This window comes from Chryseosolibacter indicum (genome assembly GCF_018598585.1).
Classification (GTDB): domain Bacteria; phylum Bacteroidota; class Bacteroidia; order Cytophagales; family Cyclobacteriaceae; genus Chryseosolibacter; species Chryseosolibacter indicus.
In genome coordinates, this window is sequence record NZ_JAHESD010000011.1 from 57,672 (window position 1) to 111,829 (window position 54,158).

The 54,158-nt window shown below is 38.8% G+C and carries 48 protein-coding genes; 23 read left to right on the forward strand and 25 right to left on the reverse strand.

Translation table 11 applies throughout. The features are described from left to right. Positions 1–289: 289 nt before the first annotated feature. The 3 genes from KK060_RS07280 to KK060_RS07290 all read right to left on the reverse strand — a co-directional run bounded on the left by KK060_RS07280 (position 290) and on the right by KK060_RS07290 (position 4,218). Positions 290–2,098, reverse strand: coding sequence for an outer membrane protein assembly factor BamB family protein (locus tag KK060_RS07280; RefSeq protein ID WP_254153040.1), 1,809 nt, complete (start codon positions 2,096–2,098; stop codon positions 290–292). 234 nt (positions 2,099–2,332) lie between these two features. Beyond that, positions 2,333–2,752: a tetratricopeptide repeat protein gene (locus KK060_RS07285; RefSeq protein ID WP_254153041.1), complete on the reverse strand. Its 420-nt coding sequence runs from the start codon at positions 2,750–2,752 to the stop codon at positions 2,333–2,335. 158 nt (positions 2,753–2,910) lie between these two features. Then, positions 2,911–4,218 (reverse strand): amidohydrolase, encoded by a 1,308-nt coding sequence (locus KK060_RS07290; protein WP_254153042.1) that lies wholly within the window; start codon positions 4,216–4,218, stop codon positions 2,911–2,913. Positions 4,219–4,286: 68 nt separating this feature from the next. Here KK060_RS07290 and KK060_RS07295 point away from each other — a divergent pair, with 68 nt between their 5' ends. From KK060_RS07295 to KK060_RS07320, 6 genes are all read left to right on the forward strand, one after another. Further along, on the forward strand, positions 4,287–4,607 hold the full coding sequence (locus KK060_RS07295; RefSeq protein WP_254153043.1) for a Rieske (2Fe-2S) protein: 321 nt from the start codon (positions 4,287–4,289) through the stop codon (positions 4,605–4,607). 46 nt (positions 4,608–4,653) lie between these two features. Then, positions 4,654–5,637, forward strand: coding sequence for a hypothetical protein (locus KK060_RS07300; RefSeq protein WP_254153044.1), 984 nt, complete (start codon positions 4,654–4,656; stop codon positions 5,635–5,637). A 75-nt stretch (positions 5,638–5,712) separates the two neighbouring features. Next, positions 5,713–6,321, forward strand: a complete 609-nt coding sequence (locus KK060_RS07305; protein ID WP_254153045.1) for a hypothetical protein — start codon at positions 5,713–5,715, stop codon at positions 6,319–6,321. A 71-nt stretch (positions 6,322–6,392) separates the two neighbouring features. Next, complete coding sequence (locus KK060_RS07310; RefSeq protein ID WP_254153046.1) at positions 6,393–6,791, forward strand: DUF1801 domain-containing protein; 399 nt, start codon at positions 6,393–6,395, stop codon at positions 6,789–6,791. 2 nt (positions 6,792–6,793) lie between these two features. Next, positions 6,794–7,897 carry a DNA alkylation repair protein gene (locus tag KK060_RS07315; protein WP_254153047.1) on the forward strand — a complete coding sequence of 368 codons (1,104 nt, stop codon included), beginning with the start codon at positions 6,794–6,796 and terminating at the stop codon, positions 7,895–7,897. A 37-nt stretch (positions 7,898–7,934) separates the two neighbouring features. After that, the gene (locus KK060_RS07320; protein WP_254153048.1) at positions 7,935–9,146 is read left to right on the forward strand and encodes a DUF763 domain-containing protein; all 1,212 of its coding nucleotides are present in this window, start codon (positions 7,935–7,937) and stop codon (positions 9,144–9,146) included. A 9-nt stretch (positions 9,147–9,155) separates the two neighbouring features. On the opposite strand, the gene KK060_RS07325 is transcribed toward KK060_RS07320, so the two are convergent. From KK060_RS07325 to KK060_RS07340, 4 genes are all read right to left on the reverse strand, one after another. After that, positions 9,156–10,193 carry an MBL fold metallo-hydrolase gene (locus KK060_RS07325; RefSeq protein ID WP_254153049.1) on the reverse strand — a complete coding sequence of 346 codons (1,038 nt, stop codon included), beginning with the start codon at positions 10,191–10,193 and terminating at the stop codon, positions 9,156–9,158. Between the two features lie 68 nt (positions 10,194–10,261). Beyond that, on the reverse strand, positions 10,262–10,858 hold the full coding sequence (locus KK060_RS07330; protein ID WP_254153050.1) for a hypothetical protein: 597 nt from the start codon (positions 10,856–10,858) through the stop codon (positions 10,262–10,264). A 23-nt stretch (positions 10,859–10,881) separates the two neighbouring features. Next, positions 10,882–11,676, reverse strand: coding sequence for a hypothetical protein (locus tag KK060_RS07335; RefSeq protein ID WP_254153051.1), 795 nt, complete (start codon positions 11,674–11,676; stop codon positions 10,882–10,884). A gap of 202 nt (positions 11,677–11,878) precedes the next feature. Continuing rightward, positions 11,879–12,619: a hypothetical protein gene (locus KK060_RS07340; protein ID WP_254153052.1), complete on the reverse strand. Its 741-nt coding sequence runs from the start codon at positions 12,617–12,619 to the stop codon at positions 11,879–11,881. A gap of 163 nt (positions 12,620–12,782) precedes the next feature. Between KK060_RS07340 and KK060_RS07345 the strand changes: the two genes are divergently transcribed. Next, the gene (locus KK060_RS07345; protein ID WP_254153053.1) at positions 12,783–15,164 is read left to right on the forward strand and encodes a GAF domain-containing protein; all 2,382 of its coding nucleotides are present in this window, start codon (positions 12,783–12,785) and stop codon (positions 15,162–15,164) included. Positions 15,165–15,202: 38 nt separating this feature from the next. Continuing rightward, positions 15,203–15,727: a hypothetical protein gene (locus KK060_RS07350; protein WP_254153054.1), complete on the forward strand. Its 525-nt coding sequence runs from the start codon at positions 15,203–15,205 to the stop codon at positions 15,725–15,727. 41 nt (positions 15,728–15,768) lie between these two features. Here the strand turns inward: KK060_RS07350 and KK060_RS07355 are convergent, their stop codons facing one another. From KK060_RS07355 to KK060_RS07375, 5 genes are all read right to left on the reverse strand, one after another. Beyond that, the gene (locus tag KK060_RS07355; RefSeq protein WP_254153055.1) at positions 15,769–16,359 is read right to left on the reverse strand and encodes a hypothetical protein; all 591 of its coding nucleotides are present in this window, start codon (positions 16,357–16,359) and stop codon (positions 15,769–15,771) included. Next, the gene (locus tag KK060_RS07360) at positions 16,340–17,053 is read right to left on the reverse strand and encodes a PrsW family glutamic-type intramembrane protease (protein ID WP_254153056.1); all 714 of its coding nucleotides are present in this window, start codon (positions 17,051–17,053) and stop codon (positions 16,340–16,342) included. The genes KK060_RS07355 and KK060_RS07360 overlap by 20 nt, the downstream gene beginning before the upstream one ends. Positions 17,054–17,080: 27 nt before the next feature. After that, positions 17,081–17,620 (reverse strand): TlpA family protein disulfide reductase, encoded by a 540-nt coding sequence (locus KK060_RS07365; protein WP_254153057.1) that lies wholly within the window; start codon positions 17,618–17,620, stop codon positions 17,081–17,083. A gap of 108 nt (positions 17,621–17,728) precedes the next feature. Then, positions 17,729–18,319 (reverse strand): nitroreductase family protein, encoded by a 591-nt coding sequence (locus tag KK060_RS07370; protein WP_254153058.1) that lies wholly within the window; start codon positions 18,317–18,319, stop codon positions 17,729–17,731. A 10-nt stretch (positions 18,320–18,329) separates the two neighbouring features. Beyond that, on the reverse strand, positions 18,330–19,433 hold the full coding sequence (locus KK060_RS07375) for an amidohydrolase family protein (protein WP_254153059.1): 1,104 nt from the start codon (positions 19,431–19,433) through the stop codon (positions 18,330–18,332). A gap of 161 nt (positions 19,434–19,594) precedes the next feature. On the opposite strand from KK060_RS07375, the gene KK060_RS07380 reads away from it, so the two are divergent. After that, on the forward strand, positions 19,595–20,707 hold the full coding sequence (locus KK060_RS07380; RefSeq protein WP_254153060.1) for a tetratricopeptide repeat protein: 1,113 nt from the start codon (positions 19,595–19,597) through the stop codon (positions 20,705–20,707). 77 nt (positions 20,708–20,784) lie between these two features. On the opposite strand, the gene KK060_RS07385 is transcribed toward KK060_RS07380, so the two are convergent. Then, positions 20,785–21,300: an RDD family protein gene (locus tag KK060_RS07385; RefSeq protein ID WP_254153061.1), complete on the reverse strand. Its 516-nt coding sequence runs from the start codon at positions 21,298–21,300 to the stop codon at positions 20,785–20,787. Between the two features lie 257 nt (positions 21,301–21,557). Between KK060_RS07385 and KK060_RS07390 the strand changes: the two genes are divergently transcribed. Next, positions 21,558–24,092, forward strand: a complete 2,535-nt coding sequence (locus KK060_RS07390; protein ID WP_254153062.1) for a M14 family metallopeptidase — start codon at positions 21,558–21,560, stop codon at positions 24,090–24,092. A 328-nt stretch (positions 24,093–24,420) separates the two neighbouring features. Here the strand turns inward: KK060_RS07390 and KK060_RS07395 are convergent, their stop codons facing one another. The 9 genes from KK060_RS07395 to KK060_RS07435 form a co-directional block, all read right to left on the reverse strand. Then, positions 24,421–24,909, reverse strand: coding sequence for a GNAT family N-acetyltransferase (locus tag KK060_RS07395; protein ID WP_254153063.1), 489 nt, complete (start codon positions 24,907–24,909; stop codon positions 24,421–24,423). An 18-nt stretch (positions 24,910–24,927) separates the two neighbouring features. Then, positions 24,928–26,319, reverse strand: a complete 1,392-nt coding sequence (gene hutF, locus KK060_RS07400; protein ID WP_254153064.1) for a formimidoylglutamate deiminase — start codon at positions 26,317–26,319, stop codon at positions 24,928–24,930. A gap of 86 nt (positions 26,320–26,405) precedes the next feature. Then, positions 26,406–27,209, reverse strand: coding sequence for an N-formylglutamate amidohydrolase (locus KK060_RS07405; protein ID WP_254153065.1), 804 nt, complete (start codon positions 27,207–27,209; stop codon positions 26,406–26,408). A 13-nt stretch (positions 27,210–27,222) separates the two neighbouring features. Then, on the reverse strand, positions 27,223–28,455 hold the full coding sequence (locus tag KK060_RS07410; RefSeq protein WP_254153066.1) for a glycoside hydrolase family 3 protein: 1,233 nt from the start codon (positions 28,453–28,455) through the stop codon (positions 27,223–27,225). Between the two features lie 162 nt (positions 28,456–28,617). Next, the gene (locus KK060_RS07415) at positions 28,618–29,907 is read right to left on the reverse strand and encodes a D-alanyl-D-alanine carboxypeptidase (protein ID WP_254153067.1); all 1,290 of its coding nucleotides are present in this window, start codon (positions 29,905–29,907) and stop codon (positions 28,618–28,620) included. A 2-nt stretch (positions 29,908–29,909) separates the two neighbouring features. Beyond that, the gene (locus KK060_RS07420; RefSeq protein WP_254153068.1) at positions 29,910–30,425 is read right to left on the reverse strand and encodes a DinB family protein; all 516 of its coding nucleotides are present in this window, start codon (positions 30,423–30,425) and stop codon (positions 29,910–29,912) included. A gap of 98 nt (positions 30,426–30,523) precedes the next feature. Next, positions 30,524–31,888 carry a pseudouridine synthase gene (locus KK060_RS07425; protein ID WP_254153069.1) on the reverse strand — a complete coding sequence of 455 codons (1,365 nt, stop codon included), beginning with the start codon at positions 31,886–31,888 and terminating at the stop codon, positions 30,524–30,526. Then, a complete protein-coding gene (scpB, locus tag KK060_RS07430) occupies positions 31,875–32,459 on the reverse strand; it encodes an SMC-Scp complex subunit ScpB (protein ID WP_254153070.1) in 585 nt (194 codons plus the stop codon). Before scpB ends, KK060_RS07425 begins: the two co-directional genes overlap by 14 nt. 71 nt (positions 32,460–32,530) lie before the next feature. Then, on the reverse strand, positions 32,531–32,947 hold the full coding sequence (locus KK060_RS07435; RefSeq protein ID WP_254153090.1) for a TraR/DksA family transcriptional regulator: 417 nt from the start codon (positions 32,945–32,947) through the stop codon (positions 32,531–32,533). Positions 32,948–33,550: 603 nt separating this feature from the next. Between KK060_RS07435 and KK060_RS07440 the strand changes: the two genes are divergently transcribed. Beyond that, on the forward strand, positions 33,551–34,558 hold the full coding sequence (locus KK060_RS07440; protein ID WP_254153091.1) for an isoaspartyl peptidase/L-asparaginase family protein: 1,008 nt from the start codon (positions 33,551–33,553) through the stop codon (positions 34,556–34,558). A gap of 55 nt (positions 34,559–34,613) precedes the next feature. Here the strand turns inward: KK060_RS07440 and KK060_RS07445 are convergent, their stop codons facing one another. Beyond that, entirely contained in the window at positions 34,614–37,244 is a 2,631-nt protein-coding gene (locus tag KK060_RS07445) for a lamin tail domain-containing protein (protein WP_254153071.1), read from the reverse strand. Between the two features lie 48 nt (positions 37,245–37,292). Between KK060_RS07445 and KK060_RS07450 the strand changes: the two genes are divergently transcribed. Then, the gene (locus KK060_RS07450; protein WP_254153072.1) at positions 37,293–38,285 is read left to right on the forward strand and encodes an aspartate-semialdehyde dehydrogenase; all 993 of its coding nucleotides are present in this window, start codon (positions 37,293–37,295) and stop codon (positions 38,283–38,285) included. A 235-nt stretch (positions 38,286–38,520) separates the two neighbouring features. Here the strand turns inward: KK060_RS07450 and KK060_RS07455 are convergent, their stop codons facing one another. After that, the gene (locus KK060_RS07455; RefSeq protein WP_254153073.1) at positions 38,521–39,225 is read right to left on the reverse strand and encodes a ComF family protein; all 705 of its coding nucleotides are present in this window, start codon (positions 39,223–39,225) and stop codon (positions 38,521–38,523) included. Positions 39,226–39,285: 60 nt separating this feature from the next. Between KK060_RS07455 and KK060_RS07460 the strand changes: the two genes are divergently transcribed. The 10 genes from KK060_RS07460 (at position 39,286) to KK060_RS07505 (ending at position 53,042) form a co-directional block, all read left to right on the forward strand. Further along, positions 39,286–39,627 carry a carboxymuconolactone decarboxylase family protein gene (locus tag KK060_RS07460; RefSeq protein WP_254153074.1) on the forward strand — a complete coding sequence of 114 codons (342 nt, stop codon included), beginning with the start codon at positions 39,286–39,288 and terminating at the stop codon, positions 39,625–39,627. Further along, positions 39,620–40,000, forward strand: a complete 381-nt coding sequence (locus KK060_RS07465) for a hypothetical protein (RefSeq protein ID WP_254153075.1) — start codon at positions 39,620–39,622, stop codon at positions 39,998–40,000. Before KK060_RS07460 ends, KK060_RS07465 begins: the two co-directional genes overlap by 8 nt. 118 nt (positions 40,001–40,118) lie before the next feature. Then, the gene (locus KK060_RS07470; protein WP_254153076.1) at positions 40,119–43,502 is read left to right on the forward strand and encodes a DUF4175 family protein; all 3,384 of its coding nucleotides are present in this window, start codon (positions 40,119–40,121) and stop codon (positions 43,500–43,502) included. A gap of 13 nt (positions 43,503–43,515) precedes the next feature. Further along, the gene (locus KK060_RS07475; protein WP_254153077.1) at positions 43,516–43,920 is read left to right on the forward strand and encodes an ATP-binding protein; all 405 of its coding nucleotides are present in this window, start codon (positions 43,516–43,518) and stop codon (positions 43,918–43,920) included. Continuing rightward, positions 43,920–44,339 (forward strand): rRNA maturation RNase YbeY, encoded by a 420-nt coding sequence (gene ybeY / locus KK060_RS07480; RefSeq protein WP_254153078.1) that lies wholly within the window; start codon positions 43,920–43,922, stop codon positions 44,337–44,339. Before KK060_RS07475 ends, ybeY begins: the two co-directional genes overlap by 1 nt. Before the next feature lie 141 nt (positions 44,340–44,480). Beyond that, positions 44,481–46,343 carry a tRNA uridine-5-carboxymethylaminomethyl(34) synthesis enzyme MnmG gene (mnmG, locus tag KK060_RS07485; protein ID WP_254153079.1) on the forward strand — a complete coding sequence of 621 codons (1,863 nt, stop codon included), beginning with the start codon at positions 44,481–44,483 and terminating at the stop codon, positions 46,341–46,343. 124 nt (positions 46,344–46,467) lie between these two features. Beyond that, positions 46,468–47,232, forward strand: coding sequence for a class I SAM-dependent methyltransferase (locus KK060_RS07490; RefSeq protein ID WP_254153080.1), 765 nt, complete (start codon positions 46,468–46,470; stop codon positions 47,230–47,232). Next, the gene (locus tag KK060_RS07495) at positions 47,229–48,920 is read left to right on the forward strand and encodes an Ig-like domain-containing domain (protein WP_254153081.1); all 1,692 of its coding nucleotides are present in this window, start codon (positions 47,229–47,231) and stop codon (positions 48,918–48,920) included. The genes KK060_RS07490 and KK060_RS07495 overlap by 4 nt, the downstream gene beginning before the upstream one ends. 257 nt (positions 48,921–49,177) lie before the next feature. Further along, complete coding sequence (locus KK060_RS07500; protein WP_254153082.1) at positions 49,178–51,067, forward strand: tetratricopeptide repeat protein; 1,890 nt, start codon at positions 49,178–49,180, stop codon at positions 51,065–51,067. A 94-nt stretch (positions 51,068–51,161) separates the two neighbouring features. Continuing rightward, positions 51,162–53,042, forward strand: a complete 1,881-nt coding sequence (locus tag KK060_RS07505) for a GAF domain-containing protein (RefSeq protein ID WP_254153083.1) — start codon at positions 51,162–51,164, stop codon at positions 53,040–53,042. 13 nt (positions 53,043–53,055) lie between these two features. On the opposite strand, the gene KK060_RS07510 is transcribed toward KK060_RS07505, so the two are convergent. Next, entirely contained in the window at positions 53,056–53,529 is a 474-nt protein-coding gene (locus KK060_RS07510) for an MOSC domain-containing protein (protein WP_254153084.1), read from the reverse strand. 352 nt (positions 53,530–53,881) lie between these two features. On the opposite strand from KK060_RS07510, the gene KK060_RS07515 reads away from it, so the two are divergent. Beyond that, a partial coding sequence (locus tag KK060_RS07515) for a MarR family winged helix-turn-helix transcriptional regulator (RefSeq protein WP_254153085.1) occupies positions 53,882–54,158 on the forward strand: 277 nt, incomplete at its 3' end.

Consider the following 54,158-nt stretch of genomic DNA (forward strand, 5'->3'; position numbering starts at 1 on the left):
AACGACGTCTCAAACATTCCTGCCCCTACATATGCAGCAGGAGAGCACAATAAAGCTAAGTCCAGACTGTGCGTCTATGCTTTTAATTGGCTAACACACTGATTAAAAGTGGGTAGGTAGTAACAGCCGCGCGAATCAACTTTAATTTTCCCAGTTTCTCAGAAGAAGCGTCATTAATTTCACCTGTAAGGAAGCGTTTGAAGTCTCGGTAATCGAGTCTATATCTATAAAAAAGAAAAAAGTCCTGCCAGGATTAAGCAGGACTTCAATACGGTTAAAATAGTTTGGATTATAGTCCAAAGGATGCTAATTCTGATCCCTTAGCTGTACCGTTTATTACAACGAAAAGCTGACCTGTTACCTGATCTATTTCATAAAGAGGGTCTAAAGATTTTAATACAATTTTACCTTTTTCAGCGCCTGTTGCTTTATCGACTTTAACCATTCCAATACGTTTTGTATTGCCTTCTTCAACTCTTGTCATTATATACGTCGCATCCTGAGTTGCAAAGGTCTTCTTTCTGTTTGCTATTATTTCATTAATTCCGCCTACAATTTCATCGCCTCTTTTTGAGCGCTGTATATTAACTGTGTTTGGTTTGTTAGGATCTTGTGTTGCCTCAAGATTCGATGCTGTAGCATATACTTTTCCTACAGTACCCAATATTTTAGCTCCTGTACCAAGCGATGCAGGCTTGTAATATACTGAATAAGCTACCTTGCCTTCAGGTGTGATTAACCACATGTTCTGCGCTGAGCTCAGGAGATAACCATTGCTTAACAATTCAATATTTTGTACGTCTTCGTCACTACCTTTAAACTTGATGTCTTGTGCAACAAGTTGATAATTTAAAGATGTCATATCTACCCGATAAAGCTTTTCGTCAGAGTAAATAAGTGCGATTTTATCATCAATATAGGTTACAGGAGAAGCCTTAAGTTTAATTCTCTTTTTCCAGATCGTATCATCCCCCGTTTTAAGATCTACCATGTTTGCCTCCTCCGCATTTGCGAACAGTATACCTTTTGGGGTTAATTCAAAACTTACAACAGGCATATCTGTTTTATATGGTCTTTTCCAGAGCTCCGCTCCTGAAAAACTGATATAATCAAATGCAGAAGTCTTCTCATCACTACTGAAAACTAAAATACCGTCAGCAGTAAACTTTAGTGTTTTAAAGGTATTGGCAAATACAACTGGCTTTTTCCAAACCGCCTTACCTGTAGTGTTATCAATTACAGTTATATCAGTTGATGTAACAACGTACATCTGATTGTCTTTGCTAGGGATGAACATTTGAAATTCTCCTGAGATTTTGAAAGGGTCTTTCCATAGTTCCTTTCCATCCGCGAGTGTCAAAGCCTTAATTTTTCTTCCGGACCCTAGATAAACTACGCTACCATCGTCAGAGAAATTGAGGCGACCTATCCCCTTTTCATTTTCATTTTCCCAAAGTAGTTTTCCGGTTTGGCCATCAAGTCTTTTCAAAATTTTATCGTCAGGAAACAATATGTTACCATCCTTATCGCTAACAGGTGAAGCATCCAAAGCTGATTTGACAGTTTGTTTCAAAGCACCCAAGCCGACGCCGGTTTTCCTGTCAGGTAAATCGAAACGCCAACGCTCTTTACCTGATTCAATATCAATTAACGCAAGAAATACTTTCTTATCTTGTTTAAGTTCAAGAAGGAGCGCTCCAAGATCGAGAAGCGGACTCTTTTCTCTTACTGTAACATTGGCTTCAAGCGTATTATAAATGATACGACCTGAGGTGTAATCGATAATGTTTGTTTGCGTCTTTAAGCTTTTAAGTGGGTTACTGCTTTCATAAATAGCGAAGGGTGTTCCTTCAATTTCTATAAAACTTTCCTTGGTTACCTGATTGATTCCCTTCATTTCCCACAACTTCTGCTGCGAAGTGGGATCTATGGAAAGCAGTGCGTTATTTGTTGAGATTAAGAGATTTCCTGTTGGAAGGATTTTCATCCAATCAGTTTTGCTTTCAAGATCGAGTTTCCATTTTGGTTCAACATCTTGTGCTTGCGCTCTGATTAACAGAACAAACAAGAGTGACAATGACAAGAGAGTCCTTTTCATAGTGAGGTTTGTATTTAAATTTATTACTGTAAAGTTAGCGGCTACTGGAGAGAATGGAAACGAATCAGATTTTTGCCAAGTACAATTTTATTGAAAACGCAAACTCAGAAGTTGAGAATATTAAATTATAACAAAATGAACAGCCTGATTACGAATAGATTAAAAGCAGCATTAGTCCTTTTTGACTAGTAAAAAACAGGTGAGATAAGCAACCATATTAAAGTAAATTCTATGCTAACTTTGTTGTTCGCTCATTACTTTTCTATCGAAATAGCGTTTCGCTTTGTTGTTTTTCCCGGCTAATTGATAAGTAAGACCCAGATTAATTTCGATTTCTGTAGGTTCATCCTTGCGATACTTACGATGAGCCTTTATAGCTTTTTTGTGAAACCTGATAGATTCTTTATAATGTTCGTTAAGGGCCAAAGCAAGTGCCATTGCGAAGTATCCCTGAGCAATCTCTTGCTCACGGTGTTCTTTTTGGTATGCAGACAGTACTTCCTTAAATGTGGTCATCGCCTCTTTAGCCTTTCCTTCATTTAATTGGAAATTTATTTTCTCGTAGAGGGCAGTGGTAGGATCAAAACCAAGAAAATTTTCCTGACCAAGAGCAGCAAAGGGAAGCAGTGCGATAACCACCAATAATTTCTTCATACAATCATTATTCAATCCTTAAAGCAAAAGACAAGACTCACGCCTGCTTCAGTACTAGCTCTAACCAGCTGCTTAAAGTTAAGAATGTAGAAATTGTGGTGGTTATAGCGAGAATATACCTCAAATTGAAAGCAACGCTAACTCTACATTCCTTCTTATTATTTCTTCTGTTGTAGATACATATAGTCCAATGTTACATTAAGCATAGTTTTTAATCCTGTTAGCAAGCTTCTTTCATCCATCATAAAATCAGGTGTATGATGGGATGGAGCTGTAGCAAGATCAATTTCAGGAGGGCAAGCGCCTACAAAGAAGAAGAACCCTGGTACTTTTTTCTGATAAAAGGCAAAATCTTCAGCTCCGGTTTGAGCTGCAACTCTTACCGCATTTTGTTCGCCTACGGCACGCTTTATACTCGCTTCAACTTTTTCTGTTACTCCGGCGTCGTTAAATGTAACAGGTGTCTTACGTTCAATAATCACCTCCGCACGTGCACCTGCACTTTCGGCAATTTTTGTTGCCGTTAGTTTAATCTTTTCATGAACCTGCTTCTGCATTTCATCATCTAAAGTTCTAATAGTACCCGCCATTTCCGCATACTCGGGAATTATATTTTCACGAATACCTGCATTGATTCTCCCTACAGTTACTACGGCTGCTTCTTTAGTCAATTCCATCTGTCTGCTTACTATAGTTTGCAACCCGTTGATAATTTGGGCAGAGACAACTATAGGGTCGACGCCCATCCAAGGCGCTGCTCCGTGTGCTTGCTTTCCGTAAACTTTTATTGTAAACCAGTCAGAAGCAGCCATTAGGCCCAACGGTCTATATTCAATTTTTCCCAACGGACTTATTGACCTAACATGTAATCCAAAAATCACGTCAACCTTTGGGTTTTCAAGCACACCCTCTTTTACCATAAGATCTGCTCCGCCTTCTTCACCTGCTGGGGGACCCTCCTCAGCCGGCTGAAAAATGAATTTAACCGTGCCTCGAAGTTCATTTTTATTCTTTGCCAATACCTCTGCAACACCCATTAAAATGGCCACGTGTGCATCATGTCCGCATGCATGCATCACTCCAGTTTCCTGACCGTTAAATATTGTTTTCTCTTTTGATGCAAAAGCAAGACTATTTCTTTCAGTTACAGGCAGCGCATCCATATCAGCACGTAGTGCTATTACAGGACCAGGTTTTGATCCCTTTAAAATGCCTACTACTCCAGTTTTAGCAACACCTGTAGTTACCGCAATGCCCAGAGATTTTAAATGCTCAGCTACTTTAGCAGATGTTTTTACTTCACGATTTGATAGCTCAGGATATTGATGAAAGTGCCTTCTCCATTCGATGACTTTTGGCTCAAGTTCTTTTGCCATCTGCTCGGCTTTATTGATAAGTTTGGATGGCGCCTGAGCATAGGCAACAAGGCTAAAAAGACTTAAAAGGATACAAAAAACTTTCTTCATAGTTAAGCTTTAATGAAATTTGACGGCAAACAATATAGGTATTATCACTAATTGCAGCAATCCGATCTATGGAATGGATTAAAATATTTGGTAACAAAAGCGAGGCAGATCATCGAATAATGAATGATAAACCACAACTGATCATTATAGATGGCAAAAGGATTTGTCTTGTTCGTCATAAAGATGAGTATGCTGCAGTTCAGGATGACTGCTCGCACAACGGCGAGTCGCTAAGTAAGGGTATCGTGAATTACCTTGGCGAGATAATTTGTCCGTGGCATAATTACTGTTTTGAACTAAAAGGAGGAAAAGAGATTAAGGGAAGATCGCCCGACCTTAAAACTTTTCCTGTCAAAGCAGATGACACCGGCTTTTTTATTGGAATATAAAATACATTGTTACATCTTTCGTTTGTTTCAAAGAACACATACATCTGTGAAGTTATTTTCAATTGTTCTCATATTTGCTTCCCTTAATGCTTTTGCACAGTTACCTACCACTGAACAGCAATTTCTTTCACGACTAAAACCAGGTGGCCCTCTACCAGAAAAACTACTCATGACAAAGAGTGTCGTTTTTTATCCGTATGAGATGACCACCAAAGAGCTTGAGAGTATTCAAAGATCGTTTCAAAGAACCGGAATTGATGCCGTAGTGTATTATGAAAACGACTTGGTATCAGCAGGACGTGATGTTTCTGTTAACCTGGCCGAGTACCTTAACAGCAGAGAAATTGCTAATTTAATTTATCTTCAAAAGGAAGGGGAATACATAATCTACATTACTGAATACAACAAAAAGGCTAATCTGGTTGAGCAGGATCAGGCTACTTTCATCGCAAAAAATACTGCACTAGATGCACTATTGCAATCCATATACATAGCGGCTGTTAACGGATTAAAGTCAGAAAATTTCCTTATCAACGATTATCCTGAACTTGGCAACACTGTTAAAGCAATTGATGGAAGAAGAAATGAATTCTTTGCTATTGATCTAAAAGTTGACCCACTTGCTGTTCCAAAGTTCGGAGATGAAGCAATGGACAAAGAGCTCGAAGAAATAATGAAGCAATATCCTTTTAAATACCAGCTTACTGAGGCAAATCTTTCCGAAGTTGAATTAAGAAAAAAAGGGTTTCTTTATGTACTTAGGTTTGTTTGCTCAAGAAATAAAGTAGCGAGCAATGTGCTTGAGTATCCAATGAGCAAATCGCAAAACGCAATTGTTTCAATGACCTACAACGGGGGCGCGCCAGAGATTAAAAACATAAGCGCCGATGCAGCTGTTTACAAATTCTACTTCAAGCACCTGGAGTCAAGAAACGTTTTTTTAGGAACAAAATGGGATGCAGACACCAGCTGGCAGCAGGCATTGATTAATCAGATAAGAGGTTTTAGAATGGAATTTAAGATTCAATGATCAGTGTAAGAAGTTAGCTTATAATGCTCTTTAAGCATTAATGGATAGTGGTACATTCGTTACCAAATCTTTACCATGAAGCAGCTTTTACTCTCCCTTACATTGTTCTCTCTTTTATTAACTATTAGCATACAGTCAAATGCCAAAGCCAAGCAATGGCACGAGGGTACAGTGGTATTTCACTCCGGAGACACAATCAATTGTAAACTACGTTTTACCCGAATAGCCTCCGAAGGTTTAATTCAGGTTCTGCAAAACCACCAAATAAGGATTTTTACTGTAAAAGATGTCAGCAGCTTTTCTTATTTCGACAAGAAACAAAACAGAACAAGGACATTCTTCTCATTACCCATACAGCCGGATCTGGTGAGCAGAAAACATGAAGTTTTCCTTGAGCACATTTATAGCAGCGACAAATTCTGCATTCTGAATTATAAGACACTGGGTTATAAAGAAACATCACTCTTCAATCCTTTTCAAAAGAAAAGGGTTGTCAATAAGCCTTATGTGTTTAGTAACGCGACAGGTGATATTCTCCCTATGTCTCGCGAAAATGTCTTATTGCTTATGCAGGAGAAAAAAAAGAACATCATTAGTTACTTAAATACCAACAACATTAAGCTCAAGTCACTCCCCGATTTCATTGACCTTCTCGAATACCATCAGTCTATTACTCAGATGTAAGTACACATTGCTTTTCCTACTGACATAGGGTTGTCAACAGATTGCACTTTCTTTGCTGTGCTTTTACAGTGATGAAAGACGTTGAAGACTTTATTGCAGAATTACCGATTGATGAAAAGTTGATCTTGCAGCAATTAAGATCAATTCTTTTCCAAATTGAACCGCGTTTCCAAGAGAGGCTTTCGTATGGTGTTCCGTATTATTACAGGAAAAGAAGAGTTTGCTTCTTGTGGCCTGTATCTGCACCTCTGGCTCCTAAAGTAGCAGGAGATGTTAAAGTTTTGCTGGGTTTCTGTTATGGCAGCAAGCTTTCTAATGCTCACGGCCTGCTTCAAAAACAAAATCGAAAGCACGTTTACATAATACCATTTTCTCGTTTGTCTTCAATTAATCAACAGATTGTGCAAGAACACATCATTGAGGCTATTCTTATTGATAACGAACTTCATAAATCTAACACCTTAAAATAACCATGGCCGAACCTTTGAAATACATGTACAATCCCCATTTCTTCGAAACGCTTTGCCCTGTTATCAAGAAGGTTATTCCTGATTTTAACTGCAACGAATTTATATTTGGAATTTTTAACACTACCTGGCCTGACCTGGAATTAAAACAGCGTGTAAGACATATCGCTGTAACGCTTCATCACTTCCTTCCTGAAGACTTCAAGAAAGCGGCAAAGATTCTTGTTAACCTTTCTAAGGCATTGCGTGAAGGAGCTTTCAGAGAACAAAGCTTTCAGGCAATTTTTCTCGCTGATTATATTGAAGTGCATGGTTTAAATCATCCCCAAGAATCACTTGATGCAATGGAAGAAATTACGAAGCTTGTAAGTGCTGAGTTTGCAATCCGTCATTTTATTATCAGGTACCCAGAAAAGACCATGGAGAGAATGTTGCAATGGTCTAAAAATGAACATCCAAGTGTCAGGCGTCTCTCCAGTGAGGGTTGCCGGCCACGTTTACCGTGGGCTATTGCTTTACAGGATTTTAAAAAAGATCCAACGCCAATCCTACCCATACTTGAAAACTTAAAGCAAGACACGTCAGATTATGTTCGGAGAAGTGTTGCTAATAATTTAAATGACATTGCTAAAGACCACCCCGAAGTAGTGCTTGAAATTGTAAAGAGGTGGCAAGGCACTCACCCTGATACTGATAAAATCATCAAACATGGATGTAGAACTCTTTTAAAAAAAGGTCATATTAATGCCTTGGTACTACATGGCTTTAATCCAAAGTACAAAGCGGACATTAAGTCTTTAAACCTTAGTAAAAAGAAAGTAAAAATTGGCGATACATTAGATTTCGGATTTGATTTTACCAACAAGGAAAAGCAAACATCTAATTTCCGATTAGAATATACAATTGACTTTGTAACAAGTTCCGGCAAAAGGTCGCCGAAGATATTTAAGATTGCAGAAAATAGTTTTGAACCAGGAAAGACTGTTACAATCAGAAGAAAACAATCATTTAAAGACTTAACCACACGAAGGCATTTTAAAGGAAAACACATGCTTTCAATTGTTGCCAATGGTAAAAAACTTGCTTCTGCTGAATTTATGATTTGCTGATATAGTTTAATGTTCAGTACCTTGAACATTCAAACTTATGGCACGAACTGGTTACGCAGATCTTCCCCTACACTATGGCCGTGTACCACAATGGTTGGCAGAACGAATGTCGCTGCTGGGAGGGGCTGTAGTTGAAGCCATTATTTTAGAATACGGAAAATCGGAAGTACTTAAGCGGCTGAGCGATCCATTATGGTTTCAGTCGTTCGGATGCGTTCTTGGAATGGATTGGCATTCATCTGGTATTACCACCTCTGTAATGGGTGCCTTAAAGAAGGCTGTCAATCCAAGAGCAAAAGATCTCGGCATCTACATCTGTGGTGGCAGAGGCAAGCACTCCAGACAAACCCCCAACGAACTTCTGGCTGTGGCTAGTAAAACAGGCCTTGACGGAGAGTTACTTGTACGATCAAGTAAACTTGCAGCCAAAGTAGATAACACATCAATACAAGATGGCTTTCAGTTATATCTTCATAACTTCATTGTTACTAATGAAGGGGAGTGGTCTATCGTTCAGCAAGGGTTAAACGACTCTTCAGGCATGGCAAGAAGATATCATTGGCATTCAACACAATTTCAATCTTACTTAAATTCTCCTCACGTTGGTGTTACAGGAGAAAACCAGGGGTTAATATTGAACCTCGCGCATCAGGAGGCTAGTACCACTAGGGATGCCATTGTAAAACTTGGAGAAGAGAATCCTGATAAGATGATCTCAGAAATCAGGAAGATTGTTTTACCAAGACATCATGAAGTAATGGCAAGTGATGTTAATATGAAAAGATTAGGCGCTATCTTAACGCTTGCGCATGAAAGACATCTTACAGATTTTGAATCAATGCTCATGCTTGAAGGCGTTGGACCTCGGGCTATTCAATCTCTTACCTTAGTAAGTGAAGTAATTTATGGATCACCTACAAGGTTTAATGATCCCGCTCGATTTTCATTTGCCCATGGTGGCAAAGATGGTCATCCTTTTCCGGTGCCATTGAAGGTTTATGATGAAACCATCAACGTTCTAAAAACATCAATTGAAAAGGCGAAGATTGGTAATAGTGAGAAACAAAAAGCAATCAAAGATCTATCCACCATGGCTATGCGCTTGGAAAAGAATTTCCAACCAAAACCCTTTCTTGATGATATCATTCAGCGCGAACGCGAAGAGTCTCATAAACATGGAGGAATGACAGTATTTGGAAAAGCCCAACCTCCTAAAAAAGATAAACCGCAGCAATTAAATTTATTCTAACGCGAAAAATCAGAACATCTCTGCATCTCCTTCTTTTAACACAAGAAACTTACTGGGAGCAAGATTATATTTTACAAGGGAGCGATGTAATTCCATTACAGGTTCCTCAAGCCCATCATCAGCTAATGCGAAGGTGCCGAAGTGCGAAGCGATGCTTACCTCGGAGTTTGTATCAAAATGAATTTTCACTGCTTCTTCGGGTGAGCAGTGAATAGGAGACATAAACCATACTGGTTTGAAAGCGCCTATTGGAATTATTGATACTTTAAAAGGACCAGCCTTTGCACCAATGTCTTTAAATGTAGTGTCATTATATCCTGTGTCTCCTGCAAAATAGATGTTTCCATAACTGCTTTTAATAACATAGCCACACCATAAAGTGCCATTGCGATCTGTTAAACCCCTGCCGGAGAAGTGTTGCGCCGGAACACATTGTATGCTTAATTTTTCATTTATAGTTTGCTCATTCCACCAGTCTAAGTCGGTTGAACCGGAGACATGCAGCTTATCAAGATAAGCTTTTACACCCAGTGGCGTCAATATTTTAGGATGATGAGCACCAAATACCATTCTCATGGTTGCAACATCTAGATGATCATAATGATTGTGAGAAAGCAGAACAAGGTGAATGCGAGGTAGATCTTCAAACTTAATACCTGGTAAGCGCATCCGCTTAGGTCCTGTCCAACTAAAAGGACTTGCTCTCCTGCTCCATATAGGATCAGTAAGAATGTTTATACCATCAACTTGAATTAAAAAGGTAGTATGATTGACATATGTAATCCGGATTCCGTCCTTGTAGAAGTCTAGCGGGCGATTGCCGTACTTTGATGTCTTATCCTCCTTCCATGGTCCTTTTTTCCTTGTAAGCATCCAGCGTACAACGTCTGTAGCTTTCTGTTCTTTAATACCCGTAGGGTTGCTGAATCTTTTACCATCAAAGTGATCAGTTATTGGGCCGCGGTGTTTAGGTGCAGAAAGCACTACCCCTGTGCTGATGAAGAATGTGACCGTGGCAACTATAACTGCAAGAACGAATAGTAACATATTAATCAAAAATAAAAGGGTTGTGAACTACTCACAACCCTTCTTACAAAAGATCTAATATTTATTCTTTATTGTATCATTTTTGCAATTTGAGAAACCGGTATTCCATTTGCCATTTTCAGTACATCCGCTTCATTACTGTTAGGCACTGTGAGTGTAAGCAGCGTACTGTTGAGCGGGATCTGTAATGTAAAGTCTGTTTTGCTTGTCTCTGTATCAACGGATTTCTGTAAAACGCCTTTGTACCCCTGCACTTTTACGGTTTTTTGCGTACCGTCGCCAGAATTACCGACAAAGGGCAGTGAGAGTATAGCATTTAAAGAACCAATTAATGGTGAGTTACTCATAATATCAAGATTGATAAGTTTGTCACCCGTTCCATAATCTCTATGAATAATTACACCGGTTAAACCAGTGTTGGTAGTTACATTGTCGTTCTTTACGTTCGAAGCAAAAGATTCCATCTTAGTTGGAAGCATCTTTAATACCTCTTTGCCTATTGCTAAATCAAGATCATTTAGCATTTGTTGCATTGCAAAACGAGCATCCTCCAGGTTACCTGATGAGTAAGAGGATTTAGCAGTTGTAAGATTTTTAGAAAAGTCTTGTGCAAAAGCATTATAGCTTAAAACAATTAATACAATTTGTAAAAATATTTTCTTCATGTTAAAGTCTTAATAAGGTTAAATCATTTCTCACCCAACATCTTCTTTATACCGTCAATATCAAAGGCATTAGCCGCGGCCATCATCTCCTGTTCAGTAGCAAAATTTACTGCTTCCCAAACTATAAGTGATGTTTGACCAAGAGGAACGCTTAATTTATAACCCGTGCTTTCATCATACTCTATAACACCACGATGTCCTTTAACCTTTGTTTGTTTCCAATTTTGCTGACCGTTTGTCTGCTGCGCATAGCCACCATTTGCCAGATACATATTCACAGCGCTCATCCATGCCGAATTGTTTGCAACCGTTGTACGCAATTGCATATCATCTTTATTATATTCTCTCTCGATCGTGAGCCCTGCCCATCCCCAACCTGTACTCGTTACCTTATCCTGTGAGTCTTCTTTCTTCAAACCACTCACAGTTTCCGGTAATGATTTTAAAACTTTTTGACCTATTTCCAACTCCACACCTAACATCGCTTGTTGTACAGCGTAACGCGCTTCACCATAACTTCCCGTTTTATAAGCTGATTCTGCATCAGATAAATTTTGATTTACATCAGGAGGTGTTGAGATTAGTCCTCCTCCTCCTTTATTGGTTGGATGATTTCCCCCACTAGAATTGTTGCCAGAATTTTCATTTGAAGTATTTCCGCCATTCGAATTTCCGCCTGTTTTCTCATCGACCTTTTTTTCCAGTGCTTTCTCTGCAGCCTGTGAAGCCTTTTGCTTCAACTTGCCTACTAATCCTTGCGCATTTGTCGATACGGCGAGAATAAAGGCAATACCTGTGAGTAAAAGTTTTACATTCATTTGGGTTAAGTTTAATAAACTAAATTAAGCAATTACGTATTTATTTCTTTTCGCTTCTCAGAATAAGATAATGAAAACCTATCATACGAAAAATAGCGCTGCTGGTTACACAATTGCGAAACGTATGTAGTCGAGAATGTCTTGGCAGACTAGTTTATCGAACAGAAAAATACCGTGCAGAAGAATTATTACAGGAAGTCTTTTACTTTTTAGTCAGGCTGAACACCGCACTGATCTTTGTGTAGTATACACTTGTTTTTCCTTTAAAGTTTGAGTCGGTACCAACGATGAGCCACACCGCACCATGTTTATCACTGGTAATAATAATGGGAGCATTGTAGTACTTGTTGTAAGGCGAGTTTGACTGATTGATAATCGTATAAGTTGGAGATTCTTTGGGTAAAGAAATATCACCAATAAAAACCATGTCGGTACCGCTTTGATTCTGATCTGCTTTATCGATGTTAATCTTGTAGTAATTGTTTTCAACCACACTTATCGGCTCTGTTTGTGTAGCCCCGACTTTCAGATAAATTTTTTCAGCAGCAACTTCTCCTGTACCTGTTACCTGGCCGTTGTTAGCGTCAGAAGCAAGTTCTACTTCTATCGTTACATAGTAAGAAGTGTTAGGTTCTAAATCACTAATCTGCTTTTTCAAATACATGAAAAGATCACCGCCTTGGTTATTCCCCGAAAGCATAAGCGCTTTTATACCCCTGTTAACACCCAGGGGCTGTATCGTATGTTGAAATTTAAGCTCATAAGCAGCTGTATCAGCAGGGTCAGCGGAGTATTCAGCAAAACCTGCTTTCCATCCATGATCGGAGTTATTGAAATCGAAACTATAAGAAAAGATCCTCAATTGCTCATCTTTATCATCCGTACTACAGGACATAAAAAGTACAGCAAGGAATCCGACACAAAAAAGACTGCTAAGGTTCATTAAGAGAATTACTTACTACTGATAGACACGGAGGCAAAAGCAAAAGTTGGAACAAGAGTGAATGCAATAATAAAAGAATTTGCTTACAATACTTACAGAAGAATTTCGTCTCATTTTTTGAACTCCACATTTTACATTAACGTTGAAGCTCAAAACAGCGGCCATGAAACAGACTTCTACCCTCAAAGAATTTCCCTTCAAAACAGTACTTAACCTTAATTTATTGGCCGAGTACTGGGAAAAGTCCATAAGATCAGGCGAAATCCCTGCCTTCGCACATGGTGTACTGGAATCTCTTTCCCAAGCTCCTGAATTAAGAAAGCCTATTGAAGATATTTCAGTTCTGGAAAAACATCGGGATCTGGTTAACTTTTTAATGGGGGCTGTAATACCTAGCGCCCAAACTGAAGAAGACCTGATTGCGGCAACAATACCTTTTGATTTTAAATCCTTTTACGCAACAAAGGCTTTTCAGAAAACGATTGATTTCGGGAAGCTTAGTAAGACTTCTAAAGTAGATGTGCCAGCAAACGAAATGGTAATTGGTAAAACCATTCATGCATGCATGTTAATTCTAAAGCATTTCTATAACGTAGATGTTAATTTTGACAGACCTATTTTAGGCACCATAAGAGATCCGGAAACAGGATTAGACAAAATCTATAAAATTGAAATAGGCAGGCAATTTATCAGTATTGTTGCTAAACAACCTCTAAAGCCAATAGATCCAAAAGTCATTAAGTTTCTAACAGAAAAAATATACGATGTGGATTTATGGCTTCAGTACATACGTCCTGAAGATTTTGAATTCAACGGATTCATGATCGTTAAGATGTTTGATGTGACAGAGCAGGAGATGATCTCATCTATCAAATTTGATTTACTTGAAAAAAACGCTGTAACAAAAGAAGAGAGTTTTGCTAAAATCCAGCATAAGTTACAGTCGATGTTTAACATGCCGGAAATCAGATTGGGACTGGCTTTTTTTGACCTTAACAACAACATTGTTTTAAATAGCTCTGGCAATTCAAATAATTGCTGGAGAACACTTGCACGCGATCGCGAAACAGGAAGTGTTTGCGGAAGCTTTGATGGTTCTATTTACGAACAAAGCTGGGAAGAAAAGAAATACATTATCATAGAAGACCTGCAAAGCTTTCCATACAAGGGCTCTGTTGAAGAGGCATTGATCAAAAATGGTGTAAGGAATATTTTATTAGCGCCTTTGGTTGATGATGGAGAAACAATAGGAATGCTTGAGATAGCGTCTACCTTCCCTGGAAAGCTAAATTCTTTAAATGCAAGCAAAGTAGAAAATGCGCTCCCCATGTTTACCGCAGCTGCAAAGCGTGTAAAAGAAGAACTTTTAACGGAAGTACGGGCACTCATACAGGAAGAGTGTACCAACATTCACCCAGCAGTTCAATGGCGCTTTTTTGAAGCAGGGTCTAATCTTTTGAATAAGAGAAGGCGTGGTGAAAAAGCAGTTCTTGAAGAAATTGTTTTTAAAGATGTATTTCCTTTATACGGTTTAGCTGATGTGCGAAATTCTTCTATCGAACGTAATCTGGCTATCCAACAAGATCTTCAGCAAAACCTGCAAATGGTTAAAGAGCTTCTTCAAAAAATAAATCAAGTAAGACAACTTCCTATACTCGAAGAAGTCACTTATAAAACAGATCATCACCTCACAAAATTAAATCAAGGCTTGGCTGCGGGCGATGAAAGTACCGTACTTGACTTCCTGAAGGAAGAGATCAATCCTTTACTGAAACACTTTGAGAAAGAGCATGATCTGAATAAACTTGTCAATAAATACCTGGGGCAGCTCGACTCTCAATTTGGAGTCGTTTATAAAAGAAGGAAAGCTTTTGAGGAGAGTCTTTCTATGATCAATAAAATGATCAGTAGTTTTCTTGACGAAGCAGAAGGTGCAGCCCAAGAAATGTATCCGCACTATTTCGAAAAATATCAGACGGATGGCATCGAGTATACTCTTTATCTCGGAGAGTCACTTACACGTGGCCATAAATTCGACCAATTCTACCTTAAGAATTTCAGACTTTGGCAGCTTATGCTCATGTGTGAGATTGATAAAAGAATGGATCAGCTTAAGCCAACACTCAAGAACAACCTTGATATAACACAGCTCATACTTGTTCACGATCAACCGCTGTCCATTCGTTTCAGACCTGATGAAAAGCAATTTGATGTAGATGGCGCTTACGATATACGTTATGAGATTGTTAAGAAGAGAATAGACAAGGCATATATTAAAGATTCAGGCGAAAGGTTAACGCAACCTGGTAAGATTGCCATAGTCTACAACCATGCAAAAGTTGAAGAGGAGTACATCCGGTATTTTGATTATCTCAAGACAAAAGGAATTATCACCGGAAAAATTGAGCATCTTGAGCTTGAAGAGTTACCTGGAGCAAATGGATTAAAAGCTTTACGAATAGAAGTTGTAAAGCAGAAGAAGAGCATTGTTTCTCATAAAGAAGACATAATAAGAAACATCGAAGAAGCTTTAAGTTTACAATAATTTTTAGAACTTACTACTCAACACTAACATAAGCTGTTATGAAGCGAGTAGTAGCTTTCTTATTGCTGATTTCTTTATTTTCGTGCAAAGAAGTTTCCTTTAAAGAGGCACAACCTGTATCAAGAAGGCCGCTAGTTTCTGTGCCTAAAATCTTACGGGGAAAATATTTAACCTATAAAGAAAACGGTGAGCTCGCTAAGGATACCGTTATCATCAATTCAATGGGCTACAGGTTTGGTTACTTTAGCCCTGAAGAAAGAACAAAGGCAACAAACCAATACGATGATGGCGTGCTAAGTGATTCAATGGTATTGAAATCTTATAAAGGGTATTACTTCCTGAGCCTTAATCAAAAACCCGAGTGGATTTTACGTGTAATCAAACTTCAAAAAAATGGTGATTTATTATACATGGCTCCTGAACAACCTGGAGTAAATATTAACGAATACATTAAAAGACTTTCGACTCTAATGCCTGTCGATTCAACACGAGTAAACGACAAAACCATTTATCAAATCGATCCTTCACCACAACAATTGATTGATTTAATTGAAGAAGGATAATTTCTCTAAAGTAATACTAAAACGCTTAGAACCTTCTCGTCTCAAAAACCAGTAATCGAACCAAGAACTGCATCTAATTCAGATTTCTGCTGATCATTTTCGTAAGAAGTAATAAACACCAGCATGTGATCATTCAGCGTGCTCACAAAAAATTCTTGCGTAATTGATTGTTTTGAAACCACTTTCATGGAATAGAATTCTCGAGCACCTAGCTTTACTATTGTACCGTTCCCATCAAAAGACTTATATAACCCTGTTTTTTGCAGCTGTTGTAATGTTAACTGCAGATAAGATTTCTCATCAATAGCCGATATTTTCTTGGATAATCTTTCAGCTATAACATTAAAAGATGGGTTAAAATCTTCAGTAGCAGCAGGATGATACTTAGATATCGTTAACAGCGTAATAACCTGGCTTGTAGCTGTGTCAGCATTTGTTGCAGTATCAAAATTTTGTACAACCCACTGCTCCGGAATGGAGAGACTAAAGTTAAAGAACTTGTTGCTGTAAAAACCATCCTCAATTACTCCCTTGTCGACAAAATTTAGCTTCTCATTTTTGCAATTAGAAAGTACAAAGACAAGTGAACACAATACCCATCTCATTGTAACACTATATCCTATTGTTTTCATCTACTGTTGCTGTATTAAAAGGTGATGCCTGTTGATGTAGTCGTATCGCATTCCTTGACAATATTAATCCAAGAACAAGGGAGATAATTGCAAAGACCCAGATTCCGGCCCAAACATCTTTTACCTCAGCTATAAACCAAAAGTAGTCATAGGAGCCATGAAATATAGTAGGGGCAATCAGTGCCAGAAAGCCGAAGTATAAAGTGCGCGAATGTGTAAATTTGGATTTGCCCAGATAAAAACCCATCATTACTCCAAACGTTGCATGCGCTGGCACCGCGGTAAACATTCTTAAAATTCCCGTCTGGAAACCATATTCAAATATGTACATGATGTTCTCCAACGTAGCAAAGCCCATACTTACCATAACAGCATACACAATACCATCGAAGGGTTCATTAAAATTTCTGTTGGGATAAAGAATAAAGCGAACAAAAAAGAACTTACTGAACTCTTCTACAAGGGCAACTTTAAAAAAGGCAGTAAAAAATTCATCAACTATATCTCCCTCTTTCAAAATCAGAAAAGTATTAAGCGGCCAGCTAATGACAAGGGTGACAAGAGTGCTGAACGCGCCATACAAAAAACTGGTAATAAGCAAATGCAGGGGTTCGCGTTCATGCTTATCTTTCAGATATATATAAAGCATGATTGCTACCCCTGGAGCTAAAGCTATACCTAGTAGTTCCAGCACATTCATTTAAAAGTAAAGATCAGGAAATTATTCAATGTTCTCCTCTACCTCATCCATCTTGTCGTCAGTATATTTACCAGAGGTAGCGTAAACAATTTTTCCATTAGGATCTAGTACAAAGAAATATGGGATATCTCTTTTCTCAAAGTCTAGTGCTTCCTTGTATGGTTTTAACTCCCCTTTATAAAAGAGAACATAAGGCAGTAATTGTGGGTCGATGTTTTTCGCGGCTTTACGCTTAGCAGTATTTGTTGCTGCGGCATTAACACCCGTAAACATAGGAACAAAGTATACGTTTACATCATAGGTGAATCCTGACATTAATCCTTTTGATTTTTGAATAAACTTTTGAAAGACTGGTTGAAACCAGGAGTTAAGTTCATCTTCAGATTTTTTTGAATATGCCATTCCTATTAAAGTATACTTTCCTGCTACATCTTTCGGAAGATTAACTTTTTTATCTTCAACGGTTTCGGCCGTCATTGCCGGAAATGTTTTTCCTACAACCTGTGCTGTTGCTATTTTGAAAACTAGAAATAGGGGCAGAAAAAGCATTAATTTCTTCATAGTGGTGGTTTTGCTTATTAGAACATTTATTCGAAATATCAGCACAAACCAGCAAATATCCGTCCTAATTTCGATGCACCCTAAAGAAGAGGCGATTAACGTTAATTATTACTGACTGACCCACTGCATAACTTCGTCGAGTGATTTTCTCTTTAATGGCGATGGGGTTCTTTTAGGTACACCCAGGTGGAAGAAGCCTATAAGTCTGTCTTCTTTTTCCAAACCAAAAAGCTTTTTCGCATCTTCCATATAAGTAATTCCTCCCGTACTTAAATAACCTCCTACACCAAAAGCAGTTGCTGCAAGGTAGATGTTTTGGACTGCACAATAAACAGCGCCGATTTCTTCAACTTCGCGAACCGAATTTTTTTCATCTCTTTTCATACACACAGCAATGATATGCGAGGAGAGTAATGGTTTTGTAAGCAGATTCTGGTAACGTTCTTCTTTATAGGTTCCATCTGCTAAAGTCCATTTCTTATAAACATTTGCTTGCTCCTCCGCTAATGTTTTGATACCTGCGCCAGTAAAAACAACAAATCGCCACGGCTGTGTTAATTTATGTGTAGGTGCCCAGATCGCCGTCTCTAAAATTTTCTTAACAATAACATCTTCAATTATTTCACCTGTATAGTCCTGCGGAAATATCGATCTGCGATTTTTAATTAATGATTCAAAGGCAGAGAGGTCATATACCATATTATCTGTTTTATTTTGGGAACTGGCTTGCATCTATGTTCGGGATAACTTTCAATGCATTCTTATAATAAATCTTCTTTAAAACCTCATCAGGTAATTCCAACCCATACATTCTCCAAAACGCATGGTATTTTTTATGATAAGGAAAATACTCGTCTGCTGTTTCTAGTACCCTGAAGTAAGTGGTATACTCTTCAGGTACCCAGCTGTCTTTTCCAAACATTACCCGATCTTGATACTTCACTAAAAAAGCTTTTGCGGCTCTCGGCTGGCGGCCAAGCTCAGCTATAACAGCACCTATCTCTACATACATGTTAGGCATCTGGTCAAGTAACTCACTCAACTTTTGCAAATCGCTACCAAACCATCCTAAATGTGCGTTAATAAACTTCGTTTTCGGGTGTTTCCGAAAAACATTGTGCTGTTCAGCTATTAGTGTTTCCCATTTTACAGGATCATTATCATGCCTGCGGCCTGGGTGCAACTTCAACTCCAGCCATCTTTCGTTTTGCTTATCGATTGGTTGCCAAAATTGTTTTGGGTCGGCAGAATGAATGAGTACCGGTATACCCAGTTCACCACATTTTTTCCAAATAGGATCTATGCGCGGATCATCAATATGAACACGGTTTCCCTTCCTATCGTTGGTAAACATGCCGAGGCTTTTATAGATCTTCAAGCCATTTGCTCCCTTTTTAACGTCCTCCTCCAGCTGCTTAACCATACGTCCCTGCCACTCCGGATCATCAATAGCAGCAAAGTCCATATTTGTGAAAACTATAAACCGCTTGCTATTGGTCTTTTTAACATTTTCCAAGGATCTTTCAAGATGTTCCGTGCTGCCTCTTCCCCTGCCACTGAGGTTAACCATAACAGCCATATTCAGTTTGTCCATTTCTTTTAATAAATCGTTAAGATTTTGAGTAGGCATGGAGAACTGATGATTATGCACATCAATAAATGGATATTTTGCTCTTGTTAGCTTATGTTCCGGTACTACAAGGGTTGACGGCGGATCATACTCTTCAAAATCCATTTTCATATCGAGAGGTTGCTCCTGCGCGAGAACGGCTACTGAAGCGGATAACAAAAGGGAAGTTAGAAAAGCCTTCATACTAATTTTTTAGCAAGATAATTGTAATACGCTTCTTTGCGAGAGGTTTATGTTCAGCGGAAATTCTTTTATGTGTGCTTTAAAAACAGTGTATATAAAACTGTATAGATTGTCGTTATTACAAAAAATTAATATTCCTAACTTGTAGGCCATTCTGTCGTATGAAAAATACAAGTCCAATACTTTTTATTCTGATCTTCTGTTGTAACCTGGTATGGGCACAAAATCCCCAGCTGGATGCCGCTAAGAAGAAACTTGAATCCGCAGATTTCGCGGGCGCTAAAGCGGATCTTACGAAAATAATAAATGCCGATCCTAAAAATAAACTAGCCCTTAATTTGCGCGGGCAGGCGCGTGCCGGGCTTGATGACCTGTACGGTGCCATCAGCGATTATACCTTTGCCCTTGAAATTGATTCAACATTTGCCGAGGCGCTCAACAACAGGGGTGAGGCCAAAATGGATTTGGGTAACGATGAAGATGCTATTGAAGATTTCGATAAAGCCCTTAAGTTTAATCCCAAGTATACCGTAGCTTATACCAATCGCGGACTTGCCAAATACAATATAGAAGACTTGCAGGGAGCTTACTTCGACTTTTCGAAAGCGCTTGAAATTGGCCCGGCTGATGCTGACAAGTACTTTAACCGTGGTGTAGCAAAAGCTGACTTGGGGGAATTTGTAAGTGCCATTGATGATTATACAAAGGCAATTGAGTTAGACAAGAGTGATCCTTCTCTTTTCAATTTTCGGGGCGTAGCACATTATAATGCAGGAAATATTGAAAAGGCTATTGCTGATTATGATGAGGCAATAAAACTAGATCAGAAAGATCCATTAAAATATGAAAACCGGGCCTTGGCAAAAAGTGCAAAAGAAGATTACAAAGGAGCTCTCGAAGACTATAATAAAGCCATTGAACTTAACGATGAAGATTCCGAAACATACAATCTTAGAGGTGTTGTTAAATTTCAATTACAGGATATCGACGGGGCAATAGCTGATTATAACAAAGCTATAGAACTTGATCCAACTAATCCCGTTTATTTTGATAACCGAGCATTAAGCAGAACAGAAAAAGAAGATTACTCCGGAGCAATAGAAGACTATACCTCATCTATCGAGTTGTTTCCGGAAGATTTTGAAACGTATTATCAGCGTGCAATGGTAAAAATACTGATGAATAATAAGTATGATGCTTGTCTCGATCTAAAGAAAGCAGAAGAGCTGGGTTCAACAGAGGCCAAAGCAGAAATCAAGAAAAACTGCAAGTGATTCCGTTCCTAAACAAAACATAAACAAAAAGGTCAGGAGCGTATCCTGACCTTTTTGTTTATCTTACTCTAGGCAAATTATTTCTTCAGAACTAAAGTGCTTGCAATCATATCATGCAGACCTTGCTTCTTTTCAGTAAAAGCAGCCATCAGAAAACCGATGTAAAATATGGTTCCTGAAATAATTTTTCCAATTGATCTTAAAAATGCCTTTCCGAAAGTTATACGTTCACCATTCATATCCACCACTTTTATCCCCATTGCCATTTTACCTAATGAACCCTGAAACTTTGAAGATTCCATAAATGCATAGTATAGAACTTGAATGGCATAGATGATAAGTATTATCGATCCAACAGCTGCAACAATAGCTCCTACCATACCCATCGCTGCTGCTGCTGCCTCCTCCTCTGTCATTGTTTCGGCGTTTTGAACGCCTGAAGCAACACCAAGACCGATTGCTGCCATTACAGGGGCAAGTATTACTCCGTATATAACACCAATGATAATTCCATCAATAATAAGAGCAACGAAGCGTTGGCCGAAGCCTGCATAATTTGTTGTGGTAGTTGAGAATGTAGCTGTGGTTTCCATAAATAAAAGTTTTAGTTATGTTAAAGATAATTATTTTTAAATAACCTTAGATATCAGGAATGAAAACAAAGCCTTATTGTTTTTCAAATAACTTCATGAAACGGAAAACGAATAATTTTCTTACATTATCTTTTAACCATATCTATATGCCTTATTTATTCCTGTAAATATTCCTGGTTGTTCTTCTTACCTTAATCGCCAATATTACTTTCATTAGCACTTTAAATCATACAACATTATTATTTGGTATTGCACATATGAAAAGTTTTTTAATATCTCTCGTCCTCGTCTTCATTTCAACGCTATCATTTAGTCAGCAGAAGCTCTTAACTCCTAAAGAATTTCTGGGTTATGAACTAGGCGATCGGTTTACATGGCACTACCGTGTTGTTGATTATTTTAAACATGTAGGAGATGTAATGCCAAATATTGATGTGCACCAATATGGCGAAACCTATGAGGGAAGACCTTTGATCTATGCCATAGTAGCTTCTCTTGATAATTACAAAAATCTTGAGCAAATAAGAATAGACAACCTGAAAAGGGCTGGCATTGAACAAGGCTCGCCCGGCACCAACAAAACTCCCATTGTATGGCTTAGTTATAATGTTCACGGAAACGAAGCTAATTCTATGGAAGCTTCTATGTGGACACTTTATGAACTTGCCAACACGGCCAATACCAAAACACAGGAGTGGTTAAAAAACACCATTGTAATACTTGATCCCTGTGTTAACCCGGATGGGAGAGACAGATACGCGAACTTCTACAATCAATACGGAAATAAACCTTTTAACGCAAATGGAGATGCAAAAGAACATCATGAGCCTTGGCCTGGCGGAAGATCAAATCACTATATGTTTGACCTGAATCGTGATTGGGCGTGGGAGACACAGATAGAATCTAAACAACGCCTCGTGATTTATAATCAATGGCTTCCGCATATTCATGTGGACTTCCATGAGCAGGGCCACAACAATCCATATTATTTCGCCCCTGCAGCAGAGCCATTTCACGAGGTGATCACTCCTTGGCAACGCGAGTTTCAAACCTTAATCGGAAAGAACAACGCCAAGTATTTTGATGAGCAGGGATGGCTTTACTTCACCAAAGAAGTTTTCGATTTGTATTACCCCAGCTATGGCGATACATATCCAACTTATAATGGTGCCATTGGAATGACCTACGAACAAGCCGGGGGTGGCTATGCCGGGTTAAGCATTACAACAGAAACAGGTGATCCACTTACTTTGAAAGACCGGTTAACACACCATCATACTACGGGGCTTTCAACCATTGAGATTACTTCACAAAATGCTACACGTGTTGTTGATGAGTTTGAAAAATATTTCAGGGAAAACAACACCAGCCCTGCATCATCCTATAAAACTTATGTGATTAAAGCTACAAATAATATTGATAAGCTTGAACAGTTAACATCGTGGTTGAAGACCCATAACATCAGTTTTGGTCATACTTCAGCCAAAACAAGCAGGGGCTTCGATTATCAAACCCAAACAACGGCATCGGTTAATATAACGTCTGATGATATTATTATCAGTACCTATCAACCAAAATCGAGGTTTATAACAACCATTTTTGAACCTACCTCCAAACTACCTGATTCGCTTACCTATGATATTACTGCATGGAATCTAATGTATGCATACGACCTTAAGGCTTATGCCTTAAATGAGCGTCTTCAGGTTAATAGGGCTTATGCACCAAAGAAAGCAGTTTATACTAATCTTGCTGCAAAACCTTATGCATACATCTTTACCTACAACCACATCAATGATGTGGCCTTTCTTACAAAGCTTATGCAAAAAGGAGTAAAGGTAAGGAGTATGGAAAAAGCCTTTACTGTAAATGGTCAATTCTTTAATCCAGGTACCCTTATTGTAACAAGAAGAAACAACGAACACATTGCCGACTTTGATAATATGATTATCAATACCGCAAAAGAGCTAAACCGTATCGTATATACTACCTCAACTGGCTTTGTTGAAAAAGGAAAAGACTTTGGCTCAGGTGATCTTAACTATATTAAGCCTCCTCGTATTGCAGTACTTTTCGGAGAACAAACATCCTCACTTTCAACGGGTGAAATCTGGCATTTCTTTGAGCAACAAATTCATTATCCGATAACACAAATCGGCACAGATTATTTTAAAAATGTAGATCTGAGTAAATATGATGTCTTTGTTATCCCTGAAGGATATTATCGACTTTTCGAGGAAAGTGTACTTGAGAAAATCAGTACGTGGGTTAACAATGGGGGCAGACTTATATTAATAGCTAATGCAATTAATTCTTTTGCTGATCAGAAAGCATTTGAGTTAAAACGATTTGCTTCCGAAGAAGATAAAGCTTTTGCTGAAAAAGAAGAAAAGGAGAGAAAGGAAAGAGAAGGCTTTACACGATATGGAGACACCGAACGAAAACAGGTATCAGAATATATTTCAGGAGCAATTTATAAAGTTGCAATTGACAACTCGCATCCGCTTGGGTTCGGCCTGAACGACTTCTACTATTCGCTAAAAACAAACGAGCTTCGCTTCGCCTACCTTGATAATGGGTGGAACGTTGGCATCCTGAAAGGAAAGACAAAACCAGTTCAGGGTTTTGCCGGAAACAAAGCAAATAAGACCCTTGAAAATAGCCTGGTGTTTGGCGTTGAGCCTAAAGGAGAAGGACAGGTCGTTTATCTTGTTGATAATCCTTTATTCAGATCTTTCTGGGAAAACGGAAAGCTGCTTTTTGCAAATGCAGTTTTTATGGTTGGCCAATAAACTAATCGCAGAATTAGAAATCAACGATTAATGAATTTATGGAGGTGGCATCGCTTGCCACCCACATTCATTATATATCCCAATAATGGCCCGATAAGATGGAACATTCGATGTAGGTTCGATGAACGTTCGATGTAGGTTCGATAAAACGGCGTTTTGTCAAACCTACATCCTATTTACATCGTTTTTACGCTGTTTCTACGATGAATTTAGCACGTATTCCGCCTGTTTCTCGAACGTATTACCGTTTTGATATTACGCTGAAACTTCCTCCGCAATTCTAATTTTCCGGTTCGGGCTTTAGTTTTTTATTCAAGGGATGGAAAAATCAAAGGGACAACTTATAAAATCTATCACAGGCGAAATGTCCTGTATTGCCTTCCGGGCCGTCTATCTTTTTAAAGTTGTTTCTTTCGTAAAGCTTCATGGCATCGGTCATTGTATTGAAGGTTTCGAGGTAGCAGTATTTAAAGCCCATGTCTTTGGCTGCCTTTATACATGCAGAAAGTACCTGCTGACCTAATCCTTTTCCGCGCGCTTCTTCCAAAAAGTACATCTTTTTAAGTTCGCACGTATCTACATTGCCTCCTTGTAGTGGTGCTACTCCGCCTCCTCCAACCACTTTGCCATCAACTTCGCAAACATAATATGCACAGCGGGCCTGGTTATAGGCTTCGAAAATATGATCAACTTCAGGATCGTGAATAGCAAAGCCAGGAGCCGATGCGCCAAACGCTGGCATCACCGTTCTGATAATATTTGCCACCTGAAGGTTGTCTTCCCTCTTTACCCTCCTTACTGTTACAGTTTCAGCCATTAGCTATATTCTTATTAATTATTGAAATTTAATTGTTTTAAGCGTTTCACTAAATGCATTGGCTACGCTTTCCTGTTCCGAATGATAGTAATCCTGAATAATCCATTTGCCATTTATTATGGTACCTATCATTAAATTGTCTGTGGCATAAACAATACGTGAAAGCAGGAAATTCGTATTCAGATCAGACATAAGCGGAGAATTTGCATCAATAACAATCGCGTCAAATGGTTTACCTGATTCAAAGAAATTATTGTTTGTAATGCCTGCAGCTGCGTTGCCTTTCAAAATCGCTTTTTCTACAAGGTAACTGGCACCATCATCAAACGTATTTCTTTTATGTGTAAGCAATCGTTGTGCATAATCCATCCAACGTAAATCTTCAAGTGGGCTTAAGCTTATATGACTGTCTGTGCCAATACACCAATTACCATCATGCTTTGCGTAATCTGTTAATCTGAAAATTCCGTCACCAAGGTTTGCCTCAGTTCCAGGGCATAACACAACATTGGCTTTTGATTTTGCTAATCTTTCTACCTCTTCATTGTTAAGATGGGTACAATGCACAATGTTAAAGCGTTCACTTAAAGGTAAATTATTAAGCAGCCACTCAACAGGCCTTTGCTTGAGATAAGCAATGCAGTCGTTTACCTCTTTTAATTGTTCAGCCGCGTGAAGGTGAAAGGGAATATGTTTTGGTCCCTGTTTTTCGATTTCAATAACATCATTTACTTCAGCTGCACGCAAAGAATGAACACCGAAACCAAGTTGAGCCGTTGTTATTTTTTGCGTAACACTGTAAGCTTCTTCGAGTAGCTTAAAATACTCGTCAACATCACCGAATATAAACCTTCTCTGTCTTTCTTCTGCGGGTTTTCCGAAACCTCCTTTTTGATAGAAGACGGGTACTAGCGTAATTCTTATTCCAGCAATAGCGGCGGCAGCGAGTAAGGAAACGCTTATCTCTGATATGTTGCTGTAGGGTTTTCCATTTTGATCATGATGCAGGTAATGAAATTCAACAACATGGGTATATCCCTTCTTTAACATCTGAATGTAAAGCATAGTCGCCACAGTCTGCAACTGATCCGGATCCATGGATAAGGCACATTGATACATAGCTTCCCGCCAACTCCAAAAATCATCATTAGTATCCTTTTGATGTTTTTCTGCCATTCCTGCCATAGCATATTGAAATGCATGCGAATGTGCATTGGGGAATCCAGGTAAGGCAAAGCCATCAACATATTCTATTGGCAATTCATCAGAAGGCGTTTGATCAGATAAATATTGAATAATTCCCTTTGCATCTATTCCTACAAAAGCTGGCGTAATCCATTTTCCAAGTGTATAGACTCCCTGGAAGTGAAAATACTTCGTTATTGTTTTAGAATGGTCTGAAGCACTCATGGGGACAAAGGAAGTTTAAAATGGAGAAATTAAAAACACTTCCTTTCCTGATGGCATTAAGCGGTGCCAGCAGCAGTTTCCTTTATTTATGAAACAAGTTTTTTAGCCACAGCCAGAAGGGTATCTGCCAATACCGACCGCATTCTTTCAGCACGCGTATGGTCGTACAATGTCTCGTCATCGTTCATGTAATTCACTTTTGTCATCTCGAGTTGAAGCGCAAAGGTGTTTTCTGAGGGTCGCCCGAAGTGCCTTGTAATAAATCCACCCTTGAAAGGATGGTTGTGTTGTAATTGATAATTTCCTTTGCTCAATTGTTCAAGCGAAAGTTTGACTATATGATCTGGTGCAGAAGTTTGATCGGCACTGCCGAGGATAAGATCAGGAAACTTATCATTTTGAATTGTTTTTACATATTGTCTTATTGAATGACAATCCCAAACCAATACTTTTCCAAACTTGTCTTTAGCTTGCGTAAGCAGTTCCTGAAGTTTGTTGTGATAAGGCCAGTAGTATTTTTCCAATCTTTTTTCAATTTCATCTCTATCAACGCTCGATCGATTATCCCTATAAATTGACTGTCCTAAAAAGTTGGTTGAGGGACAAAGCCCTGTTATAATTCTCCCATCATTGTACAGTGGTGCACTGTCAGGATTTCGGTTTAAATCAATTACCCATCTGCTATAAACCGCTTTTATCATGGTTATTCCCAAGGCAGGGGCAAAGTCATACAGCTTGTCAACAAACCAGTCAGTATCATCAGGTGCCTGAATTAGCTCATCCTTATACTCATCTTTTAGTTCATCAGGAAAAGCTGTACCACAATGAGGTACACTTAGAATAACAGGAATTTCACCTGAAGTTGCAGGGTGAATAACATATGGCTCCATAGAAATCGACGAACTAGGATTTATTTTTCTTGGATTTCTTTTTCTTCTTTTTGCCTGTTTCTTCCCTTTTATCCCGGTTCTCTTTCACTGAATTTTGTGCTGCAGCAAGCTCTGACTGTGTTTTTGCCAGTGACTCTTTAAGTGAAGCCGTAACATCTTTAGCACCGAGTTGTGCCTTAAGTTTCATAATTCTTCTGAAACTTTCATCAATTCTTGATTCTGATATCGTGCCATTCTGAACCATGGAGCGAATTATACCATGAACTTTGTCGACCGTTCTTTGATCGCTACCACTAATGTTATTTGAAAACGTCATGATATCGACACCTGCAAGAATTGCCAGTTTAATCGCCTCCTCCAAGCCATAATGTTTTGTTATGGCGTGCATCTGCATATCGTCTGTAAAAACTACGCCATTGAAATGCAGGCGATTTCTTAAAATACCCGTTATTACATCATCAGACAGTGTGCCAGGATGGCCATCTGGTTCAAGTCTTTTGTTTACAATGTGTGAGGTCATCACCGCATCTACATAACCGGAATCTATTAAAGCCTGGTATGGTTTAAGCTCGCGTTCTTCCCATGTATTTGTTACATCTGCTATACCAAGATGCGTATCATCTTTAGAGCTTCCGTGGCCAGGGAAATGTTTAAGTGATGTTAACACGCCATATTTACGATGTTGTTTGATAAACTCCGTAGCCATCAGAATTACAGAGTCTTCATTTGCAGAAAATGCTCTTCCGTGTTTAGCAATGATCGGATTGGTAGGATTTGAAGAAAGGTCAACGACAGGGGCAAAGTTTATGTTAATGCCCAGACCAGCCAGCGTAGATGCTGTTGATTCTCCATAAAATCTTACGGAATCAAGTGAGGTTGCCTTGGCCATGGCAGCCGCAGTAATTGAGTTAGGAAAACCATATTTACTTTTCAGGCGATTAACTTTTCCGCCTTCCTGATCTATGGTAACAAAAAGAGGAATAGGGGCTGCTTGTTGATAAGTCCACGTAATCTTTTTCAATGCAACAAAAGAATTAGTAGGCGGAATGTTTTTCTCAAAGATAATGATAGAGCCAACCTTTCCATTTCTTACTTCTTCCAACACGGCCGTATCAACCTGAGTACCCGGAAAGCCGATCAGCAGCATCTGTCCAATTTTAATATCCAAACTATCACGACCCTGACTCATCACCTGGTAGTTAAAAAGTAAAACCAGCGCGAGAACAACAACTAACCCTTTTTGCATGTAAACTCTTATAAAATTTAAATAACAAAACTATGGCTTACTTCTTAATAATCTGATTTTTAAGAAGATTTTTAACAGCGTGAAAGAAATGAAATGTATTTGTCCTGGATAAAGATGGGGCGGAAGTATCGGCTTTTTTATTATTTCAGAAACTTGGGACGATCAATATTGATTGTATATGTTGTAAAGAATCTCCTGCATATTCTTTCTGATCTCACTGGTAGAGGTTACGTAATTGTTGTTCATGAAGGAGAAGATGAGCGTTTTACCAGACTTTGTTACAAGAAAGCCGCTCAGCGTATGATTATTACTTAATGTGCCCGTCTTTCCAAAGAAATAGGGCTTATCAGCTTTGTACCAATTTTTTACCGTGCCATTTACTCCCCCTGTTGCCAGCAACGGAAATAATCTTTCCTTTGGCCGCTGTTCGTAAATCTTTTCCCATAGCTTAACAATGCTGCGAGGCGTAAAAAGATTATAGCGTGATAAACCAGACCCGTCAACCCAGATTGGCTTATCAGGAAGATCCTGAAGATAGTTTTCAATTGAATACTTAATGGCGATTTCAGGTTTTAGTGTATCACGAACAATGCCAGCGCAGATTAACAGAAGTTGCTCAGCTATAAAATTATCACTCTCCTGCATCATAACACGGAACAAGCTATCGGCGGGAATGCTGTAATAGGGTATAGCAGGTGCGCTTAACTTCGTGTGAACGGGTGTAACAGCCCGTTTTAATGTATCTGTTAAAAGATCAGTTATCAATAGTTGATTTAATCTTATCGGAATATCCCATTCCTTATATTGTGGGGATCTAACACCAGGATGAATCTTGAAATCATTCGAATGAAGTTCACGCACCACTTCCTCTCTTTCTCTTCGTTCACCGATAGCAAAATGCTTTTCAAAATAGGAAGGATAGATGCGTAAAAGACTCCCGGACTTTTTCACAGTAAAGATGTTACCGTAAACAGGAAAGGGCGAGCGCTCTGGTGAGTAGGCAGAGTTGTAATCATCCCATGCCCATCCTGACCCAAAGTGCGATGTACTAAAATTAGCATTTGAAAAATAAAGGCTCTTCGGATGCTTTTGCAGGAAGTTATAAAGTCTGTTGTTATTGTAAGTGAACTTGTATAAAAAGGAGGGATCTCCTGTTCCCCAAAAAATCAACGAGTCGTTTCGCTCGACATATTTTAATGCAGGGATCGAATCTCCTATTATTCGTAATGAGGTATAGAAGGTAAAGATTTTTGTATTAGACGCAGGCGTGAAATATTTATTAGAATTATATTCATAAATCACCTTCTTCTTATCAACATCGTACAACATGAAACCTGTATGATCCTGAAATTTATGGTCAGTCTCTTTAAAAGCTTTGGGAAGACCTAAACGTTTAGAAGATGAACATGCTGTAACAACCGCTATTACGATAAAGTAAAATAGAAAACGCATCCCTAATTTTTAAGATAGCGTTCTACAATAATCTTTCTGTGATGAGTTTCATGACCAGCGATTACGTACCCTAGGTTAAGAACGGATAGTCTGTTGTTATTGGCTGTGCCATCTCTCTTCAACATCTCAGGAGTGAAGGTTGAATAAAGATCTATTGTTGTAGCACGAAGCCTTTCCATTTCATCACAAAGCGTTGTGACAGATCGGGCTTGCGCATTTGCATTAGGAGCATAATCATTCTCCTCAAAACCGGGAAGGGGTGTTCCATCATTGCGAGAAAAACGCAGTGCTCGATAAGCAAAGATCCTTTCTGCATCCATCATGTGGTTAAGCAACTCCTTGATACTCCATTTTCCCTCTGCATAACGGTATTCACCCATGTCTTCGGGAATTGTTCTGAAAATAGTCAAAGCAACTTTTGAAGATTGTTGTAATGCCTCCATTACATCCAGGTCTTTCACGTTCTCAACATAGCCACGATAAAACAGAGGTATAGAATCGAGATCTGGTTTTGTCATAACCAAAAATAGAAAAGTATCAACATGATTATCAAGTAAAGATCGGTTTACTTTACTTTAGAACAAGCAGCAAAATTTGGGTAAGCTTGTTTTGAGATCTATTTGAAATGCTTCAATCGTACCACCTCCTCTTTGGTGAGGTATCGCCATTCACCACGACCGAGGTCTTTTTTATCTAAGCCGGCGTATACAGACCTGTCTAGTCTTACCACTTGATAATCCAGGCTTTCAAAAATTCTTCTTACCACACGATTCCACCCGATGTGCAATTCAACGCCTACTGTTTTTCCATCGTCAGAAACTATGGCAAGGTCATCTACGGCAGCTTTTCCCTCTTCTAGTCTTACTCCATCAAGTATCTTCTGAAAATCGTTTTTTGTTAACGGGCGATCCAATTCAACTTTGTAAATCTTCTTTACATTGTATGATGGATGCATAAGCTTGTCAGCAAGCTCTCCGTCATTGGTAAGAAGCAAGAGACCTGTGGTATTTCGATCAAGTCGTCCTACAGGGTAGATGCGCTCTTTTACTGCACTACCAATAATGTGCATTACCGTATTTCTTTCCTGAGGATCATCCGTAGTTGTAATGTATCCTTTCGGTTTATTCAGCAAAATATAAACTGGTTTTTCGGCACGCAGAATTTTGTTTTCATAACGTACTTCATCACCTGGGTTCACCTTATAGCCAAGTTCGGTAATCGTTTTTCCGTTAACTGATATAAGACCCATAGCTATCAGTTCGTCTGCCTCTCTTCTCGAGCAGACACCGCTGTTAGCAATGAACCTGTTTAAGCGTATTTTTTCAGACTGAACAGGAGCATCTTTTTGATCTGCTTTACCTTTTCTGTCTGATGTTCTTTCTTTTTTGAAGAAGCTATGTCTCTCTTCTGATGAAGTTTCATCCCTCTTTCTATCGTATGACTTTGAAGATGAACGCGGTGAAGATTTACGCGCGCTTGATTCCTTCTTATCGTATGTTCTGTTAGAAGATCTGGAAGTATCACCTCTGCGCCTCAAAGATTTACCGGTACCACCTGAAGATTTAGAATCTTCCGATTTTTGCCTTCCAAATGGTTTTGATGCTCTTGCTCTTCTTGGTTCGTCTTCAGAATCACTTCGTCTATCCCGAAAAGGTTTATCAAAGCTTTTTGATGTTCTTGAGCCTGTCTTTCGTCCTGTTGAACCGGGACGTTTGCTAAATGATTTCGGTGAATCTGGGTCTTCATCTCTTCTTTTATAAGACGAATTCGCTGATTTCTTAAAAGGGCGATCTCCGCCTGAAGACCTTCCTGACGATCTCTTAGTTCCAAATGAACCTTCTCCTTTAGACGATCGATCCGTTTTCTTAAAAGGTCTGTCAGAAGATTTCTTTCTTCCCGAAAATGAATTTTCTGATGAGTTACTTCTGGTGTTGTTGCCTCTTCTTCCCGAAGAACGGCCTGATGAATTACCCTTGGGCATCTGGTTCTTTTAATTCTGGATTCTCTCCAATCGTATTTACTTCTGTGCTCACTTCCTTAGGTACAGGCAATTCTGCAAGGTCGCTGATTCCAAAATATTCCATGAACTTTTGTGTTGTACCATAAAGCATTGGCCGGCCGATAGTATCTGCCTTACCTGTGATTTCAATCAGGCTTTTATCCAATAGCTTCTGAACTGCATAATCACAGTTCACGCCACGAATATTTTCTATTTCTGTTTTTGAGATAGGCTGTCTGTAAGCAATGATTGCTAAGGTTTCCATTGCTGATGTAGACAATCTCTTCTTGGATTGTTGCTTCAGGAGGATACTTATACTAGCCTGATACGCAGGTTTTGTAAGAAACTGAAATCCACCCGCAGCTTTGAAGAGCTGAAAAGAAAACTCTTCATGTTGATATTTTTCTTCTAAACGTTGAATTGCTCCGATGATGTCCTCTTCAGGAACATCTGCATTAAACATTTCAGATAAACATGCTTTTATCTCAGCAAGCTTTATCGGGTTTGGAGAACAAAATATTAATGCTTCAATATGATTCTGTAAGAAATCCACGCTACAATTATTTTAATCTTTCTTCTTTCTTTTCATTCAATTGAAGCGATAGGGCACTTCAACTATCACCATTAATCCTGTTGCATTAACTTTGCTTCAATAGATTGGGTAGTATGCGGTACTGCAATCAATCTTTCTTTAGAAATAAGCTTGCCAGTTACAGAACAGATACCATAAGTACCGTTCTTTATACGGACTAATGCGTTCTCTAAGTTAGTAATATATTTTTGTTGACGAGCGGCAAGCTGACTAAGATTTTCCTTTTCTGCTGTTTCTGCTCCGTCTTCCAACACTTTTGTGTTACCGCCAGACGTAGCATCTGTTCCCTCATCATTATTTCTGTTGAGGGTTTCTTTTAGTATTTTGTATTCTTCTTTGGCTTTATCAAGCTTCCGGTTTATTAACACTTCAAATTCCTTTAGCTCTTCTTCTGAATAGCGTGTCTTCTCTTCAGAATTTGTAGACGGTTTAGCGGGCTTGTGGGCCATAGGTCTCTGATTCGGCATCTGGAAAAAATTTAACTGGGCATTTTGTGCCACCTTTGCAGCGCTTGCTGCCGGTGTTTTAGGTGCCTCGTCTTGCTGCTCAACCTGATTTTTTTCTGGTACCTGTTTTTTTACTTCCTGTTTCTTCAATTCCTTTTTCACTACTTCTTTTTTAAGCTCTTTCTTAACTTCTTCCTTCTTCGCAACTTCTTTTTTTGGAGCCTTAGTTTTTGGAATAGCTTTGGTTGCCACCTTCTTTATTGGCTTTTCGGCTACCTTAGGCGTAGCTTTTTTAGCTTCTGGCTTTGCTTTAGCAACTTTCTTAGCTTTTGCAGGAACCGACTTTTTCACTTTTGCTGCCGGTTTAGCCTTAGCGGTTGTTTTCTTAGTTGCCTTGGCGGGTGCTTTTTTAGTCTTGGCCATGATTAAGGTGTCTTGAAGTAAAAGATGCGCAAAATTATAGGTTGCTGTCTAAAACAAAAAATATTATGTAAAAATCCCTCTATTCAGACGTTAATTTTACCAATTAACAATATGTTTATGGCAATCTTAACTGCTCCTTCAATGAACTACCTTTTTATTCTTTTAACTATTGGCGGTCTAGCTATGAGTTGCAACTCTCAAAAATCTCACGAAGATAAGCAAAACCACACTCCTGGGCCAATTACTCTTGTAATTCATGGTGGTGCTGGAACAATAAAGCGTGAGAACATGACCCCTGAGAAAGAAAAGGCCTATCACGAAGCATTGAAAAACGCTTTAGAAGCAGGTTTTGATGTGCTGGAAAAAGGAGGTAAGAGTGCCGATGCAGTTATTACAGCAATTAAGGTAATGGAAGATTCACCATTATTTAATGCAGGAAGGGGTGCCGTTTTTACAAATGAGGGAAAGAATGAATTAGACGCATCAATTATGGATGGCAGTACACTAATGGCCGGGGCGGTGGCTGGGGTGACAACAATTAAAAATCCAATAACAGCTGCTTATGCTGTGATGACAAAGTCAGAGCACGTTATGCTTATAGGAAAAGGTGCAGAGACTTTTGCTTCTGAGCAAGGGTTGGAAATTGTAGACCCTTCTTACTTTTTTGATTCAACCAGATATAAGCAATTACTTAAGGTAAAGGAAAAGGAATTAGAAAGAGCTGCATCACTTAAAGATGCCTTTGAAGATCCATACATAAAAGATACAAAGTTTGGAACGGTGGGAGCAGTAGCTCTTGATCAATTTGGAAATATTGTTGCAGGTACGTCTACCGGGGGCATGACCAATAAAAGATATGGCAGAGTTGGCGACGCACCTATTATCGGTGCGGGCACTTATGCCAACAACAAGACTTGCGGCGTCTCCTCGACCGGATGGGGCGAGTATTTTATACGACTTTCTGTTGCGCGCGATATTGCCGCGATGATGGAATATGCAGGCTTAGGTCTGCAAGAAGCGGCTGACAGTGTAATAATGAAAAAGCTTCCTGCCCTCGGTGGAGATGGTGGCATCATTGCGCTTGACAGAGCTGGCAATGTATCTATGACATTTAACACCTCAGGCATGTACCGCGGTTTTATTAAAAAGAAAGGCGATGCCCGAACATTCATTTACAAGTCGGATGAGTAGCTCGCTCTTCTAAATAAAGGTTGCTCTTTAAGAAAGTCATGTCTTTTAGCGAGTACTAAAAACGTCCTGCTATAGCTACCCTCTTTTTGAAAGTTTTAACCTGACCCTCGTCGTCGAATACTTCGAAGTAGATAAGGTACGCACCTACGTTGGCCTTCGTTCCTTTATCTGTATCGCCATCCCATCTAAGAAAACCTTCTGATGATAAGATTTCATTTTCAGCAATTGTTTTAATCTCAACACCTTGTGGACTATAAATCTTAACATTGGCAACATATCCGCCTTTATCAAACCGATAATTTATCTGAGCAAAGTCAGTTTGGCCTGACAGCGGAAGAAAGATCTCAGGAATTACTTTAATAACATCCTCTTCCAGATATTCACCTCTTACTGTATTTGAATTTACATATCCTGGTGTTGCAAATCCAGAAGCTGAGCTGGCAGATTTCCAATTGGCATTATTGCTAGTCGGCGTATTAACTGATATTCTTTCAAGAGAAACGCCGTCATTATCTTTAACAAACATAGAATGCATTTTATCAGTGTAAGAAATTTGATCAACAACGGCACCTAACGTATCTGCTATTGCTATGCTGCCTTCATCATCATTCATACTGGGCAAGATGTTAACTTCAACAAAGGTTTCTTGTCTTGCCCTTGGATATTCATTCTTTAAAATTTCTGCATCAGTAGTTAACACCAGATATTCACCAGGACTTACTAACTTATCTATAGGCGAAATAGCTCTGGTTTTATCCAAATGATCATCAACAATGTTGGCGATTACGAGATTCTTAAGATTAAGATATTTAGAAGATCGATTGTATAACTCTATAAAATCTACTCCACCTGGCCGTGGATTAAAAAGTATTTCATTAATCACAATATCTGAAGCGCTAATCTCTTCGGGCAAACCAAAACTTAAGCTGTTGTTTCGTTCGATCTCATTACCCGCGCAATCGAAGATGTTTGCTACTGTAACAGAATATAGCTTTCCCTTTTCAAGATCCGAGGACAACAGAAGTTCGATTTTTGAAAATGAATTATCTGTAAATGCTACGCTCGAGACATCAGTATCTTTTACCCAAAACGCTGCAGTTGGAGGAACAGAAGTATCAAGCTTTTCATCAAATGAAAGTAACAGCTTTTTTTCGGACAATGGAATTACAGATATTAATTGAGGAGGAGTAAGATCTGGTTTGTTTGCAAAAACAGAGTTTACTTTTCCGGGAGTGCCACCGGTTTCACTTTCGGAGGGAGTCCAATTTGTTTCTTCTGTACAATTATTTTCCGGATCTATTAATTCAAGAGTCCATCCGCCTTCACGCTTGTCTTCATTTTGAAACCATTTCAGTAAGTAGTTTACAGAATCAATTTTTAGACCTTCACTATTTCTGATTACAATGGCATCGCCGGCATTGTTTAAAGTAGGAAAGTTTGAAACTCCCATGACATAACCATACGAACCAAATAATGAGGAGGAGGTAGACGCGCAGATAATGAGATATTCTGAAGGAAGAAGAATTTTATCAGCTAATGTGCCTGTTGAACTTCCATCTGTAATCTTCCATCCTTTTAAGTTGATAGGATTTTTGCTTCTGTTATAAAGCTCTATAAACTCAGCTTCTGGTAGGCCAACAGTGGGATTGGGATCAGAAAAGATTTCTGTAATTCTTATATCACGGTAAGACACAGGTAATGGTTGAAAGTAAAAAAAGACTTTTGAAATTTCGGCAACATTAGCTGCGATGTCTTGTACTCCGGAAACTTTTATTGTTGATTCCGCGCCGTTTCTGAATTCTCTATTAAAAGTGAGTCCGACTGTCGAACCATTTATTAGCTCTACATGAGATGGATTTCCCAAACCATCAATAGAATAATTATTTAGGTTAGAAGCTGAAGAAGGATCTAGTTCTTCAGAGAAAGTAAGCAAAAGAGTTTTGTTGGATGTGGGATTAGCTGTTAATAGTTGAGGGGGTGATTTATCAATGCTAACGTTAAAATTGTCAAAGAAGAATTGCTTTGAACGTGAGGCAATGTATTTACAATAGATCCCGAAATACTTAGAGGTTAAATACGTGCTGTCTATAACCGAACCCTCTAAAGTATAAGTGCCAGTAATCCCAACATCAGTATATAATCTCCAAGTACCAATATTATCACGAGTTACCTTAACTTTAAGCGTTACTGTGCTTTGCCTTACTCGTGCGTCGGCGCCATCAATTATTTTTTCCCCTGCTGTTACTCCTGATTGTCTATAAAGACTTACTTCATCTAATGTATTTCCTATTTCTACATAATAACCCTTTATTGCCCCACTTAGATTTTGTTGATCAGAAATAAGATACACACGTGTGAGATTATTTGATGATGTTTCAAAAGTCATCTTTACATTAAACTCCCAAATTGTATGATTAATAACATTGCTTAATGTTGACAAATATGAAACCGCTTCTACAGCAGGCGCGTCGAGCTGCAGTTGATTGCTTTCAACCTTAAAATCGTTTTTTCCGTCTGCTCCTGTCCAAATCGGATTAGAAGTAAAATTTCCATCATCAAAACTGTCACTAACTTGAGCGAACGCTTGTTGGCTCGTACATATGCCAATTGAAACTATTGAAGTTAAAGTGGCGGTTAATAAAAAAAATTGTAAAGATTCTAATGATTTAATGAACGAGATGTACATGTAGAGAGGGATTCATTATTTTTGTAACCCTTAAATTTAAAAAACAAAATGAAACTTGCAGTAGTAGGTGCCACAGGATTAGTGGGCCAGGAAATTCTAAAAGTGCTGGAGGAGCGTAATTTTCCCTTTGATGAATTGTATTTGGTAGCCTCCGCCAAATCAGTAGGTCAGGCAATGAAGTTTAAGGGTAAGGAATACAAGATAAAGAGCATTGAAGAAACTTGTAAGTTAGCACCGGATGTAGCTATTTTCTCTGCAGGCGGTGGTACGTCGCTGGAATGGGCTCCGAAGTTTGCTGAAGTCGGGACAATCGTTATAGATAACTCTTCTGCATGGAGAATGGACCCTACGAAAAAGCTTATTGTTCCAGAAATTAACGGACACGAGATTACAATTGACGATAGAATTATAGCGAACCCTAATTGCTCGACCATTCAAATGGTATTGGCATTGGCTCCGCTTCACGTTAAATATAAACTAAAGAGAATTGTTGTTTCTACGTATCAGTCGGTAACGGGCACAGGTAAAGACGCTGTTCAGCAAATGATGAACGAGCGCCAGGGAATAGACGGACCAAAAGTTTATCCTCATCCTATAGATATGAACGCTTTGCCTCATATTGATTCATTCCTAGATAACGGCTATACCAAGGAAGAGATGAAAATGGTGAATGAAACCAGAAAGATCCTTGGAGATCAATCAATTGGTGTAACATCGACAACTGTTAGAATACCATCTATTGGCGGCCATTCAGAGGCTGTGAACGTACAATTCGATAATGATTTTAACATCAGTGAGGTTCGTTCAATTCTGGCTACCACACCAGGGGTAATTGTTCAGGACGATCCGAAGAATAACGTTTACCCAATGCCGATCAATTCCAAAGGTCGCGATGAGGTATTTGTTGGAAGAATTCGCAGAGACGAGTCCCAGCCAAATACCTTAAACATGTGGATTGTTGCTGATAACCTTAGGAAAGGTGCCGCAACGAATGCTGTTCAGATTGCTGAATTTATGATGGAAAGAAGCCTGGTGGTGTAGAACTTCCAGATAAATAGGAAGCAAATTTAATGGTCATTGGTCAATAGGAATTTCTAAAGGCCAATGACCTGTTGATTTTGTGTTCGCCCTTAATATGGACAGATTTGCCAAATTGCTGCCTTAAGAATAATTTCAGTTTTATAAAGAAGTAGGTAAGGCTATGGTGAAGCCATCCTACGCTAAAGTCAGAAAACAGAATTAAATTTTGAGATAAAAAAATCAGAAGGGATAGTATCTACTGGGTAGCTGCAATACAAGCGATACTCAACTCTTTACAATTAGCCTTAATTAAAGCCTGACCGGCAGCTTCAAGGGTTGCACCGGTAGTAACAACATCATCAATAAGCAAGATTCTTTTTCCTGATATTGCCTCGGCTTGCGTTACCTCAAATACCGATTTTACATTTTGCCACCGTTTTAATTTTGATCTCCTGGTTTGGGTTTCTGTTTGGGTGGTTCTTACTAAAAACTCATCCCGACAAGGAATTTGTAATACTTCCGCCAATCCAATTCCGAACTCCTCACTTTGGTTATAACCTCTTTGCTTGAACCGGGAGCGATGCAAGGGAATTGGAACTATAAGATCAAACTTATCCTTAAAGCCGTTATTCATCAATTCATTTCCATAAACACGGCCCAGCATCCTGCCAAATTCAGGTTTATTCTTATACTTCAATGAATGGAGCACACGTTGAACTTTACCACCCTTCACAAATTTGAAAAACGACATTACATAAAGAACGGAAAGTCGCCCGCTAAGCTTAACAAAGAAAGGGTTCTCTCTATCAAGATGATAGTTGGATCTTGGGAGATCAAGTATACATTTGGTACAAATAAAATCTTCACCTTTCACTAAAGCGTTGTGGCAGGAAACGCAGTAATGGGGGAAGAAAAGAGAAACAAAGTCTCCCAATATCTCAGCAGCAAATGTTTTTGTCAAATGAATAATATCTTTGTCAAACTAAAATAATTATAAAAAAGTTAAGAGAGTTATATACTTATGGGACTAGTAGAAGATTTTAATGGATATCGTAGCAAGATGAACGAAAAGATCATGGCATCTGAAAGCCTGATCATTAAGAGAATTTTCAACCTTGATACCAATGCTTATACAGAAGGCCACCTGGATGTGAAGTCAAAAGAGCTTATCGGCCTCACCTGTTCCCTTGTTCTCCGTTGTGATGATTGCGTGAGGTATCACCTTGGAAAATGTAAGGAGGTTGGATTTAAAACCGAGGAAGTTCATGAAGCGATGGGTGTAGCAACATTAATTGGGGGTACTATTGTTATACCACACTTAAGAAGAGCTTTTGAATATTGGGAGGAACTTCAGAATGTTTAAACGTGACCTTGACCTGGAGAGAAAATGGAATGCACTTCTGGAAGACATTAAAGATATTGTCGGTAAGAGGCCTAAAGATTTGAATGGAGTTTTGTTTTTGATCGGAGTTCAGGAGTTAGGCCAGGGAAAGAAGAATTTCTCAAAAGAGGAAAAGCAAGACCTGATGCATATCGGAATTTGTAAAGTACTTAGCCTTGCAGGCTATTACGAGCTTGACGGTCACGACAAAGACGGCTGGCCTCATTGGAAATTGATAAAGAAGTTGCCGCACTTTGATTTATTGGAACAGGAGAAACTTCTCAAGATCCATGTGATGGAGTATTTTGAAAAAGAGTACGAATGGACCTATACAGAACCCCCTCCAACTACGTGATTTGATCGTGTTTTACGTGGAACAATTTGTTTAACAATTAATAGAAATTAAATTAGTTCTTTACTCAACTTTTGAGTTGTGGAGTGCGTGCTTTAAAAAAACTAAATTCCAAGGAAAGATGAGCGCTGGAGCAGGACGTATTGAGCAAAAGATTAAGTCTTTTCAAAAGAAGTATTACCTCAATATTTTCATTAGGGGTATTATTCTGACTTTGTCTATCCTTATAGGATACCTCGTTTTGGCATCATTGCTCGAACACAATTTGTGGTTAAGCCAATGGGCCCGCTTAACTATTCTGATTACATTTTTTGGTACGGCAGGGTATTGCGTTTACAAGTTTCTAAACGAACCCCTGCAATGGTGGCTGGCAAGAAGAGGTATTAATGATGAAGAAACGGCAAAGATTATAGGTAGTGCGATACCAACCATTAAGGACAGGCTGCTGAATCTTATTCAGCTCTCTTCAAGCAAACAAGAATCTGCATTAACTTTTGCAAGTGTCGAACAAAAATCGCGGGAGTTTGATCCTATTGTTTTTGATCGCGCCATAGACTTAAGTGAAAATAAAAGGTACTTAAAGTACTTGGCAATTCCTTTAGGCATCGTACTGGTTATCCTCATCTTTAACCAGAGCATTATCACAAAAAGCACGGACCGTATTATGCATTTTAACAGAGAGTACGCTCCTGAAGCACCTTTTAACTTTATTGTTAAGAACAATGGGCTAACTGCATTTTATAACGAAGACTTTACTTTTAAAGTGCAGCTTACCGGGTCAGCGGTTCCCTCAAGTGCTTACATCATATCCAAGGGGCAGCGTTTAAAACTGGAGCATACGGGCAATGGCGAGTTTCAATATCTGTTTGAACGTATACAAGAACCTATTCAACTGCAGGTTGAAGCAGCAGGATTTTTCTCTGATTTGTATACAATAGAAATGGTTAACAGACCAGAAATGGCTCGCTTTAATGTTGAGTTGGAATTTCCAAGGTATTTACAGCGTAAAAATGAGCGTCTGGCAAACGCAGGAAATCTAGAGATTCCGGAAGGCACAAACGTAAAATGGAACTTAAAGACAATACATGCAGAAAGAGCATCCATTACTTTCTTTTCTGATAAATCATCAAACTCCGTACAAAACACTGGTAATGAGACATTTACTTTTGAAAAGAAGTTTAATAATCCCGATCAGTATGAGATTATTTTAGAAAACGATAAGAGTAAAAACAAAGAGAAGATCTTTTACCAGATTGAAGTAATTAAAGATCAATATCCTCAAATCGCTGTTAATAATTTTAAAGACTCTGTATTATATAAAAGAGTAATGCTGGGCGGAATGATAGGAGATGATTACGGCGTAACAGAATTAACATTACACTTTACAGTTAAAGACGAGGACCAAAGAGACATTACAAAGCGCTCAATAAGAATCCCGATTTCAAAAAATCAGGTTCAACAAAATTTCTTCTACAACTGGGCTGTCGATTCCCTAAAGCTCAAGCCGGGCCAGCACCTCGAATATTATCTACAAGTATTTGATAATGACGGAGTTAACGGTAGAAAATCAACGAAGAGCAGTAGTTATACATTTTTGGTACCTACAGAAGAAAACCTGGTAGCACAGATTTCAAAATCACAATCTCAAACGCAACATAAAATTGATCAAAGCTTTAATAAAGCCAACAAGCTACAAGATCAAATTGAACAGGCAAATCAGAAGCTGAAGGGCAAGCAATCTCTCGATTGGCAAGACAAGAAGATGTTGGAAGATATTCTTCAACAGAAGCAAGGGCTTGACCAAATTGTTCAACAGCTAAAAGAGGAGAATAAATTATTGGATGAAAAGAAGAACGCTTTCACTGAACAGAATGAACGCATCAAAGAGAAAGCACAGCAACTACAAAAACTGATGGACGAGTTATTGGATGAAGAAACCAAGAAACTTTTTGAAGAATTACAAAAGCTATTGAAAGAGAATGCTGATGTAAACCAACTTCAAAAGTTAATGGATAAACTTAATCAAAACACTAACAACCTGGAGAAAGAACTTGAGCGGACATTAGAATTATTTAAAGAACTACAATACGAGTTTAAGCTTGATCAGACTGTTCAAGACTTGAAGAAACAGGTAGAAGAGCAAAAATCTTTATTGGAGAAAACTGAATCTCTAGAGAGAGAGAACAAGCCTAATGGCAAGTCAGACAAAGATCAGAAAGGTCAGAATCAAAAGAATCAGGAACAGAAGGATAGTAACCAGGAGCAAAATAGTCAGAACGAAAACTCTCCTGAGAGTCTTGCAAACGAGCAGGAGGACTTAATGCAGAAGTTTAAAGAAACCTCTGAAAAAATGGAAGAGCTTGAGAAGATGGGTGATGAGCTTAACAAAGATGAAGAACTTCCTTCTGAACAAGAGAAAGAACAAATCCAGCAAGAGCAACAACAAAGTAAGGAACAGCTAGAACAGAAGAATCCGTCTAAAGCTAGAACTCCTCAGAAGAACGCCCTTCAAAAGATGCAGCAAATGCAGCAGAAGATGGAAGGAATGCAGAACTCCATGATGATGGAGATGGATATGCAAAATCTGGAGTCACTAAGACAAATCATTCACGGGCTGGTAAAGCTTTCATTCGACCAAGAGAATTTAATGAAGGAGTTTAATGAACTCCAACAAAATGATCCACGGTTCAACCTCCTTGCTCAACGGGAGATCAAGCTACGAGACGACTCGAAAGTACTTGAAGACAGTTTGCTTGCTTTAGGCAAAAAAGATCCGATGATGGGTGGCTTCATTACAAAAGAGATTGGAGAATTAAATAACCACCTGGAGAAGGTTATTGAGGCTAATAAAGAGAGAAAGAGGCCACAGGCCTCCAGCGAAATGCAAATGACGATGACGTCTATTAATAACCTTGCCTTAATGCTCGACGATCATTTTGATATGATGATGCAGATGATGGCGAATGCAAAGCCTTCAATGAAGAAGTCAAATCAAAAAGGGCAGAAGCCTAGCTTAAGCCAAATGCAGCAGCAGTTAAACCAGAAAATCCAGGATTTAAAGAACAGTGGCAAAGGCGGCAGAGAGCTTTCAGAAGAGTTAGCTAAGATGGCGGCGGAGCAGGAGCGAATTCGCAGAGCACTTCAGGAGATGCAGGAGAAGATGAAGAAAGAAGGAAAAATGCCAGGGGGAGATCTCCCAAGTAAAATGGAACAAACTGAAATGGACCTTGTTAATAAGCAATTGACAGATCAGCTCATCAAAAGGCAAAAAGAGATAATGACACGTTTGTTAGACGCAGAAAAATCAATGCGTGAACAAAACATGGATGAAGAACGAAAAGGGGAAACAGCGAAGGAGTACGAGCAGGAAATGCCGAAGGCGTTTGAAGAGTACTTGAGGCTTAAAGAAAAAGAAGTAGAATTGTTAAAGACGGTACCACCAAAATTATATCCTTATTACAAGAAGGAAGTAAGTGAGTACTTTAAAAGAATGGGAACCAACTAACCTTAATAGATTCATGAATACCATTAATATCCAAGTGCCTTCTCTAGCAGAAAACATTCGGATGATCGAAAGCTTTATTGACAACGCCAAAGAGCGATTTCACCTTGATGATGATATTTATGGTAATATCATGATTGCCGTAACTGAAGCTGTAAACAACGCGATTAAGCACGGCAACAATAGCGATAGGAGTAAGAACGTGCAACTCACCCTGCATTTCCAAGAGAGCCTGATTAAATTCACTGTAAAAGATGAAGGCAGTGGTTTTGATCATCATAACCTCCCTGACCCCACAGCACCTGAAAATATAGAGAAACCAGGAGGAAGAGGCATCTTTTTAATGAAGCACCTATCGGACGAGGTTGAATTTAAAGACAACGGACGAATTGTGGAACTTAGTTTTTACATGAACACGTAATGCCCCTGATTAACTACTTTGTCGAGGACGTAGACTTCAAGATACCTTACCCAAGAAAAACCAGCAACTGGATTAGTCGCATTATTAAGGGCGAGCGATACAAACTTAAAGAGATTAACTACATCTTCTGCTCAGACGAATACTTGAACAAGATTAATGTTGATTTTCTAAATCACACTTCCCTCACGGATATAATCACTTTCGACAATAGCTCTGAAAAAGGAGTGGTTGAAAGCGACATCTACATAAGCATTGAAAGGGTAAAAGAAAACTCAGCGAAATTTAATTCAGGCTTTTTAGATGAGCTGAACAGGGTGATGATCCACGGTGTTCTCCATCTATTAGGCTATAAAGACAAAACAGCAAAAGCTAAAGCATTAATGCGTAAGAAAGAAGACGCGTGCTTAATGAAAAGATAGTGTTCCACGTGGAACAGAGTAGTAAGGCAAAAACAATGTTCCACGTGGAACACAAAGAGTGTACATAATTAAAGAGTGTACATAATTAATGTGTTCCACGTGGAACACGTTACCAAAAAGAAATAAAACAACATATAGATAATGTTTCCAAAGTACGATGTGATAGTAGTAGGGGCGGGCCACGCGGGATGCGAAGCTGCAGCTTCCGCTGCAACTATGGGTTCGAAAGTCCTATTGATAACTATGAACATGACAACCATTGCCCAAATGTCTTGCAACCCTGCAATGGGTGGTGTGGCGAAGGGCCAAATTGTGCGAGAGATTGACGCATTAGGTGGATTGTCAGGAATTGTATCTGACAAATCAATGATCCAATTCAGAATGCTCAACATGTCTAAAGGACCCGCAATGTGGAGCCCAAGAACGCAAAACGACAGAATGAGATTCACAGAAGAATGGCGACTATCGCTTGAGAGAGTCCCAAATATTGACTTCTGGCAAGAAATGGTTAAAGAACTCCTCGTAAAGAATAATAGGGTTGTTGGGGTTAAGACAAGCCTTGGGCTAGAGATAGAAGCTAAGTCAGTTGTATTAACCAATGGAACGTTTTTAAACGGAAAAATTCACATAGGAGAAAAACAGTTTGGGGGGGGACGAACAGGTGAAGGTGCAGCAACAGGACTAACAGAGCAATTGATACAACTGGGTCTTGAATCAGGCAGAATGAAAACAGGCACCCCGCCAAGAGTAGATGGCAGAAGCCTTGACTATTCAAAGATGGAGGAACAGAAAGGAGACGAGAATCCTTCCAAATTCTCCTATACTGATACAAAGCCGTTAGACCAGCAAGTAAGCTGTTGGATAACGTATACCAACGACGCAGTTCACGAAGAACTTCAGAAGGGCTTTGATAAAAGTCCTATGTTTCAAGGAAGAATAAAGGGCTTGGGTCCGAGATATTGTCCTTCGATTGAGGACAAGATCAATAGGTTCGCAGAAAGGGACAGGCACCAAATATTTGTAGAGCCAGAAGGGTGGAATACCGTAGAAATCTACGTGAATGGATTTTCCACTTCTTTACCCGAGGATATTCAATACAAAGCAATCAAAAAAATACCAGGGTTTGAAAACGTAAGGATGTTCAGACCAGGATATGCAATTGAATATGATTTCTTCCCACCAACTCAGCTAAAACTATCACTCGAGACCAAGCAATTGGAAAACCTGTTCTTTGCAGGGCAAATAAACGGCACAACAGGTTACGAAGAAGCTGCGTGTCAAGGATTAATGGCAGGAATTAACGCTCACAACAAGGCGCATGATAAGGAACCATTTATATTAAAGCGATCTGAAGCATACATTGGTGTATTGATAGACGACTTGATCAACAAGGGTACGCAGGAACCTTATAGAATGTTTACTTCACGCGCCGAGTATAGAATCTTACTGAGACAAGACAATGCAGACCTGCGTCTAACGGAACTGGGCCATAAAATAGGACTTGCATCTGACGAAAGGCTGCAAAGAGTACAGAGCAAAAAGGAAGGGATAGAAAAACTACTCACAGGTCTCAAGAAGGTTAAAGTAGACCCCAAAATCATAAATTCTGAACTAGAAGGATTAAACACTGCAACTATTAAAGAGAAAGTACCAGTTATTAATCTGTTAAGAAGGCCGCAGATAGGGATAAACGAATTAGCGCAAATTGACACTAGTGTAAAGCAACTTCTAAACCGGTATGACAAGGAAATCCAGGAACAGGTAGAAGTTCACGTAAAGTATGAAACGTACATTGAACGAGAACAAAAAATAGCCGAAAAAATCGGAAGTCTTGAAGAATATAAAATAAAAGGCGACTTCGACTATGATCGGGTGAAGGCATTATCAGCAGAAGCCAGGGAGAAACTAAAGAGAATTAAACCCGAAACTATAGGGCAGGCCTCCAGAATAAGTGGAGTATCCCCATCAGATATTTCAGTTCTAACTATATATATGGGTAAATAATATGTATCAATTGGCAGAGTGCCCCGTTTGCAATAACTCTAATTACGAAAACGTGTTAACGGCTATCGACCATACCTTAACGAAGGAATCTTTTGAAATTCAAAGATGCAAGACATGTGATCTAATGTTTACTTCTCCAAGGCCGGAAAACGATCTCCTCGGTAAATACTATGAGTCGAAAGATTATACCTCGCACACCATCAAAAATCAAGGCTTGGTAGATATGGTATACCGAACTGCACGAACTTTTACATTGCAATGGAAATATAGATTAGTAACGAAAGAAACAACAAAGCAATGGCTTAGCATCATGGATTATGGCTGCGGTACGGGCGAATTCCTCAACTACTGCCAAGAAAAAGGTCATCATGTACAAGGCATTGAACCAAACCACCAAGCAGGGGAAATAGCAAGAGCAAAAGGATTAAACGTAGAGAGCAAAATATCCAACAATAACAATCCAGCTTTTGATACAATCACACTATGGCACGTACTCGAACACATTCCTGATTTAAATGAAGTGCTAACACAACTTCACCAGATGCTTGATTCAAAAGGCAAAGTGTTCATCGCAGTTCCGAACCGAGAAAGCGCGGACGCAAAACATTACCAAGATAATTGGGCCGCTTATGATGTACCGCGGCATCTATGGCACTTCTCAAAAAACAACATCCAAATGCTTTTTGAAAAACATGGATTCATTCTTGATGATATTATCCCGATGAAGCTGGATGCATACTATGTTAGCCTGCTTAGCGAGAAATATAAAAGGGGAAGTACCACGCTGGTAACAATGGTAAAAGCGTTCTATCAAGGTGCTATTTCAAATTATCAAGCAAAAGAAAACACTAATTATTCAAGTCTTATTTATAAGCTAAGTAAAAAATGACTCTGTATAAAAATCTTCATTGGTTCATCTACATATTGTTTTTCTTTTCATGTGCAAGGCAAAGTGCACCTACCGGAGGTCCTAAGGATACTATTCCTCCAAGACTTGTAAGAGTTGTGCCTGCAGACCAATCCATAAACTTCAAAGGCAAAAGCCTTGAGTTAACATTCTCGGAGATGATTAATCTCGCCAACCCAAAAGAACAAATAATAATAGCGCCAACTATCGGAAAAACCTACAACGTAGAGGCACGAAACAACAAGGTGGTTTTAGATTTCGAAACAACCTTGAAAGACAGTACCACCTATACATTCAACTTCCGCGATGCCGTCCAGGACGTAACTGAAAAAAATCCGGCAAGAAACTTAAGGATTGCTGTAAGCACAGGAAGTTATATCGACTCAATGTCTGTCGAAGGAATAGCATTTGACATTCTAGAACAAAAAGCATTAAAAGACATCACCGTTGCAGTACAACCGTATAATGACACCTTTAGTATTCTAAAACACCCTGCAACATTTATTACGAAAACAGATGAAGACGGAATCTTTCAAATACAAAACCTAAAGCCAGGACTCTATAATATATACGCAATTGCAGATCAAAACAAAAACTTAATTGTAGATTCCAAATCGGAACAGTACGGCTTCAAGAGAGACTCGTTTTTGCTTGACCAAAACATTAAAGACATTTTACTAGGCTTGGTAAAACTAGATACACGACAACTTAAAATTACTAGTGCGAGACCCTACAACACGTACTTTAACATACGTGCCTCGAAGAATCTAAAAAGTTTCTCTTTATCCGCAATAGATGGCTCAGATGTCTACTTCTCTTATGGTGCAGATCAATCCAATATTCTTGTTTACAATACACTTCAAAACAAGGACAGCACACAAATAAAACTGCATCTTGAAGACAGTATACAAAACAAGATCGATACTGCTCTCTATGTAAAATTCAATAAAAGAGAAGTAGAACCGGAGAAATTTACAGCTAAGGTAGATAAAGCAGAAGTACTTGCTGACAAGGGAATATTTAGAGCAACGTTCTCATTTTCTAAACCACTAAAGGAAATAGACTTCGACAGCCTAAGATTTAGCATTGATACATCACATGTTATTACATTTAATCAAAACGACGTGATCTACGATGAGCCTACTAAAAAACTAACGCTTTCCAAGAAGTTCGATAAAAACTTTTATCAGGTCGTAGAGGAACCAACACCGGTTCAACCCAACATTCCAGACACAACAAAATCTGACAAACCCGAAAAGCCAAACATTGAAAATGAATTCTACATCGGAAAGGCAGCTTTCATAAGTGTGGAATTAGATTCATCAAATCAAACAAAACAATCCATTTCTCCATCCAGGTACGAAGATATGGGTGTCATCATAGTTGAAACCAAACAGTCACCGGATAACACAATAATACAACTTGTTGATAATCAAGGAAATATAATAGAATCAACCATAAAAAAGAGCTATTCATTCGAAGACCTTCAACCCTCTACCTACCAATTAAGAATAATATTGGACAGGAATGGAAATGGTGTATGGGATGCAGGAAACTATATTAGAAAAGAAGAACCTGAAGAAATATTCTATTGGGAAGACGAAAATGGTCAACGGGAGATCAAACTTAAGGCAAACTTTGAGATCGGTCCTTTGTTGATAACTTATTAAAAACTCTGTGGATAAAAGATGGAAAAAACGAAAAACACGTTAAAAGCTGTAGAATAAGAAAAAACAAAACAGAATTGTTAATGAATCAAGAGTTACAAACAAACATTAACAATCCAACTTATAAACAACGCGATTATCCACACAAATTAACTTTGTTAATAACTACATAAGTAATTGAAAATAAAACAATTGAATTGGCGATCAGATTAACATTATATTCACAGAAGTCCTGGAACTGAACTTATCAACTTATCAACATGGCTAATTATAATTACATAAATACATATATAATAAGAATAATAAGAATGCTGTGTATATGGATAATTCTTCTCCTGATCTCCTTTAGTGCCATATCCCAGAATCAATCAGAAATTCAATTAGCTAATGAGTACGTACTAAAAGGGGATAAGAAAAAAGCTATTGAGATATACAAGGACTTATCAAAGAATGATGCCAACATTCCACTTATACACAACAATTACATCAACATAATGTTGGATGCCGGGGAGTTTGACGATGCGCAGGCTTATTTAAAACGGGTTTTAAGACGCGATCCCAGCAATCTTCAATATCGGCTCGACGTGGGCCTCGTTTACGTGCGTGCTGGGGAACTAACAAAGGCTGACAAGTATTTTCGGGACATCATCAATGAGGTTAAGTCCAGTGTCCATCTTTCAAAAATGGCGTCTGATTACCTTTCCGGAAGATCACTCACAGATTATGCCGTATTGGCGCTTACAGAATCAAGAAACGTATCGGGAAACCCTTTTCTGTTCAGCCTGGATCTTGCCATGCTTTACAGGCTTCAGGGGCAGCAGGACAAAATGGTTCGCGAATACTTGAACTACGTAACCCAAAATTCTGCCAATGTGCAGTACGTAAAAAACGTCATGCAGGCACTGCTAACAAAACCAGAGGAACTTGAAAGCCTTGAACGACTTTTGTACGACAAAGTACAGCAGAACCCCGAGGTCGAGGTTTACACTGACCTGTTAATTTGGGTAACGATGCAACAGAAGAACTTTTACGCGTCATTTATACAAGCCAGGGCCTATGATAAAAGATATAAGAAAGACGGTGAAAAGTCCATGGAAGTTGCGAAAGTTGCTTTAGATAACGGCGATTACGAAAATGCGTCGAAAATCTACCGGTACATTGTTAACCAATATTCGAACTCCTCAAATAATCTATTAGCGCGCCTTGGACTTATAAGATCTCGCGAAGCAAAAATTAAAAATAGCTTTCCGGTTAGTAAAGATTCCGTCAAAACTTTAATAACTGACTATAAAAAATTTATCAACCAATTTCCGGATAACAATAACTCGCTGGAAGCACAAAGAAACCAGGCTATTCTTTTTGCTAACTATCTTGATCAAAAAGATTCTGCCGTCCAAATCTTAAACAAGCTTATTTCTAATCCAAGAACTTCGCTATTTCTGAAATCCAAAGCAAAGCTCGATCTTGGTGATATTTATTTGCTCAAAGGTGAATCGTGGGAATCGACACTTCTTTATTCCCAGGTAGAAAAAACGCAAAAAGAAAATCCGGTTGGCTATGAGGCAAAATTGAAAAATGCGAAACTATCCTATTACAAAGGTGACTTCCGGCTTGCCCAGGAACATCTCGACATTCTAAAAGAAGCGACAACCCGGGAAATTGCAAATGATGCAATGGACCTGAGCATGCGAATAAAAGAAAATATTGCGCTCGATTCCGTTGGTGAGGCGTTAAAACAGTATGCTATTGTCGAACTGTTGTTATATCAAAATAAGATTGACGAAGCGCTTCAAAAAGTTCAAAAATTAAAACAGGGAATAGGAGACAGTGCTACTTTTTCAAATCAAACTATCCTGGATGACGTATATTGGCTGGAAGCAAATATTCTTTTAAAGCGGGGTGAGTTTGAACAAGCTAATGCACTCCTTCAAAAAATATTGGATGAATTCGGATCAGATATCCTGGCGGATGACGCATATTTTTTACAAGCCGAAATTTCTGAACGTTATTTGAAGAACAAGGATAAGGCGATGGAAATGTACCGCGATTTCTTAACTAAATTTCCCGGAAGCGTTTATGCTGCAGAGGCCCGGAAGCGCTTTCGTATGCTGCGCGGCGATTTTCATGAAACTGAAACTCCCATTAATTAAAATAAAGCATTTATACTTAATGATTTGATAATACGGTGATCAAGACTTTGCCGCTTATCACCATTTCTTTTGTAACAGATAAAACTGTTATCACATGTCCTTTCTCAATTGGCTCAAGGGCCTGAAGATTCGCCTTAAACTTCTGGCTGCATTTGGCTCTGTACTTTTGCTATCTGTTCTTCTTATTATATTTTCCATAACGTCGATAAATAAGATTATTTATTATAAATCAATAAATGAGCAAGTCGATGGACTTAAACTTCACCTCGAAACAATGGATGTCGCGGTAAAGGACTTCATGTATGAAGGTTATAAACTAAATGAGTTTCAAGAGATCGGTAAAAACAAATCTATTGATAAGTTTGATACCGCTTTGAACGCCGCCAACAGAATATTATCTCAACTTGAAAATAGTGCGGAGTTAAAAAAATTCAAGACTGCCTCTGCCTCAAAAAACTTAAAATTAACTTTTGATAATATCGATAGCCATTTCAATTTACTAGTCACACTTCTAAAGAAAAGAGGCTTTAGAGATTTTGGACTTGAAGGTACTTTAAGAGATGCTATTCATAAAGTTGAAAATTCTGAATTTGAATATGATAAAGCAGAGATGCTTTCATTAAGGAGGCATGAGAAGGACTTCTTCTTGCGTAAAGATTTAAAGTATCAGGTTGAATTTAATAACGACATCGAAAAGTTCAAATCGCTTTTGAGAGCAAAAGAAGATGCAGACGCGCTAAAAGTTATAATAACAAACCTTGAAAACTACAGAAAGCAGTTTAATGATGTTGTTGAAATCGAAAAGCAGATAGGACTTAAAGAAACCGAAGGAATTCGTGGTGAGATAAAAAACAACTTCGAAACTACTAAGCCAGAACTTGAGAGATTTCGATTGTCGGTTAAGGCAGACAATGAAAAGGAAATATTGCAAACAAAAATCATTCTTACAGTAATCTTTGGCTTTCAGTTATTAGTCGGTATGCTGATGGCCATTCTCTATTCTAATCTTATTACCTCGCCAATAAAAGAAATAAGATCTGCCATGCAGGCACTGGCGAGTGGGCTCTTTCCGAAAAAATTAAAAGTATTTACCAACGAAGAACTAGGACAAACAAAAAGTGCACTGAACCAATTTCTAGATCGAATAGCGTTTGCTTCGCAGTTTGCTATGCATCTTGGTAACGGTAATCTGGATGCCGAGTACGATGAAAAGTTTAGCAATGACGTGCTTGCGCAATCCATTATCAACATGCAAACAAAATTAAAGGAAGCTGAAGATCAGCAAGCAAAAATTAATTGGGCAAATGAAGGTGCTGCAAGGTTTAATGAAATTTTAAAAAGCGAAGGCGAAAGTCTATCTGCTCTAGGCGATAAAGTGTTGAAAGTTCTTATTCAATATCTGCACTGCAATCAAGGTGCGTTGTACATAATAGAAAAAGAGAACAACCAAGATACAATTGCCCGGATTTCGACGTACGCTTACGGCAAGACAAAATCAGTTGAGGAGAGGCTAACGTGGGGAACAGGTTTAATAGGACAAAGCATTATCGAACGTTCTACAATTTACATTAAAGAGATACCAAAAGATTATGTAAAAATAACTTCAGGTTTGGGTGAGGCAACGCCGCGAAATGTATTGATTGTTCCGCTTAAACAAAAGCAGCTTGTAATGGGTGTAATTGAATTGGCTTCCTTCCAGCTTCTTGAAAACTATCAGGTGGATTTTGTTGAAAAAATAGCGGAGAGTATTGCAACAATTTTATCGAATAAAAGAATATCACAGGAAACAGAACGCTTGCTAAAAGAATCTCAACAAAGAGCAAATGAATTAGCCCACCAGGAAGAGGAAATGAGACAAAATGCGGAGGAGCTTCAGGCCACACAAGAGCAGCTCGAACGCCAGCGGATGGAAATGCATTTTGAGATCGAAAATCTTAAAAGACAACTGCGGAGATATAAAGAGGAAGTAGTATAAACAAGAGAGGGACTTATTCAACCACCGCAATTACTGGGTCGCCCATTTTAATTAACCCACTTTTAATTATCCGCGCAGTTATCCCACCATGGCCGCGCATGGCATTGTAACCCCCTAATCCTAGGTTGGTCTCCATTCTTGAGCAGGGATGGCATTCACCCGAATATTCCAGAACAGCTTCGCCAACCTTGAATTTTTTTCCTTTAAGAGCCAGAAGGTTTATTCCAGCAACTACAATGTTCCTTCTTACCATTTCTGGTTTTACATCTCTGCCTAAAAAAGATGAGACAGCCTTAAGGTGCTCATCCTGAATTAAAGTTACTTGTCTTGAGCCAGAGCTTGCATACCTGTCGCCTTCAAGCCCTTTTTGATGAATAGCAACAACATGATCGAGCACAACCAATGGTTTTAGTCTTTCGGGTCTTACACTGATAAAGGTTACCCTTCCAGATCCATTAAAATTTTCCTGCAGCTCTTTTATCGTCATAAAATCTATTCTTTTAACTGGTTTGATGGATGTCGAAAAAATTAAGAATGCGTATATAGCTACTTCCTTCTGCCATCGGAGCAGCTATAGTAGTGATTCTGTGATATTTCACTGTTAATTCAATGATTCTTCAGCAAAAAGCCGTTTTTCAGTAAGTTGATACAAGGATCACAGAAGAACGACAGAAGCAATACTGATCACAGATGGGTAGCACGATGAGCCTGCACTTAAAATAAGGGCTTTAACGCTCGTACCCTGTATTTCAATTGAGCCGATAAAAAAGTAAAAAAATCAGGCACATAGTATGCATGCATAACAATTTTTTTTACCTTTCGTTCTCTTCTGAAAACGAATGCGCAGAGAAGAAACAGTAGATTACCATATTAAAGCGGCTTGGCATGCAATCGCACGAATGTATAACCAGCAAGCTATAAAAAATGACTTCACAATGTCAATGGGCTTCGTATTGTTAAATATTAATTCGGAAGAAGGTGTGCCGGCAACCAAAATCGCTCCGCTCATGGGTTTGGAAGCACGAAGCCTTACCCGCCTATTAAAAAGCATGGAGGAAAAGGGCTTTATCTATAGAATTGGAGATGCAAGTGATAAACGATTAGTGCGGATAGCGT

Coding starts and splice junctions, on each gene's coding strand:
- KK060_RS07280 (WP_254153040.1), bottom strand. CDS start 2,098: ATGAAAAGGACTCTCTTGTCATTGTCACTCTTGTTTGTTCTGTTAATC.
- KK060_RS07285 (WP_254153041.1), bottom strand. CDS start 2,752: ATGAAGAAATTATTGGTGGTTATCGCACTGCTTCCCTTTGCTGCTCTT.
- KK060_RS07290 (WP_254153042.1), bottom strand. CDS start 4,218: ATGAAGAAAGTTTTTTGTATCCTTTTAAGTCTTTTTAGCCTTGTTGCC.
- KK060_RS07295 (WP_254153043.1), top strand. CDS start 4,287: ATGGAATGGATTAAAATATTTGGTAACAAAAGCGAGGCAGATCATCGA.
- KK060_RS07305 (WP_254153045.1), top strand. CDS start 5,713: ATGAAGCAGCTTTTACTCTCCCTTACATTGTTCTCTCTTTTATTAACT.
- KK060_RS07310 (WP_254153046.1), top strand. CDS start 6,393: ATGAAAGACGTTGAAGACTTTATTGCAGAATTACCGATTGATGAAAAG.
- KK060_RS07315 (WP_254153047.1), top strand. CDS start 6,794: ATGGCCGAACCTTTGAAATACATGTACAATCCCCATTTCTTCGAAACG.
- KK060_RS07320 (WP_254153048.1), top strand. CDS start 7,935: ATGGCACGAACTGGTTACGCAGATCTTCCCCTACACTATGGCCGTGTA.
- KK060_RS07325 (WP_254153049.1), bottom strand. CDS start 10,193: ATGTTACTATTCGTTCTTGCAGTTATAGTTGCCACGGTCACATTCTTC.
- KK060_RS07330 (WP_254153050.1), bottom strand. CDS start 10,858: ATGAAGAAAATATTTTTACAAATTGTATTAATTGTTTTAAGCTATAAT.
- KK060_RS07335 (WP_254153051.1), bottom strand. CDS start 11,676: ATGAATGTAAAACTTTTACTCACAGGTATTGCCTTTATTCTCGCCGTA.
- KK060_RS07340 (WP_254153052.1), bottom strand. CDS start 12,619: ATGAACCTTAGCAGTCTTTTTTGTGTCGGATTCCTTGCTGTACTTTTT.
- KK060_RS07345 (WP_254153053.1), top strand. CDS start 12,783: ATGAAACAGACTTCTACCCTCAAAGAATTTCCCTTCAAAACAGTACTT.
- KK060_RS07350 (WP_254153054.1), top strand. CDS start 15,203: ATGAAGCGAGTAGTAGCTTTCTTATTGCTGATTTCTTTATTTTCGTGC.
- KK060_RS07355 (WP_254153055.1), bottom strand. CDS start 16,359: ATGAAAACAATAGGATATAGTGTTACAATGAGATGGGTATTGTGTTCA.
- KK060_RS07365 (WP_254153057.1), bottom strand. CDS start 17,620: ATGAAGAAATTAATGCTTTTTCTGCCCCTATTTCTAGTTTTCAAAATA.
- KK060_RS07370 (WP_254153058.1), bottom strand. CDS start 18,319: ATGGTATATGACCTCTCTGCCTTTGAATCATTAATTAAAAATCGCAGA.
- KK060_RS07375 (WP_254153059.1), bottom strand. CDS start 19,433: ATGAAGGCTTTTCTAACTTCCCTTTTGTTATCCGCTTCAGTAGCCGTT.
- KK060_RS07380 (WP_254153060.1), top strand. CDS start 19,595: ATGAAAAATACAAGTCCAATACTTTTTATTCTGATCTTCTGTTGTAAC.
- KK060_RS07385 (WP_254153061.1), bottom strand. CDS start 21,300: ATGGAAACCACAGCTACATTCTCAACTACCACAACAAATTATGCAGGC.
- KK060_RS07390 (WP_254153062.1), top strand. CDS start 21,558: ATGAAAAGTTTTTTAATATCTCTCGTCCTCGTCTTCATTTCAACGCTA.
- KK060_RS07395 (WP_254153063.1), bottom strand. CDS start 24,909: ATGGCTGAAACTGTAACAGTAAGGAGGGTAAAGAGGGAAGACAACCTT.
- hutF (WP_254153064.1), bottom strand. CDS start 26,319: ATGAGTGCTTCAGACCATTCTAAAACAATAACGAAGTATTTTCACTTC.
- KK060_RS07405 (WP_254153065.1), bottom strand. CDS start 27,209: ATGGAGCCATATGTTATTCACCCTGCAACTTCAGGTGAAATTCCTGTT.
- KK060_RS07410 (WP_254153066.1), bottom strand. CDS start 28,455: ATGCAAAAAGGGTTAGTTGTTGTTCTCGCGCTGGTTTTACTTTTTAAC.
- KK060_RS07415 (WP_254153067.1), bottom strand. CDS start 29,907: ATGCGTTTTCTATTTTACTTTATCGTAATAGCGGTTGTTACAGCATGT.
- KK060_RS07420 (WP_254153068.1), bottom strand. CDS start 30,425: ATGACAAAACCAGATCTCGATTCTATACCTCTGTTTTATCGTGGCTAT.
- KK060_RS07425 (WP_254153069.1), bottom strand. CDS start 31,888: ATGCCCAAGGGTAATTCATCAGGCCGTTCTTCGGGAAGAAGAGGCAAC.
- KK060_RS07435 (WP_254153090.1), bottom strand. CDS start 32,947: ATGGCCCACAAGCCCGCTAAACCGTCTACAAATTCTGAAGAGAAGACA.
- KK060_RS07440 (WP_254153091.1), top strand. CDS start 33,551: ATGAGTTGCAACTCTCAAAAATCTCACGAAGATAAGCAAAACCACACT.
- KK060_RS07445 (WP_254153071.1), bottom strand. CDS start 37,244: ATGTACATCTCGTTCATTAAATCATTAGAATCTTTACAATTTTTTTTA.
- KK060_RS07450 (WP_254153072.1), top strand. CDS start 37,293: ATGAAACTTGCAGTAGTAGGTGCCACAGGATTAGTGGGCCAGGAAATT.
- KK060_RS07460 (WP_254153074.1), top strand. CDS start 39,286: ATGGGACTAGTAGAAGATTTTAATGGATATCGTAGCAAGATGAACGAA.
- KK060_RS07465 (WP_254153075.1), top strand. CDS start 39,620: ATGTTTAAACGTGACCTTGACCTGGAGAGAAAATGGAATGCACTTCTG.
- KK060_RS07470 (WP_254153076.1), top strand. CDS start 40,119: ATGAGCGCTGGAGCAGGACGTATTGAGCAAAAGATTAAGTCTTTTCAA.
- KK060_RS07475 (WP_254153077.1), top strand. CDS start 43,516: ATGAATACCATTAATATCCAAGTGCCTTCTCTAGCAGAAAACATTCGG.
- ybeY (WP_254153078.1), top strand. CDS start 43,920: ATGCCCCTGATTAACTACTTTGTCGAGGACGTAGACTTCAAGATACCT.
- mnmG (WP_254153079.1), top strand. CDS start 44,481: ATGTTTCCAAAGTACGATGTGATAGTAGTAGGGGCGGGCCACGCGGGA.
- KK060_RS07490 (WP_254153080.1), top strand. CDS start 46,468: ATGTTTACTTCTCCAAGGCCGGAAAACGATCTCCTCGGTAAATACTAT.
- KK060_RS07495 (WP_254153081.1), top strand. CDS start 47,229: ATGACTCTGTATAAAAATCTTCATTGGTTCATCTACATATTGTTTTTC.
- KK060_RS07500 (WP_254153082.1), top strand. CDS start 49,178: ATGGCTAATTATAATTACATAAATACATATATAATAAGAATAATAAGA.
- KK060_RS07505 (WP_254153083.1), top strand. CDS start 51,162: ATGTCCTTTCTCAATTGGCTCAAGGGCCTGAAGATTCGCCTTAAACTT.
- KK060_RS07510 (WP_254153084.1), bottom strand. CDS start 53,529: ATGACGATAAAAGAGCTGCAGGAAAATTTTAATGGATCTGGAAGGGTA.